At 70.5% G+C, this 40771-nt stretch carries 39 protein-coding genes and 1 pseudogene (1 of these 40 only partly in view); 18 read left to right on the top strand and 22 right to left on the bottom strand.

Annotated features, from left to right (window positions below; genetic code table 11):
* Window positions 1-336: pseudogene (locus FG385_RS19375) on the bottom strand (cbb3-type cytochrome c oxidase subunit I); the annotation flags it as partial.
* A gap of 436 nt (window positions 337-772) precedes the next feature.
* Here FG385_RS19375 and FG385_RS19370 point away from each other — a divergent pair.
* Together FG385_RS19370 and FG385_RS19365 are read left to right on the top strand one after the other, a co-directional pair.
* The gene (locus tag FG385_RS19370) at window positions 773-2029 is read left to right on the top strand and encodes a molybdopterin-dependent oxidoreductase (protein ID WP_235022662.1); all 1257 of its coding nucleotides are present in this window, start codon (window positions 773-775) and stop codon (window positions 2027-2029) included.
* Window positions 2029-2466, top strand: a complete 438-nt coding sequence (locus tag FG385_RS19365) for a hypothetical protein (RefSeq protein ID WP_139098165.1) — start codon at window positions 2029-2031, stop codon at window positions 2464-2466. Before FG385_RS19370 ends, FG385_RS19365 begins: the two co-directional genes overlap by 1 nt.
* Here FG385_RS19365 and FG385_RS19360 read toward each other — a convergent pair.
* Entirely contained in the window at window positions 2453-3796 is a 1344-nt protein-coding gene (locus FG385_RS19360; RefSeq protein WP_407645513.1) for a hypothetical protein, read from the bottom strand. The genes FG385_RS19365 and FG385_RS19360 overlap by 14 nt on opposite strands.
* A gap of 450 nt (window positions 3797-4246) precedes the next feature.
* Here FG385_RS19360 and FG385_RS19355 point away from each other — a divergent pair, with 450 nt between their 5' ends.
* Complete coding sequence (locus tag FG385_RS19355; protein WP_235022661.1) at window positions 4247-4801, top strand: Uma2 family endonuclease; 555 nt, start codon at window positions 4247-4249, stop codon at window positions 4799-4801.
* A gap of 14 nt (window positions 4802-4815) precedes the next feature.
* Here the strand turns inward: FG385_RS19355 and FG385_RS19350 are convergent, their stop codons facing one another.
* Complete coding sequence (locus FG385_RS19350) at window positions 4816-6444, bottom strand: DUF6119 family protein (protein ID WP_139098163.1); 1629 nt, start codon at window positions 6442-6444, stop codon at window positions 4816-4818.
* 78 nt (window positions 6445-6522) lie between these two features.
* Complete coding sequence (locus FG385_RS19345; protein ID WP_139098162.1) at window positions 6523-7104, bottom strand: TetR/AcrR family transcriptional regulator; 582 nt, start codon at window positions 7102-7104, stop codon at window positions 6523-6525.
* A gap of 44 nt (window positions 7105-7148) precedes the next feature.
* Here FG385_RS19345 and FG385_RS19340 point away from each other — a divergent pair, with 44 nt between their 5' ends.
* The gene (locus FG385_RS19340; RefSeq protein ID WP_160148844.1) at window positions 7149-7877 is read left to right on the top strand and encodes a maleylpyruvate isomerase family mycothiol-dependent enzyme; all 729 of its coding nucleotides are present in this window, start codon (window positions 7149-7151) and stop codon (window positions 7875-7877) included.
* 62 nt (window positions 7878-7939) lie between these two features.
* Window positions 7940-8662 carry a mycothiol-dependent nitroreductase Rv2466c family protein gene (locus FG385_RS19335; protein ID WP_139098160.1) on the top strand — a complete coding sequence of 241 codons (723 nt, stop codon included), beginning with the start codon at window positions 7940-7942 and terminating at the stop codon, window positions 8660-8662.
* A 2-nt stretch (window positions 8663-8664) separates the two neighbouring features.
* Here FG385_RS19335 and FG385_RS19330 read toward each other — a convergent pair whose 3' ends face one another.
* A complete protein-coding gene (locus FG385_RS19330) occupies window positions 8665-9912 on the bottom strand; it encodes an FAD-binding protein (RefSeq protein ID WP_139098159.1) in 1248 nt (415 codons plus the stop codon).
* A 29-nt stretch (window positions 9913-9941) separates the two neighbouring features.
* Window positions 9942-10805, bottom strand: coding sequence for an SAM-dependent methyltransferase (locus FG385_RS19325; protein WP_235022660.1), 864 nt, complete (start codon window positions 10803-10805; stop codon window positions 9942-9944).
* Between the two features lie 143 nt (window positions 10806-10948).
* On the opposite strand from FG385_RS19325, the gene FG385_RS19320 reads away from it, so the two are divergent.
* Entirely contained in the window at window positions 10949-11170 is a 222-nt protein-coding gene (locus FG385_RS19320) for a hypothetical protein (RefSeq protein ID WP_139098158.1), read from the top strand.
* Between the two features lie 9 nt (window positions 11171-11179).
* Here FG385_RS19320 and FG385_RS19315 read toward each other — a convergent pair whose 3' ends face one another.
* Complete coding sequence (locus FG385_RS19315; protein WP_139098157.1) at window positions 11180-11656, bottom strand: SRPBCC family protein; 477 nt, start codon at window positions 11654-11656, stop codon at window positions 11180-11182.
* A 63-nt stretch (window positions 11657-11719) separates the two neighbouring features.
* Between FG385_RS19315 and fgd the strand changes: the two genes are divergently transcribed.
* On the top strand, window positions 11720-12721 hold the full coding sequence (fgd, locus tag FG385_RS19310; protein ID WP_139098156.1) for a glucose-6-phosphate dehydrogenase (coenzyme-F420): 1002 nt from the start codon (window positions 11720-11722) through the stop codon (window positions 12719-12721).
* Window positions 12722-12753: 32 nt separating this feature from the next.
* Window positions 12754-15120, top strand: coding sequence for a hypothetical protein (locus tag FG385_RS19305; RefSeq protein ID WP_139098155.1), 2367 nt, complete (start codon window positions 12754-12756; stop codon window positions 15118-15120).
* Between the two features lie 3 nt (window positions 15121-15123).
* Here FG385_RS19305 and FG385_RS19300 read toward each other — a convergent pair whose 3' ends face one another.
* Genes FG385_RS19300 through FG385_RS19270 form a run of 8 tightly spaced genes read right to left on the bottom strand, consistent with a single transcriptional unit; the run spans window position 15124 to window position 25512 of the window.
* A complete protein-coding gene (locus tag FG385_RS19300) occupies window positions 15124-18711 on the bottom strand; it encodes a hydantoinase B/oxoprolinase family protein (protein WP_200834540.1) in 3588 nt (1195 codons plus the stop codon).
* 10 nt (window positions 18712-18721) lie between these two features.
* On the bottom strand, window positions 18722-19489 hold the full coding sequence (locus tag FG385_RS19295) for a putative hydro-lyase (RefSeq protein WP_139098153.1): 768 nt from the start codon (window positions 19487-19489) through the stop codon (window positions 18722-18724).
* 9 nt (window positions 19490-19498) lie between these two features.
* Window positions 19499-20809 (bottom strand): NRAMP family divalent metal transporter, encoded by a 1311-nt coding sequence (locus tag FG385_RS19290; RefSeq protein WP_139098152.1) that lies wholly within the window; start codon window positions 20807-20809, stop codon window positions 19499-19501.
* Complete coding sequence (locus FG385_RS19285) at window positions 20809-21798, bottom strand: LLM class flavin-dependent oxidoreductase (RefSeq protein ID WP_139098151.1); 990 nt, start codon at window positions 21796-21798, stop codon at window positions 20809-20811. Before FG385_RS19285 ends, FG385_RS19290 begins: the two co-directional genes overlap by 1 nt.
* Before the next feature lie 10 nt (window positions 21799-21808).
* Entirely contained in the window at window positions 21809-22582 is a 774-nt protein-coding gene (locus tag FG385_RS19280; RefSeq protein ID WP_139098150.1) for a GntR family transcriptional regulator, read from the bottom strand.
* 55 nt (window positions 22583-22637) lie between these two features.
* Complete coding sequence (locus FG385_RS19275) at window positions 22638-23897, bottom strand: MFS transporter (protein WP_139098149.1); 1260 nt, start codon at window positions 23895-23897, stop codon at window positions 22638-22640.
* A 29-nt stretch (window positions 23898-23926) separates the two neighbouring features.
* A complete protein-coding gene (locus FG385_RS33980; RefSeq protein WP_160148843.1) occupies window positions 23927-24082 on the bottom strand; it encodes a (2Fe-2S)-binding protein in 156 nt (51 codons plus the stop codon).
* An 11-nt stretch (window positions 24083-24093) separates the two neighbouring features.
* Window positions 24094-25512: a UbiD family decarboxylase gene (locus FG385_RS19270; RefSeq protein WP_139098148.1), complete on the bottom strand. Its 1419-nt coding sequence runs from the start codon at window positions 25510-25512 to the stop codon at window positions 24094-24096.
* A gap of 442 nt (window positions 25513-25954) precedes the next feature.
* Here FG385_RS19270 and FG385_RS19265 point away from each other — a divergent pair, with 442 nt between their 5' ends.
* Window positions 25955-26536, top strand: a complete 582-nt coding sequence (locus FG385_RS19265; protein WP_139098147.1) for a UbiX family flavin prenyltransferase — start codon at window positions 25955-25957, stop codon at window positions 26534-26536.
* Here the strand turns inward: FG385_RS19265 and FG385_RS19260 are convergent, their stop codons facing one another.
* On the bottom strand, window positions 26537-28366 hold the full coding sequence (locus FG385_RS19260; RefSeq protein WP_139098146.1) for an HAD-IC family P-type ATPase: 1830 nt from the start codon (window positions 28364-28366) through the stop codon (window positions 26537-26539).
* Between the two features lie 3 nt (window positions 28367-28369).
* Window positions 28370-29020, bottom strand: a complete 651-nt coding sequence (locus FG385_RS19255; RefSeq protein WP_139098145.1) for a PASTA domain-containing protein — start codon at window positions 29018-29020, stop codon at window positions 28370-28372.
* Between the two features lie 474 nt (window positions 29021-29494).
* Between FG385_RS19255 and FG385_RS19250 the strand changes: the two genes are divergently transcribed.
* From FG385_RS19250 to FG385_RS19235, 4 genes are read left to right on the top strand one after another with little or no spacing between them, the layout of a single operon-like run.
* The gene (locus FG385_RS19250) at window positions 29495-31834 is read left to right on the top strand and encodes a sensor histidine kinase (protein ID WP_268815933.1); all 2340 of its coding nucleotides are present in this window, start codon (window positions 29495-29497) and stop codon (window positions 31832-31834) included.
* 21 nt (window positions 31835-31855) lie between these two features.
* Window positions 31856-32281, top strand: coding sequence for a roadblock/LC7 domain-containing protein (locus FG385_RS19245; RefSeq protein ID WP_139098144.1), 426 nt, complete (start codon window positions 31856-31858; stop codon window positions 32279-32281).
* Complete coding sequence (locus FG385_RS19240) at window positions 32281-32643, top strand: DUF742 domain-containing protein (protein WP_139098143.1); 363 nt, start codon at window positions 32281-32283, stop codon at window positions 32641-32643. Before FG385_RS19245 ends, FG385_RS19240 begins: the two co-directional genes overlap by 1 nt.
* Window positions 32624-33229 carry a GTP-binding protein gene (locus FG385_RS19235; RefSeq protein ID WP_139098142.1) on the top strand — a complete coding sequence of 202 codons (606 nt, stop codon included), beginning with the start codon at window positions 32624-32626 and terminating at the stop codon, window positions 33227-33229. The genes FG385_RS19240 and FG385_RS19235 overlap by 20 nt, the downstream gene beginning before the upstream one ends.
* 281 nt (window positions 33230-33510) lie before the next feature.
* Here the strand turns inward: FG385_RS19235 and FG385_RS19230 are convergent, their stop codons facing one another.
* Together FG385_RS19230 and FG385_RS19225 are read right to left on the bottom strand one after the other, a co-directional pair.
* Window positions 33511-34887, bottom strand: a complete 1377-nt coding sequence (locus FG385_RS19230; protein ID WP_139098141.1) for a tryptophanase — start codon at window positions 34885-34887, stop codon at window positions 33511-33513.
* A gap of 18 nt (window positions 34888-34905) precedes the next feature.
* Window positions 34906-36033, bottom strand: coding sequence for a tryptophan dimethylallyltransferase family protein (locus tag FG385_RS19225; RefSeq protein ID WP_139098140.1), 1128 nt, complete (start codon window positions 36031-36033; stop codon window positions 34906-34908).
* A 508-nt stretch (window positions 36034-36541) separates the two neighbouring features.
* On the opposite strand from FG385_RS19225, the gene FG385_RS19220 reads away from it, so the two are divergent.
* Complete coding sequence (locus FG385_RS19220; RefSeq protein ID WP_139098139.1) at window positions 36542-36754, top strand: hypothetical protein; 213 nt, start codon at window positions 36542-36544, stop codon at window positions 36752-36754.
* On the opposite strand, the gene FG385_RS19215 is transcribed toward FG385_RS19220, so the two are convergent.
* A complete protein-coding gene (locus FG385_RS19215) occupies window positions 36729-37619 on the bottom strand; it encodes a carbamate kinase (RefSeq protein WP_139098138.1) in 891 nt (296 codons plus the stop codon). The genes FG385_RS19220 and FG385_RS19215 overlap by 26 nt on opposite strands.
* A gap of 118 nt (window positions 37620-37737) precedes the next feature.
* On the opposite strand from FG385_RS19215, the gene FG385_RS19210 reads away from it, so the two are divergent.
* Together FG385_RS19210 and FG385_RS19205 are read left to right on the top strand one after the other, a co-directional pair.
* On the top strand, window positions 37738-37989 hold the full coding sequence (locus FG385_RS19210) for a hypothetical protein (protein ID WP_139098137.1): 252 nt from the start codon (window positions 37738-37740) through the stop codon (window positions 37987-37989).
* A complete protein-coding gene (locus tag FG385_RS19205) occupies window positions 37986-39053 on the top strand; it encodes a lysylphosphatidylglycerol synthase transmembrane domain-containing protein (protein WP_139098136.1) in 1068 nt (355 codons plus the stop codon). The genes FG385_RS19210 and FG385_RS19205 overlap by 4 nt, the downstream gene beginning before the upstream one ends.
* Here FG385_RS19205 and FG385_RS19200 read toward each other — a convergent pair whose 3' ends face one another.
* Window positions 39054-39452: a hypothetical protein gene (locus FG385_RS19200; RefSeq protein WP_139098135.1), complete on the bottom strand. Its 399-nt coding sequence runs from the start codon at window positions 39450-39452 to the stop codon at window positions 39054-39056.
* A 122-nt stretch (window positions 39453-39574) separates the two neighbouring features.
* On the opposite strand from FG385_RS19200, the gene FG385_RS19195 reads away from it, so the two are divergent.
* Together FG385_RS19195 and FG385_RS19190 are read left to right on the top strand one after the other, a co-directional pair.
* Complete coding sequence (locus FG385_RS19195) at window positions 39575-40330, top strand: slipin family protein (protein WP_139098134.1); 756 nt, start codon at window positions 39575-39577, stop codon at window positions 40328-40330.
* Window positions 40327-40596 (top strand): DUF1918 domain-containing protein, encoded by a 270-nt coding sequence (locus FG385_RS19190; protein WP_139098133.1) that lies wholly within the window; start codon window positions 40327-40329, stop codon window positions 40594-40596. Before FG385_RS19195 ends, FG385_RS19190 begins: the two co-directional genes overlap by 4 nt.
* A 19-nt stretch (window positions 40597-40615) precedes the next feature.
* Here FG385_RS19190 and FG385_RS19185 read toward each other — a convergent pair whose 3' ends face one another.
* Window positions 40616-40771: the final stretch of an alpha/beta fold hydrolase gene (locus tag FG385_RS19185; RefSeq protein WP_139098132.1), read on the bottom strand. 690 nt of this gene lie beyond the right edge of the window; the window shows 156 of its 846 coding nt (coding positions 691-846); the start codon falls outside the window, past its right edge — the gene reads right to left on this strand; the stop codon is at window positions 40616-40618.

Genomic DNA, 40771 nt, shown 5'->3' with positions numbered 1-40771 from the left:
GAACCAGAAGTAGATCCCGGCGAAGGTGGCGAACACGATCGTGCCGTAGAGCACGTAGTGGAAGTGCGCCACCACGAAGTAGGTGTCGGAGACCTGGAAGTCCAGCGCCGGCGCGGCGAGCAGCACGCCGGTCAGACCACCGAAGAGGAACGTGACGAGGAACCCGATCGAGAACAGCATCGGGGATTCGAACGTGATATGCCCTTTCCACATGGTGCCGATCCAGTTGAAGAACTTCACTCCCGTCGGGACGGCGACGAGGAAGGTCGTGAAGGCGAAGAAGGGCAGCAGGACCGCACCGGTCGCGTACATGTGGTGCGCCCACACCGCCAGCGACCGGTTTACGTTGCCGTGTTTGCCCGTAGGGTCGTTGGGTTTGTCCGCTGCGGTGTCGAGTTGGCTGGTCCGGTCGCTGACTGTGCCCCCGGCGACAGCGGCCGGCCAACTCGATAACGCCCCGAGCCAACTCAGCGACGCCAAGGGCCAACTCAGTACCCTGGCGACAACGCACCCACACCGGTATCGCCCCCGCGAGCGGCGATTTCCGCGATCAGGCGCAGCTCCTCACAATATGCACGGCGGCGCTCGGTCTCCTACTCCCGCAGCAGATGCATAGCAGCGTATCGAACACGCGTATTAACACTTTCGAGCTACGCCTGTGCCACGAACCCGCCCCCGGACGTGACCTTTGTGGACGCCGAGTTCTTACGAGTTCCTCACCGCTTCTCCGGACTGCACCGAGGCGGCGCTCACCGCTCCTACGATCGCAGCCGTGACGAATTCGACCCGTTCCGTGGCGGCGCGCGTGCTGGGACGCGTCCGCTTCCGGAGCCCGCTGCGCGGCCCCTGGCTCACGTCGGTGTTCGGTGCCGTACTACTCGCCTGCCTGCCCTTGGTCGTGATCACCGGGCTACTCGACTACGTCGCCTACGGCCGGGGTCAGAGCATCCCCGGGGACGTGGGCTGGCTGCACCTGCCGATCTTCGACTGGCCGGCGCGACCGTCGTGGCTGTTCCGGCTCACCCAGGGCCTGCACGTCGGGCTCGGTCTCGTGCTCGTGCCGGTGGTGCTCGCGAAACTGTGGTCGGTCATCCCGAAGCTGTTCGCCTGGCCGCCGGCCCGCTCGCTCGCGCAGGCGCTCGAACGGATCTCGCTGCTGCTCCTGGTCGGCAGCATCCTGTTCGAGATCGCCACCGGCGTGCTCAACATCCAGTACGACTACGTGTTCGGGTTCAGTTTCTACACCGGGCACTACCTCGGCGCCTGGGTGTTCATCGCCGCGTTCGTCACGCACGTCTCGCTCAAGCTCCCGACCATGGTGCGCGCACTGCGATCCCGTTCGCTGCGCAAGGAACTCGCGACCCCGCTCGAAGCGACCGAGCCGGAACCGCGGGACGAAAACGGGCTGGTGGCCGAAGATCCCGCCCCGCCGACGTTGAGCAGGCGTGGGCTGCTCGGTGTGGTCGGCGGCGGCGTACTGCTCGTCGGCGTGCTCACCGCCGGGCAGACGATCGGGGGCCCGCTGCGGGATCTCGCGTTTCTCCTGCCCCGCGGCAGGGAGCCTGGGGAGGGCGGAAACCGTTACCCGGTCAACAGAACCGCGGCCGCGGCCGGGGTCACGGGCCAGGCGACGGGCGCACCGTGGCGGCTCAAGGTCAACGGCGCCAAGGAGTTCACCCGTGACGAACTGCTCGCGCTCCCGCAGCACACCGCCCGGCTCCCGATCGCCTGTGTGGAGGGCTGGTCGACGGTCCAGACCTGGACCGGCGTGCGGCTGCGCGACCTCGCCGCGCTGGCCGGCGTGCCGGATCCGGGTTCGGCCTTCGTGGCCTCGCTCGAGCGCGGCCCGTTCGCGCGGGCCACCCTCAATCCGGGCCAGGTGACCCACCCGGACGCGCTGCTCGCGCTGCGCGTCAACGGCGAGGATCTCAGCCTCGACCACGGTTTCCCCGCCCGCGTCATCGTGCCCGCGCTGCCCGGCGTGCATTGCACGAAGTGGGTCCGCTCGATCGATTTCCGGAGCGTGTGATGAAACGGCTGATCGGTGCGCATCCCGCGCAACTGGCGCTGATGCTCGCCTGCCTCGCCCTCGCCGCCTACGCCGGTTCGTTCCTGCTGGGCGATCCGAGCGTGCTGACGATCCTGATCTGGTTCGTCGGCGCGGCCGTGGCGCACGATTTCGTCCTGTACCCGCTCTACACGCTGATCGACCGCGGCCTCCGCCGCGTCCCGTGGCGCCCGCGAGTGCCCGTCGTCAACCACGTCCGCGTGCCGTTGCTGGGCGCCGGGCTGACCTTCCTGCTGTTCCTGCCGGGCATCATCCGCCAGGGCGAGGCCACGCATCTGGCCGCGACCTCGTTGACCCAGCAGCCGTATCTCGGCCGCTGGCTGCTGCTCGTGCTCGCCATGTTCGTCGTGTCCGGACTGGTCTACGCGATCCGCCTGCTCGGGACTACCAGGCGGTGATGACCAGGCTGTTGACCAGCAGCGCGGTCGCGGCCTGCGCGGCGAGCCACCAGCGCCGTGACCGCGCGGGCAGGAACGCCGCCGCCGCGACCACCCAGACGGCGAAGGGCAACCAGATCCGTTCGACCTCGGCCTTCGACAGTCCCGACAGATCCGAAGCGGCCACCGCCACCGCCGCGCCCGCGACCAGGACGGCCAGCGGTGCCCGCCACCGCATCGCCGCCCGGCGCAGGCCCGGGCCCACGACCGGGCCCGTGGCCAGCGCGAAACAGGCCGGATCGGCCCAGACCCAGTAGTCGTACGGGCGTTTGGCCGCGATGCCCTGGTGGTAGCGCTCGACGACGAGGTGGTACCCGTCGAACCACCAGAACCCGGCGGCGGCGAACACGGCGACCACCGCGAGCGCCCCGGCGGCGGCCACCCCGGCGGCCGCCCACCGCCGGGTGAGTACGACCACGGCCACGGCGACCGCGCCGATGAGGACGAGTCCGTAGGACAGGAAGATGCTGAAGCCCAGCACCGGCCCGGCGGCCACGGCCCACGCGAGCCGTCCGGTGGCGCCGAGCGCGAGCAGCGCGATCCCGGTCGCCGTCACCCCGGCGAACAGGCCGTCGGCGGACACCCCGACCCACACCGCGCCCGGGAACAGCACGAGGAAGGGCAGCACCGCGCGCGCCTGATCCCGGGTGCCCAGCACGGAAATCGTCACCGGCACGGCGACCGCGGCGAGCGCGCCGGCCAGGATGCAGACCACTCCGGCGGCCCCGCCGCCACCGAGCCCGATCCGGTCCAGCCAGACGAACACGAGCGTGGCGCCCGGCGGGTGCCCCGAGACGTGGGTGGGCCAGGAATCGCGCTGGAAGTCCAGAATGCGGCTCGAAAAGGTGCGCAACATGGTGCCGATGTCCGTGATCGCGGGGACTTCGGCCACGTACTCGCCGCTCACGGTGAGCCGCCCCGCGATGCCGGCCTGCCAGCCGTCGATGAGGGCGAGCGAGAACGTCCACGCGACCGCGCCGCCGTAGGCCGACGCGAGCGCGTACCGCCACGGCAGCCGTTGGGCGAGCGACGGTCCGTAGAGGACCACGGCGAGCGCGATGAGGATCGTCGAGACCGTGGCGGGCGCGACGTGCGGGAGGTACGTGCCGAGGATCGGCCACTCGCCGAACCGCGGGTTCGCCCCGGCGAAGGCGCCCGGCCCGATCTGGCGGCCCGGGTTCCACCACAGGCAGCCGGCGACGGCGGCCGCGACGAGCAGGACGACCGCGCCGCCCGCGATCAGGTCGGCGCGATGCGCCCGCGCGCGCGTGCGAACCGGGGACAGAGCGATCACCGGACGAAGATAGTTCCCGCACCGGTGGGCCGCCCGGCTTCCCGGCGAACCGTAAGACCTCCGTAAGTGTCCTCAGTGGACCGCCGAAATATTCCCGGTTGGCGGTTTCCCGCTTCATCGCCTACCATCAGACAATTGAACGTCACGCGGCGGAATCGTTGCGAATATTACCGCCGGAAATGGGTGAGATGGCGCGGGGGAATACGCTCGCCGACGATTTTCTGAACTTTCGATCAGCACACGTTCGGCGCAGTGCGGGGGAGCGCACCGGAGAGGAGTGACGCGCGGGCAACCCTCGGTGACGCTTGGTGGCCACCGGGAGCGGGTCGTGGCAGCACCGCTGGTCTTTTCGGGTTCCCCGGCAGGCGTGGCCGGCGCGGTTGGTCATCGGCGAGCGGTCTAAGCTGGCTCGGACCAGGGTTCGGATCTACGCGGTTTGGGGAGACCATGGCGACTGTCCCGGTGTTCGGACACCGCGAGCCATTCACGCGTAGGGATCTGGAGTCGATCGCCGATGACGGTCACCGCTACGAGCTGGTCGACGGAGTGCTCCTGATGAGCCCTTCACCCCGCCCGCTCCATCAGCGCGTCGTGGCTCGCGTGCTGGCGGCGGTGAGCGGGAACTGCCCGAGGGACTGCGAAGCCCTTCCGGCTCCGGTGGACGTGGTGCTCGCGGACGACACGGTGCTCATCCCCGACGTGGTCGTCGGCCGCCGCGCCGACTACACCGAGCGCGCCCTGGTCGGCATCCCGGTGCTGTCCGTCGAGGTCATCTCGCCCTCGAGCCGCCTTATCGACACCGAACTCAAACGCGCCCGGCTGGCCGCCGCCGGCTGCCCGCACTACTGGCTGGTGGACCCGTACGTGCCGGAGGTGCTGTGCCTGGGCCTGCAGGACGGACTGTACGAGACGGTCGCGAAGGCCGCCCACGACCACACGATCACCGTGGACGCCCCGTTCCGCGTGACGCTCAACCCGGCCGACCTGATCTCGGACTACTGAACCGGTCCCGCTGATCAGGGAATCACGGCGATCCGCAGCGGGATCCCGTAGGTGTGCAAGGCGACCGCGGCCGAGACGAGCGCCGAGCGGGCGAAGGTGAACAGCGTCCCGGGGTGCAAGGCCTTGTCGGAGCGGTGAATCGCGTAGACCAGGCCCGCGGGCCGCGAACCGAGCGTCGCGGCGCGTGCCGGGTCCCGGCCGGCGACGAGATCGGCGAACCGTTCCCAGGTCTCCCGGTCGGTCAGGCTTTCCGCGGCCACCAGGCCCTGCGCGAAGAGGTGGCTCAGCACGGAGGAACCCGTGCGGCCACTGACCTTCTTCACGTGCACCAGCACGTTCCCCGGCCCGAGCAGATCGCAGGCCTCGAAACCGCGCGGATGCACGCGGGTCTTGAGCAAGGACCTGTCCAGGCACAGGAAACGAGGATCGGTCGCGGCGACGTGCTCGTTGTACGCCGCTTCGACCACCCGGCCCTGGTCGTTGCGGGGCGCGTCCTCCCACGCTGGCAGTGTCCACTCCGGACGGTTCGCGAACGCCCCGGCCACCACCCGTTCGACATGGGCGAGGTAACGCTCGCCGAGCTGGTACCAGTCGCCGTCGATGAGCACGAAGCGGCGGCCGGGCTCGATCACCTCGGCCGCCAGCCAGTGCAGCGCGGACACCGCGCCACCGAGGCTCCGGCCGTCGTCGTCGAGACCTTCGATCGAGCTCGTCCGCAGCGTCGTGAGAGCTTCGCCCTCGCGCATGCCGGAGCGCAGATCCTCGAGGGTGAGTTCATCGGTGTCGATGGCGGAATCGCCGACATGACCGCGATACCGCTGCACCGCGGGCCCGTCGTAATACCGCGCCGGATAGGAAATGCCGACCTCGCCGGTCTCGCTTGCCGGGTCGGCGAGCAGGTCCGCGGCCGCGGCGTCGAGCTTCGCGGTCAGCTCTTGTCCGGGCCCGAGGCGGCGCACCCACCGCAGCGGCTCGAGCCGTGCGTGCACGCTCACCTCCGTCGTGACGCGAGTCAGTTCGCGCAGGTCCGACAGCAGCGAATCGCCCGCGACGCCGAGCGGGAGCTGCACCCCGTCGCCGCAGTCGAGGCTGAGCCGGAAGTTGCGGTACCCGCCGCGGCGGCGGACGTAGGTCAGCTCGGCACGGACATCGCGATGGACCCGCCCGGCGAGGTTGCGCACGAGTTCCGCGTGCTCGCGCAGCCCGAACGCCCACAGGCCCTGACCACCCGGCACGAGGTTGTGGTCGACGCGCGCCTTCGCCGACAGCGCCCAGCGCGTGATCCGGCGGATCTCATCGGGATCGAGCATGCGCACCGCGAGATCGAGGCCGAACTCGCGGTCGACCGCGCTGTCGCGCAGGTAGCGCCAGCCGTGCCCGAAGGTCAGCGCGTACCGCGTGCCGTCCACGTCGAGCAGCAGCGCCGCGGACGCCGTCGTGGTGGTGAAGCCGAGGTCGACGCCGGTGAGGGAGTGCACGGCGGCGCCCCAGCCGACCGGACGCGGCGCCGACTCGCCCGACACCAGCAGCGCCGGCACGGACCCGACCTCGACCTCCCGGATGTCCACTTCCTTCGGCGCGATCAGGGCACGCAGCTCCGGCGCCGGGTACAGCCGGTACACGCGCATGCGCCGAGTGCTCATCGTCAACCGATAGCACCCGCCGGCCAACTCGGAGCGAACGCGCGGTGACGGTTTTCCGTCCGGGCCGGACCGGTCGTCTCACGGGGTGAGTCCCGCGAGCGCGGAGTCGGCGACGGCCTGCAGCTCGGCACGGCCGGGGCGAGTCTTGGCCAGCACGTTCATCCCCTGCACGACGGCGACCAGTAACCCGGCGGACTCGGGCCCGGCGCCGGGGCGCAGTTCCCCGTCCCCGGCGGCGCGGGCGAGCGCGGCGGCGAAGGCGGCTCGCAGCCGCGCCAGGTGCTCGGTGAGCAGCCCGGCGAGTTCGGGGTCGCGCTGGGTGAGCTCGACCAGCGAGTTGGTGATGAGGCAGCCCCAGCGGCGCTTGCCCTCGACCATCGCGTCGACGAGGTGCGCGAAGTAGTCCCGCAGGCCCTGCAATCCGCTCTCGACGCCGGTCAGGCGCTCGGCCGCGTCGGCCGACACGGTCTCGACGTACCGGCGCACCGTCGCGACGAACAGTTCGCGCTTGCTGCCGAACGCCGCGTACACGCTGCCTGGCTGGATCTCCATCGCCTGGCACAGGTTCTGGATCGACGTGGCCTCGAAGCCCTGCCGCCAGAACATCTCGACGGCGGTGTCGAGCGCGTCGTCGAGGTCGAAGCTCCTGGTGCGTCCCACGCCTGCCATTGTATTGTCGTATGGTCGTTCAAGATTGGGGTGGTATGGAGCTGTTGCAGGTGTTCGAAGACGAAGGCCGCGAGTTGGTGAAGCTGACCCGCAAAGCGGAGGCGGCGCGCCCGGTGCCGGAATGTCCGGATTGGACGGCCGCCGACCTCGTGCGACACCTCACCGGCGTGTACCGCATGGTGGGGCTCACCGTCGCCGAGGGGCGCAGTGAACGCCCGTCGCGCGCCGAGCTGGCCGGTGACGACACGGATCCGGTGAGCGGACTCGCGGAAGCGCACGCGCGGGTCGTGAGGCTGCTGGACGAGGCGCCGGCGGAGCTGTCGTGTTGGACCCTCTGGCCCGCGCCGAACGCCCGCGAGTACTGGATCAGGCGGATGGCCTACGAAACCCTCGTCCACCGGGTCGACCTGCAGAACGCGATCTCCGGCACGACGCGCGGTTCCGCCGGGGTCGAACCGGAGATCGCGGCCGACGGCGTCGACGAGATGGTCACCGGCTTCGCGCAGCGTTACCGCGGCCGGCTGCGGGCGCCGGTCCCGTCCACGATTTCGCTGTCGGACACCGACACCGGTCGCCGGTGGTGGATCCGGCTCGGCCCGGCGGAGCCGGAGTTCGGGCGCGGGGAGATCGCCGCGGGCACCGAGGTCACCGCGCGCGGCGGAGAACTGCTGTTGCTGCTGTGGAACCGGCGCACCTGGGACGGGCTCGCGGTGGCCGGTGACGAGGCGCCGTTGCGACTGTGGCGTAGTGACGCACATCTCTAGCTGCTTCGACGGCGGGATCGGGTCGTGCTGTCAGATGGTTTCCCAGGAAAGGAGAGAGTGGTATGTCCGAAGCGGACATCGACTTCTATTTCGACCCGGTGTGCCCGTTCGCGTGGATGACGAGCAAATGGGTGCGCAAGGTCGTGGCGCGGCGCGAGTACACGGTGGACTGGAAGTTCATCTCGCTGCGGCTGGTCAACGCCGAGATCGACTACGACAGCCACTTTCCGCCCGGGTACTCCGAGGGACACACCTCGGGCCTGCGGCTGCTGCGGGTCGCGGCCCGTGCCCGCGCCGAGCACGGGCGCGCGGCCGTCGGCCCGCTGTACGAGTCGATCAGCGGTGAGATCTTCGACTCCAGCGAAGCGCCGAAGCTGACGCCGGAGCGTCGCGGCAGCCGTGAGTTCGTGGAGCCGCTGCTCGCTCGCGCAGGCCTGCCCGCCGAGCTGGCCGGCGCACTGGACGACACGAGCTGGGACGTCCAGCTGAGGGCCGAGACCGACGAGGCACTTTCCTTGACCGGTAAGGACGTCGGCACCCCGATCATCCACTTCGGACCGCCGGAGGGCACGGCGTTCTTCGGCCCGGTGATCAGCCGCCTGCCCGGCGACGAGGAAGCGGTCCGGCTGTGGGACAACGTGGTCGGGCTCGCGTCCTTCCCCGGGTTCGCCGAGCTGAAGCGCAGCCTCCGGGAACGGCCGCAGCTGCGCAGCTTCGGTGTCGAGGTGGGCTCGGCCGGCGTCGAAGAGGACTGGCACGGCGGCAGCCGGCGGCTGAAGAAGTGAGCTCACAGCTCTCGAGATCCGAGCGCCCCGTGCGGGTCGTAGCGGTCCCGGGCCGCGGCGGCTGGGGCCAGGTGCCGCGCCCAGTCGAAGTCCGGGACGGCGCCGACCGGGTAGGCCGTGCCCCCGGCCGCGACAGCCTGGTCGTACCACGCGCGGTTGGCCTTCAGCATGCGGTCCACGTCGCCGGTGGAGGTGAAGCGCAGCACGGCGACGAGGAAGACGACCTCGCCGTCCGGGACGGCGAACAGCGGAGTGTTCAGGTACCGGCGGAACACCGGGTACACCAGCACCAGGCCCGCCTCGCCCAGGTCGTCCCGCCTGAGGACGCTCAGCACGCCGGCGACGTGGCCGTCGGCGGCGTTGTCCGGCAGGAACAGGTTGGACCACGGATGCGGGGCGAACCACTCACCGGTCTGCGAGAGGTACGCCTCGGCGTCGGCGAGGCGGTTGGCGAAGTCCCAGTACGCCAGGTCCGCGGTCTCGTCCCGGGACGGTTCGTAGCCGAGGCCGGCGAGCAGCCTCGCGTCGTCCGGTTCGTCCGGCGGCGAGTAATAGGCGGCCACGTCGAGCATGGGCGTCCAGCCGTGCTCGCCGGGCAGGATCTCGCCTTGCAGGAAGGCGAAACGGCCTTCGCGCAGTAGCCGCCGCTGGTGCCGCAGCAGGTCCGCCGGCGTGGGGCAGTAGATCTTGAACCTCCGCACGCGTGCCGGCGCCGGGCCGAGCGGCACCGTCGCGCGCACGATGACCCCGCAGCGGCCGAACCCCGCGAGGACACCGTCGAACAGCTCCGGCGACTCGGTGCGCGAGCAGGTGCGCCGGACGCCGTCGCCGGTGATCACTTCCAGGGCGAGCACGTTGTCGGTCTGCACGCCGCGGCGGCCGCTCGTACCGCCGATCCCGCCCGCCGACAAGGTCCCGCCGACGGTGACGCCGAGGTAGTCGGTCAGCACCCGTGGCGTGCGGCCGTGCGCGAGAGTGGCGCGGAGGACTTCGGCCCAGGTCGCGCCTGCTTCGACGACGACGTGACCCTCCTCGAACTCGTGTATCTGGTTGAGGCCGGTCATGTCGAGCGAGACGCCGTCGCGGATCTGAGACTGGCCGAAACTCGTGTGGCGCCGCCCGTGGGCGAGGACCGGGATCCGTTGCCCCGCCGCGTCGCGGAGCGCTTCGTGGACCTCGCCGATGGAGCTGACCTGCCGCACCTCACGCGGCCGCGTGGCCACGATTCCCCCGAAATCGGACGATTCCATCCACCCAACGTAGCCGGGCTGTCCAGGTTTCAGGGTTTGCGGCCGACCCCCACGAGGATCACGGACTCCTCGGGCGCGTCGAACCCGATGATGGGCGAGTTCGGGCTCGAGTCCTCGGGATGCCACAGGGGTGTCCACGTCATACCCGGCTCGATCAGTTCGAAGTCGCCGAACAGTTCGCGGATCTCCTGCTGTGGCCGCCAGTGCACCGGGTTCGCCGAGGACTGGTAGAGCTCGTCGAGGTCGACGAGGTTCTGATACAGCGGCGCTGGCACGCCTTCGTACGTGGTATGCGAAAGGATGAGGTACGAGCCGCTGGGCAGCAGGTCCCGCAGCCGCTGGACGGACAGCGGGCCGACGTCGGTACCGCGCCGCAGTTGCTGGAAGTGCAGGACGGCGACGAGCAGGAGCGCGACCGGCTCGGAGAAGTCGAGCACGCCGGTGGCCTCGACCGCTTCCCACAGCTCGTCGGGCTCGCGCAGGTCGGCCTGGATCGCGGCGTGGCGGGCCGGGTCGCCCTGGGTTTCCAGCAGGATCTTCGAATGCGCGACCGCGACGGGTTCGTTGTCGACGTAGACGACCTTGGTGGCCGGATCGGCCTCGTCGGCGATCTGGTGGGTGTTGCCCATCGTCGGGATGCCGGCGCCGACGTCGATGAACTGCCGTACGCCGAGCCCGACCAGATGACGGACCGCGCGGTGCAGGAACAGCCGGTTCGCCAGCGCGATGTCCCGCAGCAGCGGGAAGCGCTCGACCGTGCGGGCGCCGAACTCGCGGTCGATCGCCCAGTTGGCCGTGCCGCCGAGCAGCCAGTCGTAGACGCGGGCCGCGGTGGGGTGCTCGAGGTCGATGCCCTCGGGCGGCACCGCGTTGCCGCCTTGGTCGTTCGCCACGGTGTTCGATCTTAGAGGCCCCGGCCCCGCCTCCCACCACGGGCGGGGGAACCCCGCCGGGGGGCGGGCGCCCGAACGGCGTCATGGCGGCCGGGGCGCGAGCTGACACCTCCAGCAGGAACGCCGATCACGAGAGGGAGGCCATGGCCACCGGGACGGAGCCGTTCGCCGTCGGGCACCGGGTCACCTACCTGCCGGGCAGGCACAAGAGCGGGACCCGGCTCTGCCGCCGCGGCGTGGTGACGGGGGCGCCCGTCTTCGACGCCTATACGAACAACACGTGGGTTCCCGTGCACGCCGAGGGGCAGGCGTCCGATCAGGAGCCGGAGTGGGTGCGCGCGAGCGACATCGTGGACGTGGCCTGACGGCCGTGCTCAGGTCACCGGATCCGCCGCGGTGCCTTCGACGAGTGCCGCCAGGTTGTCCAGCGCCATCCGGGTGCCGGTCTCGTTGTCGGCGGCGGGAATGCTGTCGGGCAGGCCTTCGTGGGTGATGACGACCTCACTGCCGTCGCCGGCGTCGGCGAGCGTCGTCGTCTGCGTGATGGTGCCCCGCAGCGCCGGGTCGCCGGTCTCGAACTCGAGCACCTCGACCACCTGCTCGGCGGGCACGAGCCTGGTGAAATGACCGTGGTAGGTATCGGTGCGCGCGGACGACTTGCCGGTCCGGCCGGGTGCGTCGTAGGTGAGCGAGATCCGGAAATACCCGCCTTCGCGGGCGTCGAACTCGTGCACCAGGCAGGTCATGCCCTGCGGTACCCGCCATTTCCCGACCGCTTCGGCGTCGAGCAGTGCCTGGTAGACCGCTTGCCGTGACGCGCGGATGCGGCGCGACACCCGTGTCGTGTGCATACCCGGACTCTACGGCCGTCCGAGTGCTTTGCGCTCAGCCGGGATTCGGCTGAGGATGTGGGCATGAGTCTCAAGATTGGCTACAAGGCGTCAGCGGAGCAGTTCGGCCCCCGGGATCTGGTGGAGTACGCGGTGCGGGCCGAGGAACTGGGGCTGGACAGCGTGTGGGTGTCGGACCACTTCCTGCCGTGGCGGCACAACGGCGGGCACGCGCCGTCCGCGCTGACCTGGATGGCGGCGGTCGGCGAGCGCACCCGGCGGGTCCAGATCGGCACGAGCGTGACGACCCCCACGTTCCGCTACAACCCGGCGGTGATGGCGCAGACGTTCGCGACGATGGCCTTGCTGTACGGCGACCGGATCATCCTCGGTGCCGGTACCGGGGAGGCGCTCAACGAGATCGCGGTCTCGGGCATGGAGTGGCCGGAGTTCAAGGAACGCTTCGCGCGCCTGCGCGAATCGGTCCGGCTGATGCGTGCACTGTGGACGCAGGACAGCGTCGACTTCGAGGGCGAGTACTACACGCTCAACGGCGCGCAGATCTACGACCGGCCGGAAAACCCGGTGCCGGTGTACATCGCGGCCGGCGGCCCGGTGGTGGCCCGCTACGCCGGGCGCGCTGGGGAGGGGATCATCTGCACCTCCGGCAAGGGTATGGACCTCTACACCGAGAAGCTGATGCCCGCGGTGGCCGAGGGCGCGGCTCAGGCCGAGCGCGAAGCCGGCACGGTGGACCGGATGATCGAGATCAAGATGTCCTACGACCGGGATCCGGATGTGGCGCTGGTCAACTGCCGGTTCTGGTCGCCGCTGTCGCTGAGCGCGGACCAGAAGCACAGCGTGTCCTCGGCCGAGGAGATGGAGCGGCTCGCGGACGAGCTGCCGATCGAGCAGATCGCGCGGCGGTGGATCGTGGCGAGCGACCCGGACGAGGCCGTCGCGCAGATCAAACCGTACCTCGACGCCGGCCTGAACCACCTGGTGTTCCACGGGCCCGGCCACGATCAGGAGCGCTTCCTGAACCAGCTCACCGAGGACGTCGTCCCGAAGCTGCGCGCGCTCTGACTACGGTACGGTGACCCCCCGAGGAGGTCGTCGTGGCTGTTCCCCGGTATGGCGTCCGCATCGGCCCTCGCCCCGGCGGCGCTGTCGCCCCGGCACCGGATCTGGACGCGCAGATCACCGAGCTCCGGGTGCACGGCGTCGGCGGCACCGCCCCTGATGCGCTGCTGCGGGACCTCGCGCCCGAGCAGGTCGGCGGTGACCGGGTCGCCGGGTTCTACCGGACGGCGGATCTGGAGCCCGCCGGCGGGGAACCGCCCCGGCACGTCGAGGGCTACGCGTGGGGCGGGATCACGTCGCGCTCCAGCGTCCGCGTGTTGTGGCTGCTGCTCGTGCCGTTCATGCTGGCGAATCTCGCCGGGTGGATGTATCGGGGCGAGCCGTCGGGCTTCCGGTTCGCCTGGCACCGCGTCGCGGCCAACCTCGCCTGCCTCGCGCTGACGGTGAACGCGGTCCTCGTCGCGGTCATGATCGGCCCGGACCTGATCACCTACCAGGCGACGAGGGCGGGCCTGGCGCACGGCCGATGGTGGCTGTGGCCGCTGTCGTGGACCTGGGTCGGCGGCGGCGGGCAGCAGCCGCTGGTGATCGGCTACGCGACGGTCGTCCTCGGGATCGCGTTCCTGGTCCTGCTGGCCGTGCGCACGCAGAGCCGGTACGAAGCGGTGGAGCCGCCGTGGCGGCTGAAGACGGAGCGGACCGCGACGCGGAAATCGGCCACGGACACGAACCTCGCCGATCGCCAGTTCTGGAACTCCGCGATCGCCGTGCGGCGGATGACCGGGGCACATATCGGAGCCGCGTTCGGGTTCCTCGCCCTGGTCTTCGCCGTGACTTCCCGGGCGGCGGCCGTCCCGGCGCCCCGCGAGACGGCCTGGTGGTGGGCCGCGGTGCTCGCCGGAGGTCTCGCGCTCGCAGTCTCGACCGTCGTGGTCGCGGCCGACCGCTGGCTGGGCTCGGTCCGGAAGCCGAAGGTCTTCGGCACTCCGCCGGTCCGGATCGCGGTGCACGCGGTGGCACCGCTCGCGGTCGTCTGCGCGGCGGTTTTCGCCCTGCGCCAACCGGAAATGAGCCGCGCGCCCGGCTCCCTGCCCGGTCTGGACACCATCAGCGCGGCGACCTTCCTCGGTCTCGGCGGCACGATCGTGCTGCTGGTCCTGATCGGGCTGGCGGGCCGGCCCCGCGGCGGGCCCGGTCCGGTCGTGGTCATGCTGCTCGCGGCCGGGCTGCTCAACTCCCTGCTGCTGGGCCTGTTGTTCGCCGCGGGGCACGCGCTCGGCCGGCTGGGGGCGGAACCCACCACCGATCCGGCCGTGCTCGCGGTGCCCGTGCCGGTGGCCTGGGCCGGTCCGCTGCTGACCGCCGGGCTCGCCGCCGCGCTGCTGTGCTGGGCGGTGACTCAGGCGGTGCGGTGGTCACTCGCGCGCGACCCTCGCGACTTCGGCGAAGATCTCCGTGACTACCGCTCGACGGCGCCGGACGGCACGCACGGCCCGGACGGGGACTGGTACGTCGCGACGGTCGCACCCGAGGACGAGCCCGGCGATCCTCGCGTGGACAGGGACTTCCTCGACGCGCCCGCGGTCCGGCGGGCATGGCAGCGTGGGCTGGAGAGGCTCTACCGGCTCGGCGAAGCCCGGTCCGCGGCGCCGGAACTGTTGTGGCTCATCGCGGCTTTCCAGGTCGGCGGCGCCGCATGGGCCGTGTTCGCCCGGCCGCCGGTCCCCGACGCGTGGTTCAGTCCCAACGGGGCGCTCGGCAAGGTGATCACGTTCGCCGGGGGCGCGACGGTGCTGGGGCTGATGTGGTTGCTGCGCCAGGGCTGGCGGGATCCGGCGCGGCGCAAGCAGATCGGGGTGCTGTGGGACGTCGGCACGTTCTGGCCGCGCTCCTACCATCCGCTCGCGCCGCCTTGCTACGCCGAACGCGCCGTGCCCGACGTGCAGCGGCGCATCTGGCGGCTCAACGACCACGGCGCGCCCGTGCTGCTGGTCGGGCACAGCCAGGGTTCGGTGCTGTCCACGGCGGCGCTGCTGCCGGCGGACTGCCGCGCGGCGCGAGGCGAGATCGCGCTCGTCACCTTCGGCAACCCGACCACCTGGCTGTACGAGTGGGCGTTTCCCGCCTGGGTCAACCCGGACGTGCTCGCCCAGGTGCTCGCCCACCAGGAGCGGGCGCGCGTCACGGAATGGCGGAACTTCTCGTATCCGACCGATCCGATCGGCAACAGCGTGCGGGTCACCGGGAACGCCGTATGCGACGAGCGCCTGCGCGATCCGGCGTTCGCCTGGCATATCTACGGCGACCCGCCGCCGCCATCGGGCGGGCACTCCGGCTACTGGACGGATTCCCGCGTATGGGACCAGATCGGCAAGATCGCCCAGCGCCTGCAGGCCCGGTGAGCGCTACTCCGGGGTGCCGTATCCGCCGCCGCCCGGGGTCTCGATCTCCAGCACGTCGCCGGGCCGCAGGTCCACCGAATCGGCGCCGGCCAGTTCGGTGACCGTCCCGTCGGCGCGGTGCACGCGGTTGTGCCCGAGCGCCCCGGGCCGCCCGCCCGCCATGCCGTAGGGCGGGATCCGCCGGTGGCCGGACAGGGTGCTCGCGGTCATCGGCTCGAGGAACTCCAGGCGCCGCACCGCGCCGTCGCCGCCCGCCCACGTGCCGCGCCCGCCGCTGCCGTGGCGTACCGAGAACTCCTTGAGCAGCACGGGAAAGCGCCATTCGAGGACCTCGGGATCGGTCAGCCGCGAGTTCGTCATGTGGGTCTGCACCACCGACGCGCCCGCGAACCCGTCACCGGCGCCGGAGCCCGAGCCGAGCGTCTCGTAGTACTGGTGCCGCTCGTTGCCGAAGGTCAGGTTGTTCATCGTGCCCGCGCCCTCGGCCTGCACGCCCAGCGCCGCGAACAGCGCGCCCGTGATCGCCTGCGAGGTCTCGACGTTCCCCGCGACCACGGCCGCCGGGTACTCCGGCGAGAGCATCGTCCCGGCCGGGATCACGATCTTCAACGGGCGCAGGCACCCGTCGTTGAGCGGGATCTCGTCCGCGACCAGCGTCCGGAACACGTACAGCACCGCCGCCGTGGCCACCGAGGACGGGGCGTTGAAGTTCGTGGCCAATTGCGGCGAGGTGCCGGTGAAGTCCACTGTGGCCGAACGCGCGGCGCGATCCACCGTGATCTTCACCGCGATGCCCGCGCCGGAGTCCATCTCGTAGCGGTACTCGCCGTCCGAGAGGGTGCCGATGACGCGCCGGACGGCGTCTTCGGCGTTGTCCTGCACGTGCCGCATGTAGGCCTGCACGACGTCGAGCCCGAACAGCCCGATCATCTTGCCGACCTCGTCGACCCCCTTGGCGTTCGCGGCGACCTGCGCGCGCAGGTCGGCCAGGTTCATGTCCGCGTTGCGCGACGGGTAGCGCGCGCCGAGCAGCAGTTCCCGCGTCTCGGCTTCGAGGAAGCGGCCGTCTTCGGCGAGCAGGAAGTTGTCGAACAGCACACCTTCCTCGTCGAGGTGGGCGCTGTTGGCCGGCATCGAACCCGGGGTGATGCCGCCGATCTCCGCGTGGTGACCGCGGGAGGCGACGTAGAACAGGATTTCCTCGCTGTCGCTGGAGAACACCGGGGTGATCACCGTGACGTCGGGCAGGTGCGTGCCGCCGTGGTACGGGTCGTTGACCGCGTACACGTCTCCGCGCTTCATCCGCCCGGCGCGCCGCCGCACGACTTCCTTGACCCCGGCGCCCATCGAGCCTAGGTGCACCGGGATATGCGGCGCGTTCGCGACGAGGTTGCCGTCGGGATCGAACAGCGCGCACGAGAAGTCCAGCCGCTCGCGGATGTTCACCGACTGGGAGGTCGCCTCCAGCCGGGTGCCCATCTGCTCGGCGATCGACATGAACAGGTTGTTGAAGATCTCCAGCAGCACCGGATCGGCCTTCGTGGTGGCGCCCGCCCCGGCGCGTGCTTCGACCCGGTCGAGGATCAGGTGCCCGCCGGCGTTCAGCTTCGCCTGCCAGCCTTCGTCGACCATGGTCGTCGCGTTGGCCTCCGCGATGATGGCCGGGCCGGTCACCGTATCCGCCGGGCGCATCCGTTCCCGCTGGTACAGCGGGGCTTCGTGCCAGGTGCCGCCGGAGTAGAGCCGCACGGTGTCCACCGGGCCGGCTTCGCCGTCGTGCTCGCCGAGCGGGGACAGGTCGGGCTGCTCGGTCAGCCCGGTGGCCTCGACCGCGATCGCCTCGACGATGAGCGGCCGGTCCATCAGGAACGAGTACGTCGTGCGGTAGGCCGCCTCGAACTCGGCCACCATCTCGTCGAACCCGCCGAGCGTCACCGGCACCACGGTGTCGGTGCCGTCGTAGCGTAGCTGCGCGCGCCGCACGACGCGGATCCGTTCCGCCGCAACGCCTTGGTCCAGCAGCTCGGCCGTGGTCTGCTTGGTCAGCCGGCCGGCGACCTCCTCCAGCGTGCCGAGCGTGCCCGGTTCCAGGCGGGCGATCACCGACTGCTGCCGGATCGAGGTCGTGTCGGCCAGCCCGATACCCAGCGCCGAGAGTACCCCGGCCATCGGCGGCACGAGCACCGTGGGGATGCCGAGCGAGTCGGCCACCGCGCACGCGTGCTGGCCGCCCGCGCCCCCGAACGTGGTGAGCACGTACCGGGTCACGTCGTGTCCCTTTTGGACGGAGATCTTCTTGACCGCGTTCGCCATGTTCGCCACCGCGATCCGGAGGAAGCCCTCGGCGACCTGCTCGGGCGTGCGGTCGTCGCCGGTCCGCGCGCGGATCTCGGCGGCGAGTTCGGTGAACTTCTCCCGCACCAGCCCGGCTTCCAGGGGCTGGTCGCCGTCCGGGCCGAACACGGCGGGGAAGTGGGCGGGCTGGATCCGGCCGAGCATGACATTGGCGTCGGTCACCGTCAGCGGGCCGCCGCCCCGGTAGGAGGCGGGGCCGGGGTTCGCCCCGGCCGAGTCCGGGCCGACCCGGTACCGGCTGCCGTCGAAGTGCAGGATCGACCCGCCCCCGGCGGCGACGGTGTGGATGTCGAGCATCGGGGCGCGCAGCCGGACGCCCGCCACCTGCGCCATGAACACGCGCTCGTACTCACCGGCGTAATGCGACACGTCGGTCGAGGTGCCGCCCATGTCGAACCCGATGACGTGGTCGAACCCGGCGAGCGCGGACATGCGCACCATGCCGACGATCCCGCCGGCCGGGCCGGACAGGATCGCGTCCTTGCCGCGGAAGTGCCGCGCCTCGGCGAGCCCGCCGTTGGACTGCATGAACGCGAGCCGCACGCCGGAAAGCTGGTCCGCGACCTGGTCGACGTAGCGGCGCAGCACCGGTGAGAGGTAGGCGTCGACGACCGTCGTGTCGCCGCGCGGGACGAGCTTCATCAGCGGGCTGACCTCGCTCGAGAGCGACACCTGGGTGAACCCGATCTCGCGCGCCAGTTCACCGAGCCGCCGCTCGTGGTCGGGGTGGAGGTGGCTGTGCATCAGCACGATCGCGATGGAGCCGATACCGCTTTCATAGGCGCCGCGCAGGTCCCCGGCCGCCTTGTCCAGCTCGAGCGGCCGCAGCACCTTCCCGTCGGCGGACAGCCGCTCGTCGACCTCGATGACCTGGTCGTAGAGCATGTCCGGCAGCACGATGTGCCGGTCGAAGATACGCGGGCGGTTCTGGTAGGCGATGCGCAGCGCGTCACGGAAACCCCTGGTCACCACCAGCACCGTGCGCTCGCCCTTGCGTTCGAGCAGCGCGTTGGTGGCCACCGTGGTGCCCATGCGCACGGCCTCGACCTGCTCCGCCGGCACCGCCTCGCCGCGCGGCACCCCGAGCAGTTCCCGGATCCCGGCGACCGCGGCGTCGCGGTAGCGGGCCGGGTTCTCGGACAGGAGCTTGTGGGAGACCAGGCCGCCGTCCGGGCGGCGGGCCACGATGTCGGTGAAGGTACCGCCGCGGTCGACCCAGAACTGCCAGCGCGTCATCGGCATCCTCTCAAACCGCGTAGGTGTGGTCGGGCACGTCTGTCACGAACATATAGCCCGGCGCGTGGGTGATGGCGAACGGCGGGCGCGAGGCCATGATCGCCGCCTGCGGGGTGACTCCGCAGGCCCAGAACACGGGCACCTCGCCCTCGCGGATCTCCACCGGGTCCCCGAAGTCCGGGGTGGACAGATCCTCGATGCCGAGCGCCTCCGGTTCGCCGATGTGCACCGGGGCGCCGTGCACCGCGGGGAACTGGCCGCTGATGCGCACCGCGTCGGCGACCCGCCCGGCGGCGATCGGGCGCATCGACACGACCATCGGCCCGGACAGCCGTCCGGCCGGACGGCACGGGCGGTTCGTCTGGTACATCGAGACGTTCCCGCCGGTGGTGAGGTGGCGGATCTCGATCCCGGCGGCGAGCATCGGCGTCTCGAACGTGAAGCTGCAGCCGATCAGGAAGGTGACCAGGTCTTCATTCCAGTACGCGGTGATGTCGCCCGGCTCGTCGGCCAGTTCGCCGTCCCGCCACACGCGGTACGCGGGCAGGTCGGTGCGCAGATCCGCGCCCTCGGCGAGCGCCGTGTGCGGGCTGCCCGCGTCGGTCACGTCGATGATCGGGCACGGTTTGGGGTTGCGCTGGCCGAACAGCAGCGTCTCGTAGGCGTACTCACGCGGCACGATGATCATGTTGGCCTGGGCGAACCCGGGCGCGTAGCCCGCCGTCGGCACCCGCAGCCCGTCGCGGAACCGCTTACGGGCTTCGGCGGGACCAGTCATTGCGCCTCCCTAGTGGAAGATGGATCCGATGGATGTCAGCGACTCGACGGCGGCGTAAGCCGTGAACAGCCACGCCGCGAGCCCGGCGCCGAGCAGGACCCTGGGATAACGGTACTGTGCCGTTCGTTCCCAATCCGACGGCAGCCACGGCGGAAACGGGTTTCTACGAGCAGGTCGGCTGCGGACCGTATCCGCCTCCTTTCGGTCGGATTGGTAACCCGCGATGAGGTCGCGGCGCCGCAGGGCGACCCAGAGGATGATGCCCAGCCCGATCGGCAGCACGAGCCCGTTGATCGCGCCGGCGAACACCAGCATCGACTGCGGGGTCTGGCCCGCCGCGATGAACACGATGGTCGCGAGTCCGATGAGGACGATCACGGCCCGGTTGAAGTGGCGGCGCACCGGGGCCGCGTAGGACTGCAGGAACGTCGCCGTCGTATAGGAGTTCCCGATCGTGCTCGTCATCCCGGCGGCCCAGAACACCAGCCCGAACAGGTGCAGCCCGGCGGTGCCGAACGCGGCGAGGAAGCTCGACCCGGCCGCGTCGTTGCGGTTGGCCAGGTGCGCGCCGGTCGCGATCACGCCGAAGAAGCCGAGGAACAGCACGATCCGCAGCACGCACGCGACGAGGATGCCGGTGAGCGCGCCGCGGTGGATGCGCTTGAGGTTCCCCACCCCGGTGATGCCCGCGTCGATCAGCCGGTGCGCGCCGGAGTAGGTGATGAACCCGCCGACCGTCCCGCCGATGAGCGTCAGGATCGGCAGGAGCGGCAGGCCGTGCGGGGCGACCGTGCCGACCGCGGCCTGGCCGACCGGGGGCGCGGTGACCGCGACGAGCGCGATGATCAGCGCGATCTTGACCAGGCCGAGCACGACCATCACCCGGTCCACCGCGGTGAACACGGACTTCGCGAGGAAGATGCCGATCGCGAGGCACCCGCTGATCGCCGCGCCGATCCGGGAGTCGATGCCCAGCAGGTTGTGCAGGCCCAGCCCGGTGCCCGCGACGTTGCCGATGTTGAACACGACCGCGCCGAGCACCACGAACACCGTGAGCACCTGCCCGGCGCCGGGGAACACCTTGCTCGCGAGGTCCTGCGCGCGCTGCCCGGAGATGCCGAGGATCCGCCACACGTTCAGCTGCACCGCGACGTCGATGATCATCGACACCACCACGGCACAGGCGAACGACGCGCCATAAAGGACGGTGAACGACGCGGTCTGCGTGATGAACCCGGGACCTGCGGCGCTCATCGCCATCAGCACGGCCGCGCCGAACAGCGGCGGGACGCGGAGCCGGGTCTTCGTGAGCGCCGCCATCAGGACGCCAGCCGTGGGCCGATGACCTTCTCGAACGCCTCGACATCGGCTTCGGGCAGGTCGTAGGCGGACTCGGCGGTGTGCGATGGGAAGAAGAACACGTTGTCCACACCGGACTCTTCATGCGCCCGCACCAGCCGGTCGGCGCAGTACTCGGCCGGGCCGAAGAGCCCGAAGGCTTCGCAGACGCCGGCGGCGAGCTCCGTCGAGATCGAGTCGGGATCGTGGTCCTCGGCGAGGTCGATTCCGGCCGCGCGCAGCCACCGGAGGTTCGCCGTGCTGGGATAGCACAGGAACTGCTTGCCCGGCCGGTAGAACCGGCGCGGCCATTCGCGCGCCGTCTCGAAGGGTTCGATCGCGGTGGGCACGATGAAGATCTCCTCGGTCGAACCGGGTGCCCGCCCCGCGCGCCGTTCGCCCGCTCGGATGTGCTCGCGCGCGGCTTCGATGCTCTTGGGGTGCAGGCCGACCAGCATCATGATCCCGTCGGCGAACTCCCCGGCCAGTTCGAGCATCTTCGGCCCGGCGGCGAGCACGAACACGTTGGGCGGCGTCGGGGTGGCGTTGTTCATGAACAGCTCGTGACCGTCCACAGTGGCCTTTTCGCCGGCCAGCAGCCGGCGGATCGCGGCGACCGCCTCGGCGAGCTGCTCCCGCCGCGCCCGGGGCTTCCCGGCCTTCTCCACGGAAAGGAAGCCCGGCGCGAGGGTCAGCAGGATCCGGCCGGGGGCGATCTCCGCGAGCGAGTTGGCCGCGGCGGCGAGTACGAGCGGATGCCTGGTCAGCGGGTTGCTGGTGGCGGGGAACAGGGTGAGCCGTTCCGTGGCCGCGGCCGCGAGCGTCAGCGCGGAGTAGACGTCGCGCCCGGAGTGGTGGTGATCGTTCACCCCGACGCCGTGGAACCCGGCGTCCTCACAGGACCGGATGAACTTCGCCAGTTCCGGCAGCGGCCTGCCGACCGGCACCCGGATGCTCACCTTGACGGGCAACGGGAACTCCTCACTGGTCCAGGTACGTACGGATGACCGAGAACCGCAGGTAGTCGTCGTTGACGTGGACGACGGTCACGGCGACGGGCAGTTCGTTGGCGCGGATATGCGTATGCCGCAGGCGGAGCACGGGATGGGACCGTTTGATGCCCAGCGCGGCCACGACCGGTCTCGGCGGCAGCACGGGGCGCACCTCGGCCACCGAGTAGCAGACGGAAAGCCCGGCCGAATCGGCGAACTCGAATGTCGAGCGGCGCGGGTCGAGGTGCTCGGGGTCGTCCCCGAGCAGGTTCGCCGGGACGTAGTCGACGCTGTGCACGGCCGGTTCACCGTCCGCCTCGAACAGCCGCTCGATGCGCAGCGCGGCGTCCCCGGCGGCGACCTCCAGCGACGCGGCCGTATCCTCGTCGAGCTTCACGACGCGCTGGTCGAGCGTGCGCGCCCCTGGCGAATACCCGGCCTGTTTGAGCAGATCGACGAACGGGCTCGCCTCTGCGAGGTTCGCCGTGATCCCCACCGCGTGCCGGTTGATGAACGTGCCCTGGCCGTGCAGCCTGCGGATGCGGCCTTCCTTCTGCAGGGACTGCAGTGCCGAGCGGATCGTCGCGCGGCTGACGCCGAGCGCGGTGCTCAGCTCGGCCTCCGAAGGCAGGCGGAACCGGCCTTCCTGGCCGAACTTCGTGATGGCGTCCCGCAACCGGTCCTTGGCCTGCCGGTAGGAATCGGCGGCGACGCTGCCGAGCACGATCGGTTCCGCCGCCCGCGCGCGGTTCCGGGTGATCATCCGCGGCTCCTCCTAAGACGTCAGACGTCTAATCTCTCAACGGCACGATACCCGGTCAGGAGGGCAGCGGGCGACCCCGGGTCTCCGGCAGGAACAGGATCGCGCCGATGCCGAGCAGGTAGACGATCGCGGACAGGGCGGCGGCATTGCCCACCCCGCCGAGGACGCTCGCGAGCAGGCCGGTGACCAGCGCGCCGATCGAGGCGAGCACCCTGGTGAGGTTGAAGATGGTGCCGATGGCGCTCGCGCGCACCGCGGTCGGGAACAGTTCCGGGGTGTGCACGGTGTACCAGCTGAAGATCCCGCCCGCGGCGTAACCGGCGAGCAGTTGCAGCAGCACCGCCGTGGTCGCGTCGTGCACGAGCAGGAACACCACCGGGATGAGCACGAGCGCGCCCACGAAGTAGCCGACGGTGGTCAAGCGGCGTCCCCAGCGTTCGGCCCAGTAGCCGAACACCACGCAGCCCGCGATCTCGCCGGCGTTGTAGAGCGCGGACGCCCACCCGGAGAAGAAGCTCGCGCGGTGCGGGGAGAGCGCGCCGACGTAGGACGGGAGGTAGGAGCTGCTCGCCCAGAAGCCGACGGTGATCGCGACGGAGACGAGTAGCGCCAGGCCGAGACGCTTGCGCGGCAGTGGCGCGGCCAGCTGCCGGACGAGGTCGCCGGCCGAGCTCCTCTTGTGCTCGGACCATTTCTTCGATTCCGGGATCGCGCGGCGCAGCACGACCACGAGCAGTGCGGGCAGTACGCCGACGAGGTAGACATAGCGCCACGAGATGGCTTGTGCGGAGTTGAACAGCACCCACAGCAGCGAGACGATCAGACCGCCGGCCGAAAACGTGCCCTGCAACAGCCCGGCGCCCCTGGTGCGGGCGTGCGCGGGCAGGATCTCCTGGAGAAGCGCGACACCGACGGCCCATTCCGCGCCGATTCCCAGCCCGGTGAGAAGCCTTGTCGCGGCAAGGGTTTCCCAGTTCGGCGCCAGCGCGGACAGTCCGGTGAACACGCCGTACAGCGCGACGGCACCGATCATCGTCCGGCGGCGGCCGATCCGGTCCCCGGCGAACCCGCCGGCCACCCCGCCGATCGTCCACCCCGCGAGGCTGATCGCCAGCAGGTACGCGAAGTACTGCGAAAGATGTGGCAGCTCGGCCTTCGGCAGCAGGTCGTGCAGCGACGCCGGGCCGGTGGTGATGAGCGCGAACGTCTCGTAACCGTCGAACATCCAGAACACCATGGTGACGGCGAGCGCCGCCCGTTCGGTGCGGGTCAGGCCGCGCAGCCAGCCGCGAGGTTCGGTCCGTGTGGATGCCATCGTGATTCTCCTGGTTCCTGAGGGCGGCTTCAGGCCTGCTGCACCGGGTGCAGCTCGTCCCTGGCGCGGTAGCCGAGTTTCGTGCCGGTGCGGCCGAGGCCGTCGCGCGGCACGTCGGCCAGTGCGCGCAGGGGCGGCGCCGCCACGGTGACCGCTCGCCCGTTCACGGTGAACGTGATCGACATCGTCTTCCTTCCTAGTCCCACAGGCCCGCGACCGAGGTGACGTCGTGCACCGCGGCGGTGTCCACGGCGCGCACCGCTTCCCCGGGCACCCGCGCCCTTGGCGGGAACACGACCGGTGGCGCGGGTTTGGTCGCGTCGACGATGACCGCCGAGGACATGCGCGGGGTGCGGCCGCCCTCGGCGTCGTAGCGCCAGTTGGTCGGCAGCAGCCCGCCCGGGCCGTTCCACTGTGGAATGATCTGCAGGTCCCGCGCCGCGTCGAATCGGGTGCCGATCGCCCAGGAAACCTCGCGCTCGTCGTACACGTCGATGTCGTCGTCCACGACGATCACCGCTCGCAGGTTCTCCGGTTCGGTGTTGAACGCGGCGAAGGCGGCCCTGGTCGGATCGCTGTCGAACTGCTTGCGAATGGACAGGTAGCAGTGCATCCGCGTGTGCAGCGGGATGTTGACCGCCTTGAGCCCCGGGACCTTCTGCCGGACGGCCTCGTGGATGCTCGCAATCCGTGGCAGTGCCCCCATCAGCCGGTGCTCGCGGCCCGAGGCCTGGATGTCCTGGAAGATCGCGTCCCGGCGCATCGTGATCGTGTCGATCTCGATCACCGGTTTGAGCCCGCCGCCGACGTAGTGTCCCGGCCACTCCGCGAACGGGCCCTCCTCGGCGCGTTCCTCCGCCAGGATGCGGCCTTCGAGCACGATCTCGGCCCGTGCCGGGACGAGCAGGTCCGACGTCAGCGCCGGGACCAGCTCCACCGGTTCCCCGAGGAACGCCCCGGCCGCGTCGTACTCGCCGCCGATACCCGGCACCCGCGACACCGCGCCCATGAGGAACGCCGGATGGTGCCCGATGACGATGGCGACCGGCGTGGGCTCGCCTCGTTCGGCGTAGCGGCGGTAGATGGTGCCGCCGTCGTGCGAGCCGAAGAACCACACGCCCATGCGCTTGCCGTCGTAGACGTGGTGGCGGTAGATCCCGGCGTTGAGGGCGCCGGAATCGGGATCGCGCATGAGGGCCACCGCGGCGGTGAGGAAGGGCCCACCGTCCAGCTCGTTGTGCGTGGGGATCGGCAACCGCCGCAGATCGGCGTCGTCACCGGTCCAGATCACTTCCTGTACGGGGGCTTCGGTGACCCGCACCGGCGGATGCGCCGCCCGGTGCTGGCCCGCGAGCGAAGTGCGGGTGAGCGTCTCGACCGGCACCCCGAGCGCCAGCGCCATTCTCTCGTGCGTGGCGACGAGGTTGGTCAGGCACGGGATGTCCACACCGGACACGTCGGTGAACAGCAGCGCGGGATACTCGGCCCGTTCGTCGTACCACGCGCCGTATGCGGTGATGCCGAACCGGGGGTCGACGGGGGCGCTCACCTGCTTGAGGCCGCCCGGATCCTGCTTCACCAGGTCTGTCAGGAAAGTCCGGAGATCCTTCGTCATGACGCGAGTCCTCTCCATCGCGGGACAGCGGGCCCGCAACGCGCCGGCGGGCACGTGGTCGTGGCATTCGGTGCGTCTCCCAGATCGAGAGGAACTCCGCGCCGAGCCGGATCCGCATCTGCGCGTCCAGCGGCCCGAACGGCTCGTCCATCAGGTACACGTCCGGGTCGTGGGCCCACCGCGACTTGTCCAGTGTGGACCGTCCGCCGGTAGCGCCGGTCGAGGTCGTCCTGGGTGCGGCTCGTCAAGACTGCCTCCTAGATCGGACGTCTGACGTCTGTCGAACCATAGGTCGGCTGTTTCGGGGGCACAAGACCGTCTCAGATATCGATACTGGTTGCCACAAGGCTTTAACGCGCGTGCAACACAGGCTGCTCCACCAGGGAAATCCGCGGAGCTGTCTATTTGGTCGTCAGACCTCCTGGCCGTTATGGTGGCGACCATGACCAACGACGGTGAGGACCGGTCGCGGCTGGTGGTCGGCATGTCCGGTTCGAGCGCGCCTCAGCTGGGCATCGCGCTGCTCACCGAGCTGCGTGCGTTCAAGGCCGTCGAGACCCATTTCGTGCTGAGCGAGGGCGCCCGGCGCAGTATCGAGCTGGAGGCCGGCCTCGACCCGGACCAGGTCGCGTCGCTCGCCGACGTCAGCTACGACCCGCGCGATCTGGGCGCCGCGATCGCGTCCGGTTCGTTCCTGACCCAGGGCATGGTGGTCGTCCCGTGCTCGATGCGGACGCTGTCGAACATCGCCACCGGAAACTCGGACAACCTGCTCACCCGCGCCGCCGACGTCACCTTGAAGGAGCGCCGCCGGCTGGTCCTGGTGGCGCGGGAGAGCCCGCTGAACCTGGTCCACATCCGCAACATGGAGACGGTCACCCTCGCCGGCGCGACGGTCTTCCCGCCGGTGCTGGCGCTCTACCACCGCCCGGCGAGCGTCGACGAGCTCATCTCGCAGATCGTCGGCAAGGTGCTCGACCAGTTCGGCATCGCGCACACGCTCTTCCGCCGCTGGGGCGAGTAGTCACCGTCGCAGGCTGAACCGCGCGGCCCGCCGCCGCAGATGCCGGTTCTCGATGCGGGGCTTGGGCCCGGCCGGCGGGGCGGCGCGCCCGAAGAAGAGGCGTTTGCCCAGCTCGACGAGCCCGAGATAGCACACGACCATCCCGGCGAGCGTGGCGAAGAACGCGAACGGCAGCGGGTGGAAACCGAGCTCCTTGGCGAGCGGGGTCGCGGGCAGGATCGCCCCGGCGACGATGACGCCGAGCGCGGACAGCAGCAACGGCAGGCTGGGCCGGCTCCGGAAGAACGGGGTCCGGCGCGTCCGGATGGCGAACAGCACGAGCGTCTGCGTGGCGAGGGACTCGACGAACCAGCCGGTGCGGAACTCCGGCGGCCCGGCGTGGAACACCCACAGCATGACCCCGAACGTCACGAAGTCGAACACCGAGCTGATCGGGCCGAAGAACAGCATGAACCGCCGGATGAACCCGACGTCCCAGCGCGCCGGTCCGGCCAGCTGCTCCGGGTCGACCTCGTCGCTGGGGATCGCCAGCTGGCTGGTGTCGTACAGCAGGTTGTTCAGCAGGATCTGCGAAGGCAACATCGGCAGGAAACCCAGCAGCAGCGAGGCGCCCGCGGCGCTGAACATGTTGCCGAAGTTGCTCGACGTGCCCATCAGGACGTACTTCATCGTGTTGGCGAAGATCCGCCGCCCCGCCATCACCCCGTCGGCCAGCACGTGCAGGTCCTTCTCCAGCAGGATCACGTCGGCCGAATCCTTCGCGACGTCGGTCGCGGAGTCCACGGAGACCCCCACATCGGCGGCGTGCAGCGCGAGGGCGTCGTTGACCCCGTCGCCGAGGAACGCGACATCGCCATGCGTACGCCGCCGCACACCGACGATGCGTGCCTTGTGCTGCGGGCTGACTCGCGCGAACACGGTGGTGGTCGCCAGCGCGGTGGCGAGCTGCTCGTCGTCGAGCCGGTCGAGCTCGGCTCCGGTGAGCGTGCCCTCGACGGCCAGTCCCAGTTCCTCACACACCTTGACCGCGACGGCGGGGTTGTCTCCGGTCACCACCTTCACGGTGATGCCCAGCCGGGCCAGGCGGTCCAGGGCTTCGGCGGCACCCCGTTTCGGCGCGTCGAGGAACACGAGCAGCCCGGCCAGGCGCAGGTCCCGCTCGTCCGCGGCGGTGACCGTGGTGAGCTCGTCGGCCCGGCGCAGCGCGACCGCGACGACCCGGTTCCCGGCGGAGAACTCGTCGTCGAGCGCGGACCGCATCGCGGCAGGGACATCGGCGCACCGGTCGAACACCGCCTCCGGGGCGCCTTTCGTGACCAGTGTCCGCCCGGATTTCTCCAGCAGGACCGAGGACATCCGGCGCTCGTGGTCGAAGGGCAGGTCCGCGACCCGGTGATAGCCGCCGGTGTCCGCGGTGCGCGCCGCGGGGGAGGCCCACAGCGCGCTGTCGAGTGCGTTGCCCTCGGGATCGCTGCTCAGCAATCCCCAGCGCAGTGCCTCGTCCGAGGTGGCGCGCATGAAGCTGATCCGGCCCTCGGTCAGGGTGCCGGTCTTGTCGGTGAACAGCATGCCCACGTCGCCGAGATCCTCGATGCAGACGAGCCGCTTGACGAGCACCTTCCGCTTGCTCATCAGCCGCGAGCCGGCGGCGAGGCTCGCGGAGACCACGGCCGGGAGCAGCTGCGGGGTGATCCCGACGGCGATCGCGAGCGAGAACAGCAGGGCGTCGATGACCGGCCGGTGCAGCACCACGTTCAGGACGAAGATCGAGGCCGTCAGAACGGCGGCGACCTGGACGAGCAGCAGCGAGAACCGGCTTCGTTCCGGCAGGTTTCAGGTGACCGTTTCGCCCGTCACCTCGTCGCGCATCTTGCGGCCGGTCTTGGGATCCGGTTTGGGGCGGCGCGGTTCCCGCACGCCGGAACCGCCGCCGCCGCGGCGGAGCCACAGCGTCACGGCCGATCCGGGCGGCACCTTCGCGCCGGACTCGGGGCTCTGGTCCACGACAACGGCTTCGTGCCAGTCGCTCTCGGGCAAGGCGGGTTCGTCCGGATCCGGGCTCGCCGCCATGAGATCGTTCTTGGCCAGCAGTGCGCGCGCGTCGTCGAAGGACCTGCCGATCACGTTCGGCACCTTGACCGTCCCCTGGCGGCGCCGCCGGCCCGCGACCTCCGCGCCGGCGCGTTCGCGTATCTGCACCGCGAGATCGCGTTCGGGCTGGGGTGCTTCGTCGAGGTCGCGCCAGCGCTCCCAGGCCGACTGCCGCGTGACACCGAGCCGGACCGCGATCTCCGACCAGGGTTTGCCGGCGGAGCGGGCGGTCCGGACCGCGTCGAACTCGGTCTGGTCGAGCAGGCGCCGGACGAGCCCGAGATCGGACAGCGCCGTCAGCGCGTCGTCGCCGTCGGGCGTGTTCTCGCGCCACCACGCCAGGCGGCGCCATGCCTGCTGGCCCTCGGGCCACAAGTCCGCATTCTCGTGCATGCTGTCAGGGTAGCCTGACAGGCGGCCCGTGTCCAGAATGTGCGCGAGTCCTCGATGAGATCAGAAGTTCGAAATCGTCTCCGTGGCACTCGGACCAGTTCGCCACCTTTCCTGGAAAGCGCTTTCAGGCGACGCCCTCCTGGGGAGCCGCGGTGGCCGGGTGGATCCGGCGCGCCGCGGTGGCCGGCGGTGCGGGGACCCCGTGTGGTGTGGGCTTATGGCCCCAATAGGGGGGTGTGGGTGGACCGTCCGGCACGGTGCGCAATGATCTGCGCCGACAGGATGACAGTCGGACGGTCGGTGGTCTTCGTGCGAAACAGGGCGGGGTTCCCGAATCGGGAATGGCGGGCGAGGCAGGCGCGGCCGGCTGGGAAAACCATTTCATCCTTTGTCGACAATGAGCTTGACAAGGGTGGTTCACTACCTTCCCGTAGTGGGTTCGCCGGCAGTGATTCCAGCCTCCCATGGAGCGTCGTGAAGAGAAAAGAGCAGACGGGCGTCGAGGGCCACAAGTCGATCAGGAAGCGTTTGACGGGAACCGTGCTGATTCCCAGTATCACGCTGCTGGTGATGTGGATCGGCGGCTCCGCGTACTTCGTCATCCAGGGCATCTACGTACGGACCGTGGCCTCGACCGTGCAGGACGTGTCGATCCCCGCCGTCACCGCACTCGGTGCCCTGCAACAGGAACGGCAGCTGAGCCTGGTCTACCTCGACGGCGACGCGGTCACGCTGCCCGATCTGCAGCAACAGCAGCAGTCGATCGATCCGAACCTGGCCAGCCTGCGCTCGGCGATGGACTCGGCGGCCGGTATGGCGCCGAACGACATCGCCCAGCGGATGCGCAACCTCGAGACGAACCTCGACCAGTTGCCGGTCATCCGCACCCAGGTCGATCTGCGGACCGCGAGCAAGGCGCAGGTCAACGACTTCTACAACCATCTCATCGACACCTCGGCCGAACTGTTCGACGCGCAGGCCCGCACGGTGCCGGACGTGACCGCGACCCAGGGCGCGATCGGGGCCACCGAGATCTTCCGCGCCTCGGACGAGATGTCGCGGGCCGCGTCACTCGTGTCGAGCGCGTTCGCCGCCGGTGTGCTCACCCCGGCCGACCACCTGCAGTTCGCTCAGCTGGTCGGGGCCTATCGCACGGCGCTGGCGAAACTCGCCCCGTTCATGGTGCCCGATGCCGCCGCCCGGTACCAGCAGCTGACGGCGAGCGACGCGTGGCAGCGGCTCGCGGCCGACGAGGACGCGATCATCACCCGCGGCCCGGGTTCGTTCCGCCAGAACTCCGGCGGCCTGCCCGTGCTCGAAAGCGACTGGCGCACGGTCACCGGTCAGGTCTCCACCAGCCTCGTCGGGCTCACCGTCGACCAGGCCGACCGGGTCTCCAGCCAGGCGCTCGCGGACGGGAACACCAACCTGCGCAACGCGATCCTCGGCAGTATCGCCGCGCTGCTGGCCACCATCGCGTCGATCTACGTCGCGATCCGGGTTTCGCGGACCCTGGTGGACCGGACGCTGGTGACCCGGTTGCAGCGCCTGCGCGACGATTCCCTCGCGCTGGCGCAGACGCGCCTGCCGAGCATCGTGAACCGGCTCAAGATCGGCGAATCGGTCGACATGAACGCCGAGCTGCCACGGCTCGACCACGGCCGCGACGAGATCGGCCAGGTGGCCGAGGCGTTCAACATGGCGCAGCTGACCGCGGTCAACGCCGCGGCGAGCGAGGCGAAGGCCCGAAGCGGTGTGAACAACGTGTTCCTCGGTATCGCGCACCGCAATCAGGGCCTGGTGCACCGGCAGTTGCAGATCCTCGACCGGATGGAGAGCCAGGAGGACAAGCCGGATCAGCTCAAGGGACTGTTCCAGCTTGACCACCTCGCCACCCGCGCCCGCCGCACCACGGAGAACCTGATCATCCTCGGGGGCAAGCAGCCGGGGCGGCGCTGGCGCAAACCGGTGTGGCTGATGGACGTGCTGCGCGCGGCGGTGTCGGAGACCGAGCATTTCGCCAGGGTCGAGGTGGAGGCCGTGCCGCAGGTGGCGATCACCGGCGCCGCGGTGGCCGACACGATCCACCTCGTCGCCGAACTCGTCGACAACGCGACGTCGTTCTCCCCGCCCGGATCCCAGGTGCACATGACCAGTACCCGGGTCGCGCGCGGGGTCGTCGTCGACGTCGCCGATCAGGGGCTCGGCATGACCGACGAGGTCCGCGACTGGGCCAACCGGATGATGGCTGAGCCGCCCGAGTTCGACGCGATGGCGCTCAAGGCGGACGCGAGCCTCGGCCTGTTCGTGGTCGCGCGGCTGGCCGCCCGGCTGGGCATCAACGTCATGTTCGACACGTCCCGCTACGGCGGCACTCGCGCTACAGTGCTCATTCCGACCGAACTGCTGGCGACGGGAGACGAGGTGGCCGACAGCGCCGAGCCCGAGTTCCGCGGCGCGGCTCAGGTCGCCGCGTTCGACGAGCAGCCCATGGCGCGGACCGGTGGCGAACGCCGCGAGCCGCCCTCACCGGAGCCCCGGCGCCGCCCGCCGGCACCCGCCGCGCCCGCACCGGAACCGGCGCGCGCGGTGACGACGATGCTGCCGCCGGAGCCGGAAACCGCGCCGGTGCGCAGGGAACGCCCGCCGCTGCCGCAGCGCGAACCGCAGCAGAACCTCGTCGCTCAGCTACGCGACGATCCGGACTTGGAGGCGACGGACCACGAGCGGTACGCCACCCGGACCCTGGGCACGATCTCGGCGTTCCACCGGGGCACCCGCCGGGGGCGCGACGCGGACGAAACCACTGAGTGAGAGGGAAGTCGGAGCCCAGCGATGAACGAGAAAGATAGTTCCAAGGCCGAGCTGAACTGGCTGCTCGAGGACATGGTCGACCGCGTCGTGGGTGCCCAGCACGCCGTTGTGCTGTCCGCGGACGGGCTGCTCATGGGCAAGTCCGCCACACTGTCCAAGGACGACTCCGACCAGCTGTCGGCGATCGCGTCGAGCCTGCAGAGCCTCGCCAGGGGCGCGAGCCGGCATTTCTCGCGTGGTCCCGTGCTGCAGACCCTCATCGAGATGGCCGAGGGATACCTGTTCGTCTCCGCGGCCGGGCAGGGCGCCTGCCTCGCGATCCTCGCCGAGGGCAGCGTCGACGTCGAGATGATCGCCTACGAGATGAACCGGCTCGTGAAGCGCGTCGGGGACTACATGAGCTCGGCGCCGCGCGAGCCCGTGCGGTCCGGGCCGGAGCACGGCTGATGGCGGACCAGGAGTGGTACGACGAGGCGGCGGGACCGCTGGTCCGCCCCTACGCGATCACCCGCGGCCGCATCCCGACCGAGGCGGCGATGGACGTCGCCACCCAGGTGATGGCGATCCGCGGCCGGCAGGATCCGGTCGGGCTCGCCCCGGAACACCTGGCGATCCTCGAGCTGTGCCAGACACCGTTGTCGGTCGCGGAGATCGCCGCGTACGTCCAGGTGCCGCTCGCGGTGGTGCGCGTGCTGTGCACCGATCTCGTCGAGCGGGGCGACGTCATCGTGCGCTCTCCCTCTCAGCCGGCCAAGGGCCCGGATCGTCAACTACTTCAGGCGGTACTTCATGGACTCAACAACCTCTAGCGAAGGCGTGATCCCGACGCCGGTCAAGATCGTCATCGCCGGCGGTTTCGGTGCCGGCAAGACGACGATGGTCGCCTCGGTCAGCGAGATCGTGCCGCTGTCCACCGAAGAGGTGATGACGCAGGCGAGCGACGGGATCGACGACCTGACCGGGGTCGAGCGCAAGACCACCACCACGGTGGCGCTGGACTTCGGGCGGATCACCATCTCCCCGCACACGGTGCTGTACCTGTTCGGCACGCCGGGGCAGGACCGGTTCTGGTTCATGTGGGACGAACTCGCCCGCGGCGCGATCGGCACCGTGGTCCTCGTCGACACGCGGCGGCTCAACTCGAGCTTCGCGGCGATCGACTTCTTCGAGCGGCGCCGGATGCCGTTCGTCGTCGCGGTCAACTGCTTCGACGGCGCGGACCGCTACGAGGAGCACGAGATCCGGCGGGCGCTGGCGCTTTCGCCCGGCGTGCCGGTGATGTTCTTCGACGCCCGCCAGCGGGAGTCGAGCAAGCTCGCGCTCATCCGTCTCGTGCGCTACGCGATGGACAAGCTCCCACCCGAACCCGCCCAACTCGCCGCCACCCCCGCCTAGTCCCACCCACCCCGAGATCTACATCCAGAACGCTGAGTTCGACGTTCAGGACGACGAGTTCGACATTGGGGACGGCGAGTTCTACGTTCGGGACGCTGAATTCGACATCGGGGACGGCGAGTCCGGCTCAATCCGCCGAGATCCCGCAGGGCTTCACCTTGTCGTCGGCTGCGTGTGAGACCCGGAGCGGCGTTTCGCCTTCCCGGTTGTCGAACTCACGAGCCTGAATGTAGATCTCGGCGTCTTGGGTGTCGGACTCGGTGTTCTGGGGTAGGTCTTGGTTAGGTGGGGAGTTGTGCCATTTTGAGGTTGAAGTGGCGCAGGAGGGGCGGGGCGTCGACGACCCGGTAGCGCGGGACGCGCTCCGGGTTCTTCGCGATGCCGGCGAGCACATCCGCCACGTACTCCAGGTGCGCCAGGGTGTACGTGCGGCGCGGGATCGCGACCCGGACCAGTTCGAACGGCGCCGGTTCGAGCAGGTTGTGCTCCGCGTCGAACTTCCCGAGATACAGCGATCCCAGTTCCACGCACCGGATCCCGCCGTCGAGATACAGCTGGCAGGCCAGCGCGTGCCCGGGGAAACCGCCCGGCGGGATATGCGGCAGGAGCCGCCCCGCGTTGAGGTAGAGCGCGTGGATGCCGGCCGGCTGCACGATGTCGACCCCGGCTTCGTTGACCAGCCTTGCCAGATGGGCGGTTTCCGCGGCGCGGGACCGCAGGTAGTCCGGTTCGAGCACTTCCCGCAGGCCCTGGGCGACCCGCTCCAGATCGTGACTCGCCAGCCCGCCGTAGGTGCGGAAACCCTCGGTGGCGATCAGGTTGACCTCGCACCGCTTCGCCGTCTCGGCGTCCCGCAGGCCGATGAACGCGCCCATCGGCGCGATGGCGTCCTTCTTCAGGCTGGCCACGCAGCCGTCGGCGAGCGCGAACGCCTGCCGGGCGACCTCACGCGGGCTGAGGTGACGGTACCCGGGCTCGCGTTGCGTGACGAGCCAGGCGTTTTCGGCGAAGCGGGCCGCGTCGAGGAAGAACGGGACGCGGTAGCGCTGGCACAACTCGCGCACGGCGTGCAGGTTGGCCATCGACACCGGCTGCCCGCCGCCGCCGTTGTTCGTGATCGTCATGAGGACCTGGCCCACCCGCGGGCCGTCCGGCCCGCTCAGGGTGCGTTCGAGCCCGGCGAGATCGATGTCGCCCTTGAACGGCTCGGCACTGTCGAGGTCGCGGGCCTGCACGCACGGCAGGTCCCGCGCCTCGCAGCCGAGCAGTTCGATGTTCGCGCGCGTGGTGTCGAAATGGGTGTTGCTGAGCGAGATCCGGCCCGGTCGCAGTACCGACGAGAACAGCACCCGTTCCGCGGCCCGGCCCTGGTGCACGGGGAAGACGTGCGGGTACGGGGTGAGCTCGTCCAGGGCGCTGCGGAAGCGGTAGTAGGAGTCCGATCCGGCGTACGAGCGGTCGGCTGCCGCCGCCGCGGCTTCCTGCGCCGCCGACACCGCTCCGGTGCCCGAGTCGGTCAGCAGGTCGATGGTCACCTTCCCGGCCGGCACGTCGAACATGTTGTAGCAAGCGGCAGAAAGCGCTTCCTCACGCTCGGCGCGCGTCGTGATCGGGATCTGCTTGACCACCTGGATCCGGTACGGCGGAAAGGATCTCATACTGCCCTCTTTTCGTGCTCACGAGGTCATCGCGGAGTTGATCACCTCGGTGCCGACCGTATCGGCCCGCCGTCGCGGCGGTGCGACCCGATAGGCCTCGGACGACAGGTAGACCGTGGTACCGGACCCGAACGGGCCGAGCCGCAGCGAAACGTGGGCCAGCAGGCCGACACCCGCGCGCAGCGGGCGCCTCGTCACCGCGTCGATCGCCCTGTCCAGCAGTTGCGGAGCGAGGCCGCGTGCGGAGAGGAAGGCGGCCACCCGGCCGCGGGCCACCTCGTCGTCCGGTACGTAGTCACGGATGGGCAGGTACAGGCTGTAGGTGCCGGGACCGGTGGGCTCGGCCTCGACGAACGAGTAGCTGGACACGAGCGGGCGGCCGGAGAACGGGCCGGCGTGGCCGCCGAGCAGGTCGCAGAATCCGCGCACCTGCGTGGGATCGGCGCCGGAGACCGCGGCCGCGGCGCGTTCGGCGTCGGCCGCCGTGGCGCCGGAATGGGAGACGTACAGCTTCACCCGGGACAGCGGGCTGTCATCGAGGTCGACGGCGAAGAAGGACAACCTGTCACGGCTTCCGCGGACCAGCGCGTGCCTGGCCGCGGTCTCGTAGGCGTCATCCAGGCCGAGCCGCCGGAAGCCTTCGACGACCAGTTCCTTTGCCCGGCCGCGGCCCCGCACCTCAGGGTTGAAGTACGCCTTGAGCCGGGGCCGGGCGCGGGGGCGCAGGATGAGCGAGAACCACACCGCGAACTTTCCCTGCGGCCGCTCGGGAAGGAAGAGTTCGGCCACCGCGGCGAACCGCTCGGTCGGAATGTGAAAGCGTTTACTCATCGCGGCGAGAAAGCGCTTTCCAGCCGCGACATCGGTGCTGTGACCAGGTTTTTCGCCTCCGGCCTCGCCAAGGACGCGGATGGCGCGCGCGCCGTCGTCGTCGAAGGCCACGGAGAACTCCACCGGGGTCCCGTCGTCGGCCACATCGGACGCGTGCGACGGCCGCTCGCGTAACGGCCGCGCCCCGGCGGGTCCGAGTAGTTCCCGCAACAGGATGGCCGGGTTTTCGTCTCCTGGCTCGAATCCGGCCAGCTCACAGAGGCCGTGCAGCTGGTTGCGGGCATGGTTGAACAGCGTCGATTCGGCGGGTCTCACAGTTGCTCCGGCGGTCGTGCGAAGGCGGGAACGGTTCACCTTCGGGAAGTCGTTGGCAGACCGTCAATCAACGTAACGCAAGATCGAGGAGACGGCATTACGCTGAGAGAGTGGTCACGCACCGCATGCGGTGACGCTGCGAGATCGCCGGAGATCTCGGTCACATTTTCCTTATGCCGCAGCCTTTCCTGTGCCACCAGCGCCGTTTGTCTATTTAGGACCAGAGCAAGCTCTGTGTAATGTAGACGGGCGCGGCGGGCGAGGTGTCTATTATGGATAGTTCGGCGGTAAGCGAGTCGATTGCGTGACGCGCTGTTCCTCGTGGTCTGGTCCAGCTGTCCGAATGCCGGCGCGCCGGGCCGGGACGTTCGCGGCCACGGAGCGCCGCCGTGCCCGGCCGGGTGGCGAAACCGGATGAATTCACCCAGCTACGGGATGGGTTCGGGCGCCCCGCTGGGCTACGTTCAAGTGCTGAGCACGGGGCAGTCGTACCAGTCGAGGGGGCCAGGTGGACGAGCAGAGCTCACCGCTGAGCACGGGCACGCGCGTCACGTACACGGTCCGTAGCGAGTGCCTGCGGGGCACCGTGGCCGGCCGGCCCATCTTCGACCAGTACACGATGGCCGTGTGGGTCCCCGTCCAGCCCGACGGCGCCTCGGCGGACGTCGAGCCCCGGCTGGTCCGCAAGGAGAGCATCATCGAGGTCGCGGCCGAGCGCTGACGATCGTGCCGCGGCTGCCCGCCGCCAGCGCCGCGGCGTCGGTGAGGCGGCCGATCGCGGCGAACCGCTCCCCACCCTCGGCGAACCGGCACGCGGCGGTGACCTTCGGGCCCATCGAGCCGTCGGGGAACGAGCGGGTGCGAAGCTCGCCGGGCGTCGCGTGCCGGATGGGGCGGGCGCCGGGAGTGCCGAAACCGTCCTGCACCGCGTCGACGTCGGTGAGCAGCAGCAAGACGTCCGCGGCGAGTTCGCGGGCGAGGAGGGCGGCGGTGAGGTCCTTGTCCACCACGGCCTCCACCCCGGTGAGGCCGTCCTCGGCGGCCCGGACGGGGATGCCGCCGCCCCCGGCGCACACGACCGTCGCACCGCTTTCGACGGCCCGCCGCAGATGCGGCAGCTCGACGATCCCGGCCGGTTCGGGGGAGGGCACCACCCGGCGCCAGGCCCCGCCGTCCGGGCGGATCGCCCAGCTCCGCCGCGCGGCGAGCCGCCGGGCCGTCTCCTCGTCGTAGACCGGGCCGACGAACTTCGACGGGGCCGCGAACGCGGGATCGTCCGCGTGCACGAGGGTCCGGGTCAGCACGCACACCGCGTCCAGCCCGGCCAGGTTGTGCAACGCCTGGACGAGCCAGTAGCCGATCATGCCCTGGGTCTGCGCGCCGAGCACGTCGAACGGGTCGCCCAGCTCCATCGCGAGCAGGCCGATCTGCGGGCCGTTTCCGTGCGTGACGACGAGCTCGTGCTCGCGGGCGAGCGGCGCGAGCGCTCCGGCCGCGGCGAGCACGTGCTTCTCCTGGATCCGCGGCCCGGGCGCCTCACCGCGCTCGAGCAGCGCGTTCCCGCCCAGCGCGGCGACGATCCTCATGCCGCGAGGGTAGCCACCGCCGGAGGGGTCCAAAGACCCACCTCAGAAGGGACCCGCTGCCCTGCACCCGGGGACCACCGGCGCGCGATCGTGGCAGGAACGAGCGCAGGAGGGTGCCATGGCGGGCGGATCACCACCAACCAGGGACAGCGCGGTCAGCGCGGCCGACGAGCTGGCCGCGGCGGTCGTGGCGGCACTGCGGCCGGACGCGGCGCCGATGGACCGCCGCCGGGTGGAGGTGGCGGTCGTCCGGCTCGGCGAAGCGCTGCTCGGGCTCATTCGCGAGTTCGATCTCGCGCCGGGGGACAGCGCGAGTGCCCGTGCCGAGCGCCTCGCCGCCGGAGTCACGTTGTCGGGCAAGGTCTGGTGATCTCGCCCCGGCATGAATCGATCTCGCGCGTCGCCCTGCGCGAGGTGATGCGCGCCGGGCGCCGCCCGACGTGGCGGCTGGTGTTCGACTGGGTGCTGGCCGCCGCCGGTATCGGAGTCGCCGCCTGGCAGCTGGCGCCGACGCTCGCGGCGGTCGACGACCTCGGTGCCCGACTTGCCGCGCTGCACTGGAATTGGCTGATCGCTATCGTCGCGCTCTCCGTCGGGTCCTTGTTCGCATACGGCGAACTGCACCGGCGCCTGCTGCGGTCCGGCGGGGCGCGGATGCGCGTCCGGACCGTGCAGACGGTCAACTTCATCGCCGACGCGTTCGCCGAGACCCTGCCCTCCGCGGGCGCCGCCGCCGGTACGGCCTACACCGTCGCGGCACTGCGCTCCAGGGGCGCCGACACCGCTCTGTCGCTGTGGTCCGCGGTGGTGGCCGCGTTGCTTTCCGCGGTGGTACTGCTGATCCCGGCCCCGCTCGTCTTCTCGGCCAACGGGCTCGTGACCTGGCTCGCGGCCTTGGCGCTGTGCTGCGCGCTGCTGGTGGCGGTCGCCGTCGCGTGGTGGGTCGTCCGGCGCCCGCGGTCAGTGCGGTGGGTGGCGCACAAGATCGTGGCCACGGCTCGCCACCTGCCCGTCGTGCGGGATGAGCGGTGGGTGCGAGAGAAGCCGAACCCGGTCGACATCGTGACCGAGCGCATCGCCGCGTTCCGGATGCCGGCGCGGGACTGGACCTGGTGCGTCCTGGTCGCCCTGCTCAGCTGGGCGGCGGACTATGTGGCGCTCGCCAGCTGCGTCGCTGCGATCGGTGAGCCCGTGCCCTGGTCGTCGGTCGCGCTCGGGTACCTCGCGGTGCAGGGGAGTATCGGGCTGCAGCTGACCCCGGCCGGCGCCGGGCCCGCGGAGGCGGGCCTGCTCGCGTCGCTGACCGCCGGCGGGATGGCCGCGGCTTCGGCGGCGGTCGTGGTGGTGCTCTACCGGGCCATCAACTGGGTGGGGCTCGCCGCGATCGGGTGGGTGGTTTTCGGCGTCACGGCGAGGAAGCACACCAGGACGTGATCAGTCCGGCAGGCGGGGCCGGGGAACCTCCGGCTCCGGTGCGGTGCTGCGCCCGGTCATCCGGGCCATCGCGATCCGGATGCCGGTGCCGAAGTCTTCCGTGACCGGTAACCCCGCGCGGTCGGCCGGAGTGAGGGGCCGGGCGAGGCCGACCCCCGTGACGACCCAGCCGCCACCGGTGTCCCGGTCGGCCACCGTCACCGACACCGTCCGGCCCGCCGCCATGCGCACGAGCGACGGGTCCTGCCCGGCCGGGACGAGCAGATCGCCGTCGCCGAGCACGAGGCAGAGCAATGGGATCGGCTCCGCGCCGTCGAACGACGCGAGCGCGGGCCGGTAGCGGTCGGGCGACCGCGCGAGCCGGACGCATTCGGTGTGGGAAAGGGTGGTCGCACGCACGCGGCGATTCTGTGGTGCGCGCGCCCCGTCGCGGCAGGGTCCAAGGTCCCTGGCCTCCGGTGCGTCGTTCCCTGTCCGGGCCGCGCGCCCGCGGCCCAGCATCGGATCCGAAGGAGGCGGCCATGAGCAGTCTGGGTGTCGCGATCGTGCGTCAGTACGAGCGGGGTGTGGTGTTCCGGTTCGGCCGGATCCGCCCGGTGCGGGAGCCGGGGATCCGGTTCATGATCCCGCTGGTCGACCGGATGCGGAAGGTGAGCCTGCGGACGGTGACCATGCCGGTCCCCTCGCAGCAGGTGATCACCAGGGACAACGTGTCGATCGGGGTGGCCGCGGTCGCCTACTTCCGCCGGGTGGACCCGGTTCGCTCGATCGTGGCGATCGAGAACGTGCAGGCGGCGATGAGCCAGATCGCCCAGACCACGGTCCGCAACGTGGTCGGCCGGTCGAACCTCGACCACGTGCTGTCGGAGACGGAGAAGCTCAACGAGGCGATCAAGACCATCCTGGACGCCACGACCGAGCGGTGGGGTGTCCTGGTCGAGCTGGTCGAGCTGAAGGACATCGAGCTGCCGCAGCCGATGCAGCGGGCGATGGCGCGCGAGGCCGAGGCCGAGCGCGAGAAGCGCGGCAAGATCATCGCCGCGGAGGGTGAGGCGCTCTCGGCCGACAAGCTCGCCGAGGCCGCCGACGTCATCGCGAAGCATCCCGTCGCGTTGCAGCTGCGGAACCTCCAAGTGCTCTCGGAGATCGCGATCGAGCGCAACTCCACCATCGTGTTCCCGGCGCAGCTGATGGACAGCTTCCGCACGCTGAACTCCTTTGTCGGCTCCGAAGCGGGGGCGTTCGTGCCGGAGGCGCGGGAAAGGAGCGCACGATGAAGGCGAAAGTGGGTGACTGGCTCGTCGTGAAGAGCCCGACGATCGGCCAGCCCGACCAGCGGGGCCTGATCCTCGAGGTGCACTCGCCGGACGGCTCGCCGCCGTATGTGGTGCGCTGGCTCGCGACCGGGCGGACAGTGCTGGCGTTCCCCGGTTCCGACGCGATCGTCGTGTCCCAAGAGGACCAGGAGGCCGCGGACGAGCGTGCCCGCGCCCGGTTCGCCTCGGTCCAGACCGCGATCACGCGCGGGAAGGCGCGCGTCTGAGCCATCCATAGTGGACCGGTCAGGCCACACCTTCGGTGTCCTCGGCCAGCCCGATGATGTTCGTGATCACCTCGCCGAACCGGCGCGGATCGGCGAGCAGCCACGCGTGCCGCCCCGGCACCGTCACCACCTCCGGCTCGCCGAGGCCGGTGCGCAGGGAAAGCAGGGCGGCTTC

It is taken from the genome of Amycolatopsis alkalitolerans, from assembly GCF_006152065.1.
GTDB lineage: Bacteria > Actinomycetota > Actinomycetes > Mycobacteriales > Pseudonocardiaceae > Amycolatopsis_E > Amycolatopsis_E alkalitolerans.
This window is presented reverse-complemented; position numbering and strand designations above follow the sequence as displayed.

Coding starts and splice junctions, on each gene's coding strand:
- FG385_RS19365 (WP_139098165.1), top strand. CDS start 2,029: ATGAAACGGCTGATCGGTGCGCATCCCGCGCAACTGGCGCTGATGCTC.
- FG385_RS19355 (WP_235022661.1), top strand. CDS start 4,247: ATGGCGACTGTCCCGGTGTTCGGACACCGCGAGCCATTCACGCGTAGG.
- FG385_RS19350 (WP_139098163.1), bottom strand. CDS start 6,444: ATGAGCACTCGGCGCATGCGCGTGTACCGGCTGTACCCGGCGCCGGAG.
- FG385_RS19340 (WP_160148844.1), top strand. CDS start 7,149: ATGGAGCTGTTGCAGGTGTTCGAAGACGAAGGCCGCGAGTTGGTGAAG.
- FG385_RS19335 (WP_139098160.1), top strand. CDS start 7,940: ATGTCCGAAGCGGACATCGACTTCTATTTCGACCCGGTGTGCCCGTTC.
- FG385_RS19330 (WP_139098159.1), bottom strand. CDS start 9,912: ATGGAATCGTCCGATTTCGGGGGAATCGTGGCCACGCGGCCGCGTGAG.
- FG385_RS19320 (WP_139098158.1), top strand. CDS start 10,949: ATGGCCACCGGGACGGAGCCGTTCGCCGTCGGGCACCGGGTCACCTAC.
- FG385_RS19315 (WP_139098157.1), bottom strand. CDS start 11,656: ATGCACACGACACGGGTGTCGCGCCGCATCCGCGCGTCACGGCAAGCG.
- fgd (WP_139098156.1), top strand. CDS start 11,720: ATGAGTCTCAAGATTGGCTACAAGGCGTCAGCGGAGCAGTTCGGCCCC.
- FG385_RS19300 (WP_200834540.1), bottom strand. CDS start 18,711: ATGACGCGCTGGCAGTTCTGGGTCGACCGCGGCGGTACCTTCACCGAC.
- FG385_RS19295 (WP_139098153.1), bottom strand. CDS start 19,489: ATGACTGGTCCCGCCGAAGCCCGTAAGCGGTTCCGCGACGGGCTGCGG.
- FG385_RS19290 (WP_139098152.1), bottom strand. CDS start 20,809: ATGGCGGCGCTCACGAAGACCCGGCTCCGCGTCCCGCCGCTGTTCGGC.
- FG385_RS19280 (WP_139098150.1), bottom strand. CDS start 22,582: ATGATCACCCGGAACCGCGCGCGGGCGGCGGAACCGATCGTGCTCGGC.
- FG385_RS19275 (WP_139098149.1), bottom strand. CDS start 23,897: ATGGCATCCACACGGACCGAACCTCGCGGCTGGCTGCGCGGCCTGACC.
- FG385_RS33980 (WP_160148843.1), bottom strand. CDS start 24,082: ATGTCGATCACGTTCACCGTGAACGGGCGAGCGGTCACCGTGGCGGCG.
- FG385_RS19270 (WP_139098148.1), bottom strand. CDS start 25,512: ATGACGAAGGATCTCCGGACTTTCCTGACAGACCTGGTGAAGCAGGAT.
- FG385_RS19265 (WP_139098147.1), top strand. CDS start 25,955: ATGACCAACGACGGTGAGGACCGGTCGCGGCTGGTGGTCGGCATGTCC.
- FG385_RS19255 (WP_139098145.1), bottom strand. CDS start 29,020: ATGCACGAGAATGCGGACTTGTGGCCCGAGGGCCAGCAGGCATGGCGC.
- FG385_RS19245 (WP_139098144.1), top strand. CDS start 31,856: ATGAACGAGAAAGATAGTTCCAAGGCCGAGCTGAACTGGCTGCTCGAG.
- FG385_RS19240 (WP_139098143.1), top strand. CDS start 32,281: ATGGCGGACCAGGAGTGGTACGACGAGGCGGCGGGACCGCTGGTCCGC.
- FG385_RS19235 (WP_139098142.1), top strand. CDS start 32,624: ATGGACTCAACAACCTCTAGCGAAGGCGTGATCCCGACGCCGGTCAAG.
- FG385_RS19230 (WP_139098141.1), bottom strand. CDS start 34,887: ATGAGATCCTTTCCGCCGTACCGGATCCAGGTGGTCAAGCAGATCCCG.
- FG385_RS19215 (WP_139098138.1), bottom strand. CDS start 37,619: ATGAGGATCGTCGCCGCGCTGGGCGGGAACGCGCTGCTCGAGCGCGGT.
- FG385_RS19210 (WP_139098137.1), top strand. CDS start 37,738: ATGGCGGGCGGATCACCACCAACCAGGGACAGCGCGGTCAGCGCGGCC.
- FG385_RS19195 (WP_139098134.1), top strand. CDS start 39,575: ATGAGCAGTCTGGGTGTCGCGATCGTGCGTCAGTACGAGCGGGGTGTG.
- FG385_RS19190 (WP_139098133.1), top strand. CDS start 40,327: ATGAAGGCGAAAGTGGGTGACTGGCTCGTCGTGAAGAGCCCGACGATC.